Here is a 57,671-nt window from a genome sequence, read left to right as displayed (position 1 = left end):
CGGGATAAATCCCGCGCACGAACGATTAACGGGTTTTTCTGACAAGGCAATCCGAGGCAAAACCCCCGAAGAAGTTCTGCCTGCGGAGGTGGCTGAAAGTATTACCCAGCGCTATCAAACTTGCGTGGAAAAGGGGACGGCAATTTGCTATGAAGAGTGCTTGCCTTTGCATGGGGAAGCAACTTGGTGGCTGACTACTCTCACACCCCTGCGAGACGAGAACGGAAAAATCTATCGGATCGTGGGAACTGCGAGCCAGATTGGCGATCTCAAACGGGCGGAAGAACAACTGCGAGAAGCTGCATACGCCGCCGAAGCCGCCAACCGCGCCAAAAGTGCTTTCCTCACGAATATGACTCACGAATTGCGAACGCCGCTCAATGCCATTTTGGGATTCGCGCAGGTGCTAGATAGCAGCCCCAATCTCACCGCCCAGGAACGGGATTATTTGAAAATTATTCAACGCAGTGGCGAAAATTTTCTTGGATTAATTAACGATATTCTCGAATTTTCTAAAATGGAAGCCGGACGCACCACGATCCGTGAAGAGGAGTTTAATTTACTGCAACTGTTGCGCGATATTAAAGAAATGTTTCGCCTTAAAGCCGAACAAAAACAGTTGAAACTAGATTTTATCTTGGCTTCTAATTTGCCGCGCTACGTCCGATGCGATCGCTTCAAACTGCGTCAGATTTTAATGCATTTGCTGAGCAACGCCATTAAATTTACCCGCCAAGGGGAGGTGATTCTACGCGGCACTTACCTGCGCGACAACTACTCCAAAACCACGAGTCGCTTGCATTTTAGTATCAGCGATACGGGGGTGGGAATTGCACCGTCAGACCTGGAAACCTTGTTCGATCCGTTCGTGCAAACCGGATCGGGGAAAAAATTCCAAGAGGGTACGGGATTGGGGCTGGCAATTTGTCGCCAATATGTGGAATTGCTAGGCGGCGAAATTGACGTGACCTCTAAATTGGGAATGGGAAGTACGTTTTACTTTGAAGTGCAGGTGAGGCCACTGGAAAGCCACAATTTCGCATCAGTTTCCGCCGCAACGACTCGCGATCGCCACACCATCACCTGGGAATCCCCCCAAACCGAGTATCGCATCTTAATTGTCGATGATTCTCGGGACAACCAGAAACATCTGGCACAATTGCTCTCACCCCTGGGATTTCAACTGCGCGAAGCGGGCAACGGAGAGGAAGCGATCGCCCTGTGGAAAGCCTTTCATCCGCATCTGATTTTGATGGATATGAATATGCCGATTTTAGATGGGTACGAAGCCACTCGCCAAATTCGGGCTGAAGCACAAGGGATTCCCCCCAATGCTTCTCCTCCTCCCCCACCGGCGATCGTCGGGATGAGTGCGAGTCCCTTGTCTGAGGAAAAATCCGCTGCTTTCGCGGTGGGTTGCGATGACCTGATCGCCCCACCGATTCAATTGTCCACCCTGTTAAATAAAATCGCACAGCACCTTAATATTCCCTACTTAGATGCAGAAGAAATGCGCCAATCACCCTCCCTGGAAAAACCAAGCGATCGCGCCATTATTCACAGCTTTCTCTCGATGCCTGCGGAATGGAAATCTGCCCTAGAACAAGCCACGTTAGGATTAAATTATAGCGAATTGCTCAACCTTCTCGCGCGCATTCCTCCCGAACATGCGTGTTTGGCGGCACAACTGCAAACCGCGATCGATAATTTCGACTATGAAGGCATTTTACAGCTCATTGAGCAGGCTCGCAAACTGGGCTAACTCTCCCCATTTTTCAGGCGATCGCGGCGATAAACTCCCGGTTCCCCACTGATTTACTCACTATTTCAAGTCAATTTCAGGTGAAAACGATGATGCATGGCTTTATTCCTCCCCAGCGGTTTTTTGCATATCTCAGTTGGCCGCAAATCGCGGCACTGCCCGATAAAAACAATACGGTTTTAATTCAACCGTTAGGGGCGATCGAACAACATGGTCCTCATTTACCGCTGATTGTGGATAGCGCGATCGGGATGGCGGTGTTGGGTAAAGCCCTGGAAAAGTTAAATCCCGAAATTCCCGCCTATGCTTTGCCCCCTTTATATTACGGCAAATCTAACGAACATGGAAAATTTCCCGGCACCATTACTTTAACCGCCGAAACCTTATTGGCTACTTTAATGGAAATTGCGGAAAGTTTGTATCGGTCGGGATTTAGAAAATTAGTGTTAATGAATTCCCACGGTGGACAACCGCAAGTGGTGGAAATTGCCGCCCAAGATATCAAGGTCAAACATGAGGAGTTTAACGTTTTTCCTATCTTTACCTGGCGCGTGCCTAATATTAGTAAAGAATTGATGGCGGAAAAAGAGCGATCGCTTTCCATGCATGCCGCCGATGCCGAAACCAGTTTGATGTTGTCTATTTTGCCCGAATGGGTTAATATGGAAAAGGCCGTTGCTGAATATCCCCCGCCGCGACCCGACGGTAGTTTATTGGGCACCAAAGGAGCGCTCACCTTTGCTTGGGTGACGGATCAAATCAGTGACAGCGGAGTGGTGGGAGATGCCACGGCGGCGACGAAAGAAAAAGGCGATCGCATGTTAGCCTCCCTCTCCGATGGCTGGGTCCGCTTGCTCGAAGAAGTGTACGGATTTGGACGCGATCGAAATCGATAACTCGCCGATCGATTATACCGATTTTCAACCCTAAGGATAGGGTGAGGAACCCACCCCTCGCCGCCTAGAGACGATAAATCCCATTTCTATAAACGGGAATCCGCGAAGCATCATACGAGTGGGAGGAGAAATAGCCGAAACGGTGCTAAAAACTTGACACCCCCCTTGATACCAAGGGGGGTGAAAATGTATGGCTGAGGGTTGGGTAATGGAGCCTAGGGGAATCGAACCCCTGTCTTCAGTAGCTATTGACTTTCCGATCGTTCACAGGCTTAGCTCTTCTAACCCTCAGAGCGGGGACCATCCATTATCCCGGATGACAGGATGCAATGGTTTAGTCTTAGCTAGCAATCAACCAGAGAAATCTTGCTAGAGCATCCGTTGGGGTTTTGTCCATAGACCTTAACGGAGTCGGACTACAGACCGCTCAAACCTAGTGGAGGTTTTTTTTACGCAGCAACAGGAGCTGCTTTGCGAGCGAAAGGAACGATGTTGTTCGCAGTTACTTTTTAAAGTTGAGCCTTGGATTTACGAGAGATGACTCACTCTCGGCCTGAATCACGGGTTAGCTTTCACTACCGAATCGAAACCGGTAAGGCCCCGTGCGTTCTTACTTCCATTATAATCAAAATTTTAAGAATGACAAGTGGAGGGGAAAAATTTGGCTCCCTGGGAAAAATATTGCAGCATGCAGCCAAGGCGATCGCGAGCGAGTAGCCGACGAGGGGAGGTATGGCATTGAGATTACTCTGTCTGAGTAACGGTCATGGAGAAGATGCGATCGCGGTTCGCATTTTGCGCCAAGTGCAGCAGCAGGAAAATCCGCCGGAATTAGCCGCGCTGCCATTAGTGGGCGAGGGGCAAGCCTATCATCAATTAAACCATCTTTCCATCATCGGGCCGGTGAAAAAAATGCCCTCTGGCGGTTTTATCTATATGGATGGGCGTCAGTTGTGGGGAGATCTGCGCCAGGGGTTGCTGGGGCTGACTTGGGCGCAATGGCAAGCGGTGCGCGCTTGGGCGAAACAAGGGGGAGCCATTTTAGCCGTGGGAGATATTTTCCCCCTGCTGTTGGCGCGCTTTAGCGGGCTTCCCTACGCTTTTGTGGGGACGGCAAAATCGGAATACTATCTGCGCGACGAACAAGGAGTGCTACCGCGTCAATCGTGGTTCGAGCGCTTAGAAAGCTGGTCTGGGTCGGTGTATTTGCCCTGGGAACGGGGGTTAATGCAGCACAAACGCTGTAAAGCCGTTTTTGCCAGAGATGCTCTCACGGCGCAAACCTTGCAAAAATTTGCCATTCCCGCCCGGGATCTGGGCAATCCGATGATGGATGAGCTTGAAGTGGACAACCCAGAGCCGATATTTTACGATCCGGATGCGGAGTGGAAAGAAACCGAGCGATCGCTGTGTATCGCCCTGATTCCGGGGTCGCGAGTGCCGGAAGCTTATGCCAATTGGCAGATAATCCTCAAAGCGGTAGGGCGAGTCGCAGAAACATGGGACGATCGCTGCCCTCTGTTTCTCGGCGCGATCGCTGCGGGAGTGAGTCTGGAGCATTTATCTCAACAACTGGAAAACGATGGCTGGCGGCGATCGCGCAGCACAGGGACGGAAGAGGAGACCCGCCCATCCGGGGCAGGCGATCGGGCTGAGTTTATCGCCTCCTTGCAAGCTCAGGGTGCTGTCACCTTCACGCAAGATCGGGGGATGTTGCTGTTAACCCAAAGTGCCTTTGTGGACTGTTTGCGAGAAGCGGATGTGGCGATCGCGATGGCAGGAACCGCAACGGAGCAATTTGTGGGATTGGGCAAACCGGCGATCGCGCTTCCCGGTGGCGGTCCGCAGTTTACCCCCGCGTTTGCGCAAGCCCAATCTCGCTTGCTCGGACCGTCCCTGATTTTAGTCCAGCAACCCGATCGCGTGGCCCCGATGCTACAGCAGCTTTTGCGCGATCCGGATCGGCTGCAACTGATTGCCGAAAACGGGACTCGGCGGATGGGCACCCCCGGGGCTTCCCGGCGGATTGCCGCTGGTTTGAGGGAAAAATTGTTTGGGGGCGTTTGACCCGTTCGCGCCATTGGCGATCGCTGAGTATTCATTGATTGGGGAGGGGTTAAGAGGGCTGAACCTCCACATCCACTGGCCCGACTTCCCCACTTCCCCAATTGCCGATTAAGCTTTTTTCACCAAAACGCTGGGTTCGGATTGAATCGGAACCACATCTAAAACATCCATTTTGGCGCAATATTCCAGATCCGCCTCGCCGTTGAGACGCAAAAGCCGTTTGCCGTGGGAGGCGTGGCGCATTAACTGCAATAAATCATCTTTCCAGTAGCGGTAAAGCGCCAGAGCGTCGATGAGTTCGTCATTCCCGGTTAAGTCGTCTAATTTAGCACCGCTGGCGGCGAGAAGTTGGTGGGCGATCGCCCCGGCACAAACCGTATCTTCCAAGGAAAAGCTGCCTTCCCACCCGGAACCGACAATCCACAAGGTTTCCGGGTTATTTTCCAGCAGATACCGCACCACCGCTTGGGTATTGACTAATGCCGCCGCCAGCACCACGGGGACAGCTTCGATCCGTTGCAGGGCGCGGGTGCCGTTGGTGGTGCTGATAAATAAGCGGCAATCTTTGACTCGTTCTGGCGTACAATCTAGGGGTGAATTTCCCAAGTCGCATCCTTCGACTTTGGATCCGCCCCGTTCGCCGGCGCGAAGGCGTTTCTCCGAGGGCCAACCTTCGCTGACTTGCATCAGTTTATTGATATCGCTGAAAAATTGCACGGAGTGGGCACCAGCATGAAGGGCGGTGGCCATCGTGGTGGTGGCGCGCAGGACGTCAACGGCGATCGCGCAATCGGGCAAGCGATCGGTGGGCGTCAGTTCTGGCGTGTGGTACACAAATAGCTTCACTACTGAAAAACACCTGCTTTTGAAACTGCCGAATTATCATTCTATATGGGTTGTGGGAAGAAATAGAATCAATTTCTCCCTAGGGTAGGTAGAAATTTGGCGGTAGGTAGCTTGAGGTGCGCTCTGAAACTTTCGCCTCTTAACATTTAGAGCGCATACATCAGTTCTGCTTTTCAAATACGCTAAGGATTAGGGGGAGAGCCGCTTTCGCTTTTCCCGATCGCTCATTAATGATTCTGCACTTGATAACGCTCTACGACTTCCGCCTCGCGAAAGCCCTGAGACTCACTGAGGCGGTACCAGACCCCTCTACTGTACTGATTGATTTGGGGGGCGTTGACCCGCACCGTTGACGCCAAAATAAGCCGTGCAATGGTTGTGGAATATCAACACAGATTGGTTTGAGTTATCGGTGTCCGCCACAGGGATTTGCATCCCCGAAGGGGAACGTAACTGCATCGCGAATCTGCCGATCCGCTCTCGGTGGGGCAGCAAGCCGCAAAATCACTGCTTTCTCGGATCCGCGATCGGCTCATTCGCCTAACAGATAATCCAGGATAAATATTGCGGATTTTCTTGCAACTCAATGGCCAATAAAAAGCCGGCAATCGTCCAGGTTTGATATTTTCTCGCTTCTTTCCCCAGCAGGCGACCGTTTTTGCCATCATAGTATTCCGGCCATTCTTCGGCGGGCAATCTTTTCGCGGCAATGTCAATCGCTTGACTGGCAATATTGGGGCGATCGCTCTGTAGAGCCGCAGCGGTTAACATCCACAGCAAAACCGGCCAATTTCCCCCATTATGATACGACCAGGGACGATTTTTTGGGTCGCAGCCGGTGAGCATTTCCCAGTCTCTTCCTTTCAGGGCGGGGAAACAAATTTTCATCGGCATGGTTCCGATTAAATCTTCCCAGCGGTCTTCTATCAAATTCATCAATTCTTGGGCTTGTTTTTCGGTGGTTAAACCCGATAGCACCGCCATCAAGTTACCCAATGAAAAAAAGCGACAATCGAGCTGTGACGGACCGAGATTGCCGGCAAAATAGCCGCCGGTTTCGGTCAACCAACGACTTAAGGCATCGTAGGGAATAGAATCAGAATAAATGTTAAACTGATTGAGGGCACTTTCTCCATATTCTTCCCCTTTGTAGCGATAAATCTCGGTTAAGCGATCGAGGTCGAGCCAATAATGCTGTTGCAGGTGATTGGCTAGGGGCTTTAATCGCTTTTCCACGGCTTGGTTAATATAAGCGTTCTCTTGATTGGGGAGGAGCAGTTCTTTCGCGGTTCGCAAGGCATAGTAAAATAAGGTTTGAATTTCTAAGGGATGGCCATCAATTCCCATGCGGCGGTCAATCATGCAAGCGCCATCGGGAACGAGAATGGTGGGATACATATCGAAGCGAGCCACCAAACACAGTTCCATAATTAGCCGGATGCCTTTTTGAAAGTCCGGTTGATGGGCTAAAGAAGATTGTCCGGTGGCTTTGACATAGGCGCGGAGGACGAAAAGCCACCACAAACAGGAATCCACGGGGGTGACGCGCCCGATCGCGCGATCGCCAAAGTCGCCAATTAAATATTCTTCTCCTTTCTCGTGAACGACTTTGAAACTGGCGGGCATTAACCCGCGCCCAACTTCCAAGAAATCCAGTTGCCTTTCTTTGATTTGTAATTTTAAGGTTTGCTGTAGGAAATTGCGAACGATGTCGGTTTTTCCTTTAATCAAAAACACTAGCGCAGAGGAGACAAAATCGCGAATAAAACATTGGTCGTAATTCAGGGATTCTACGCTGGGGTCAGAAGCGGCTACGGTTCCTACGGGATTATCGTAGTAATAGATAATCGTGTTTTCTAGTGTTTCCCACGCTTTGTTAAGGAGACTGTTTTCTGTTCCCATCGAGTTGTGATGCTAATGATTTCATTCCTTAGCTTAGCGTAGTGGGGGAGCGATCGCGAGGCTGTGGGTTTGCGATTCTGTCGCCTGGGGGGTGGAGAGTGGAGCGATCGCGGGCGCATGGCCGGTTTTCGGGATGGTCTTGCATGTTATTATTCCCCCCACCGGGGCGATCGCATTCACCGACTTGCCCATCTTGACCATTCAAAGCGCAATTGTTGGGGTTGGGAATGCGGGCAAGAACTGGTAACAAGGCTGTGCGCCTGGGTATTTTACCACATTTTCTCCCCGATGGGGGAATCGGAAACGGCACCGTGCCTTCTACAATCCGAGATCGTTGTTGGGCGCGGGTGCGGAGGTGGGGGGGTTGTTACTCGGCGCGACGGGGGGCGAAATCGGTTCGAGTCGGTCTGATTCGGAGATATATTGATAGTGTCCCACACCGAGCCAGTCTGTGGGTTGCGTGCAGTATTCTTTGCCCTGGAAGAGAATCGAGACGACGCCATCGGTACAGGCGATTGGGTTTAAACCCCATTCGTGCAATTTGGCCAGATTCGGATCCCGAGAGGTGCGTTCTCTGGAGGAGCGGTTCAGATGACGTTCTAGCTGGGATATATTGTTCATTACGGTGCGGTATTGGTTGTCTTTCCCTTGGTCTAATAATAAGGGTGCAGCACGGCGCAAATCTTCGAGCGCTCCTTCGAGGTCGCCGAGGTTGACGCGGATGGTGGCGCGGTTATTGTAGGCGATCGGGTAGTTAGGTGCGATGGCGATTGCGCGGTTGTAGTCGGCGAGGGCGGCGGGTTCGTCTCCCAATTCTACCTTGGCATCGCCGCGCACTAAGTATGCTTTTTCGTTATTCGGATCGAGTTGGATCGCGCGGGTGGTATCTTCTACCGTAGCTTGCCAGTTTCTCTGTCTGTAATGTGCTAAACCGCGATTGTAATAGACGCGCGTATCGGTAGCATTATGGCGCATGGCCTCGGTCCAGTCGGCGATCGCGCCGGCATAGTCGCCGCTGCGAATGCGGGCGGTTCCCCGGTTGAAATAGGCGCGATAGGCTTCGGTTGAGTCGGGATTTCGCTCGAGGGCTTGGCTAAAATCGGCGATCGCACCTTCCACATTGCCCCGCTCTAAATTTATCAATCCGCTCAGGTTGTAATCTCTGGCTTCTGTGGGATTGTCGGACATGGCGGGTTTCTCTGCGGGCGGATCGCGATCGAGGTTCAAGCGCGACTGGCTCATCCCGAGGCGATCGGCACTCGCCAAAAAGGTTTGAATCGGAATGGCGGCGTTGAATCCGGTTTTAATCGATACGGTACTCCCGGTGGAGGTTTCGGTTTGTCCTTCGGTGTCGCCTTGTCCGTGAATCCCCACTAAGCGCCCTTCACTGTCCAATACCGGTCCGCCACTCATCCCGCTTTTGGTGACGGCATCGTAGCGCAGGTTATATCCTTGGGGACGGTTGTGCGGGCGACTGGTGACCATTCCGGATGTAAACTCGGCTTCTCGTTGCCCACCCTGGCGATTGCCCCGGGGATATCCGAAAATATAAATTTGCGACCCGGGAACCATATGTTCCGAATCCCCCAGCACTGCCACTTCATAGGCGTTCGGACTTTCAAAGGTGACCAGGGCTAAATCCGCATCGCTGCCACTTTTGGGCAGGGAGCGCACTTCGCTGACGGGATAATCTCGCCCGTCGGGGGTGCGAACGGTATAGTTAATTCCGGGACGACAATTGAGCAGACAAGCCACGTGGTTGGCGGTTAGCACGGTATAGCGCTGTCCTTGTTTGTCAATGATGACGCCGGAACCTCCCAAGGCTCCCGCTAAATCCGCGTTAATTTGTACGGCACTTTGTTGGGCAATTTGATAAATTTCTTCGCCGCTTTTGGCTTGCACCTGGGTCGGTAAGGTGATGACGATCGCCGCTACAATGGTGGTGGCGATCGGGATTTTTGGCCAGCTCCTCTCTGTTCGAACGGTAGTCATATTCATCCCCAATTTATTCTGGCTACAATATAGTATTTTGTCGGGTATTTTAACAGTAAGTTAGGCGATGCCCACCCTACGGTTGGAAATACGATAAATCAATTTTGACTGCTTTTCCATTAATTATAACGGCGATTGAAACGCTTACAGCCCTCTTCGATTGGGTGTTGAATTTACTGGGTTTTGGAATTTAGTAATTGGAATAGCCCAACTTAAGGATTCCATTTGGGCGAAAAGTTGGGGGGAAGGCATCGAACCATCGGCAAAAATAAAGGCGCGGATGCCGAGAAACGGATATTTCAGTTTACCATTAATGGCAATTAGTTCGCCGTTTTGAGTTAAAACCGGTCCGCCGCTCATGCCTTGCACCACGTCGTTGGTATAACCGATTTCGTAGCCGCCTACTAGCGATCGCGGCGATCGCATTTGCATTCGTCCGGTGGTGAGGCGAAAGGCGCGAATTCCCCACTGGCGAGTATCTTCCACGGAAACTAAGGTATTGCCATTGCTGGTAAAGTGCCATGCCTCAAACCCAGCGGCATAGAGGGTTTCGCCAAGGGAGACGGTATCCGGGTGGGCGATCGCGGCAACTCGGTAACGGTTGGCACTGGTAAATTGCACGAGGGCTAAATCTAAATCGGCAAATTGCGCCACAGGTACGTGCCACGCGGTTTGCATTTGTCCGTCAGGGGTAATGAGGCTGTACCCTTGTGCTGACCCGTCGGCGATGACGTGATGATTGGTCAGCACGGTATAGGTTTGCCCTTGGCGAGCGACGATCGCGCCGGAACCGGAGCCGGTGGCGGTTAAAATCCGCACGCTGATGGCACGGGCAATTTCCGGCGCTTCGGGGGTGGCGATCGCCCCGGTGGCAATGGATGGCACTGAGGGGCGATCGCTCGCGGTTCTCCCGCTGTGCGAATGCAGGGGAGAAGCAATGGCAGATAAGGGCGATCGCTTCACCATCAAGCTGGCGATCGCGATCGATGCGATAACAGTTACAAGAAGCGATCGATACATGCTACGGCTCTGAGTTTCATTTCCACACCTTCCCCGATTGTCCCGAGGAATTCTCTCCGCCATCAAGTCTACTATAACACACCCCCGCCATCATTAGGTTCCGGTTGCTCATAGGAATCGTCTATGGGTTGGTTGTAACTCCCTCCCATTGTGGCTTCTTCCCATGCACCTAAATCGACAAAGGTTTGAGTGCTATCTAAACCCGTTTCGTAAATAACACCCGCACTGCTACCCACTTGACTAATTTGTAACAGTTGACCGAGAATCTGTCCGGCGCGGTTGGCATTTTCTGGCTTCAGGGTAAACAGCATATTATTTCCATTGCAAGCGTTTTGCCCGACGCTCAAGGCACAAATCACGATTTGGCCATTCACCGGCCCATTAGTGAGCAACAGGTTTTGCAATCGACCGCCATTTGCCATCACCGCCGCATTCAATTTTTGCGAAACGATTTGGCAGCGATTCTGTGGGGTATAAGGTCCGCCAAAATAACTCGACCCTTGGGGCGTCCAGACGATTAACGGGATTGGCTGTCCCCCGGGACGTTGACCTACTGTGGCAAAGTTTCCCGCACCTTGTGGAAGGCAATGAAAACTGGTGTTCCCCCCGGATGGCGGTTGAACGCTTCCTCCGGGATTGTTGCCGCCCATATTGGGCTGATTTCCTCCTCCCACTGTGGGTCGCGCGATCGCCGTGGCGGCTAATCCCACGGTACAGGTCATGGCAACCAGACTGGCGAGGATTGCCGATAATTTGTTGATTTTCATACTGTCAACTCCTTACATTTGTGAGATTGCATGTTATCGAAACTTGCTTTACAATCCCGAACCAGTATTGTTCGGTTGCGGTTCGGTATTGATATTGGTGTAGTCCGGATTATATGGCTGGGATAAGGGTTCGAGTCGGTCTTGTGCGGGCAGGTAGCGGTAAGTGCCGATGGTTAACCATTGGGTGGGCAAGGTACAGTATTGTTTCCCGTCGATGGAAATATATACCACGTTGTTGCCACACTGGGTCGGGGTTAAACCCCACTCGCGCAATAATGCCACATTGCGATCGACCGGTTGAACGGGATCTAAGCGGTTGGTTGCTACATTATATCTATATTCTCCTGCGGGATAATTTCCGATACAGAGGGTTTCTCCTTCCAGGGAGATTTCGGCTAATCCCGGTCCGCCACAGGGAACCCACTGCAAGCCAAACTCGCGCGCGATTGTATCTTTGAGCGTCTCTGTCTCTTGTACCGGGTAGGCTTTGTTGTCAGTCTCATCGTAAAGGTATTCCCCTGCTTGGGCGTCTCTGGTACAGCGGGTTTCGCTTCCGATTTGGATAACGGCAAGGTCTGGATTTCCATTACAAATCGTGGGGGTATAACCCAAGTCTCGCATGACCAGATCCGCACGGGCTGAGTCGCGATTGGCGGCTTCTATTTTAATCGTGTAGTTGCCTTGATTATTCTCGGCGAGGACGCGAATTCGATAGGTGCCCCCACTGCGGAGTGTGTAGGTGATTCCTTGTTTGAGTAGATTGTCGTTCGACTGGCTAACCACCATTTCGTCTAAGGGATTGAAAACTACCAGTTTGAGGTCGAGATTCCCTTGCGCTTCGATCGCGATGGTGATTTGCTCTCCCAGCTCACCGACAAAGTTGTAGTCATTGGCGAGTCGGTGTTCGTTTCCGTCGGGAACGAGTTGGGAACGGGTACTATTCAGGGTTCCTGGCGTAGAACGTCCGCTGGAGAGCGTTTCGATCGCCTGTGCGCTGAGTGTCTGTGCGATCGCCCCACATACCGCGATCGCTGCAATTGATTTTAAAACCCGACGATATAACATTTCCCTTTAAACTCCTATCGCTTAACGTTCTTTAAATTCCCCCTTTCCTGGCGTTGAATCTCTCGCTAAAATGTAGGGTAGTTTGAGCTACAAAATAACTGTCGTGCCAAGCAAATTGACCCATTATTTGGATGTCCTACTACTTCAGCAAAAGGACTATTTAGCCCACCAACTTAACCAACGACCAATGACTAATAACCAATTATTTTCACTCCCTCCTTACCAACTAAACACATTACTACCCATTTGCAGCTCCACAGCGCTGATTCCTTCCACGATCGCTACCAAATCTCCGCCACGGGTTGAAATATTTAAACCGCCATTTACTTCTTGCAACTGATAATTGCTCAAAGCACTGGCTAAAAAGAGAATATCTCCGGTGGGAGCGAAGTTTTCGATGCGCGCAAAATCCGCATCTCCATTTCCGACATACAAGGATTGAATTCCGGGGCTAGAAGGGCTAGGTCCAAACGCTAGATAAAACGCATCCTGTCCATTACCACCAATTAACGTATCCATTTCCCCAATACCTAAACTGGTGGGAACTATATTGTCGATGGAACCCGACAAAAGTTGGATTCCAACGCCGGAAACGAACGCCCCTTGACCAAATGCGGTGATGCGATCGTTTCCGGGAGTTCCGGTAAACGCTGCGACTCGCCCTTCAAATTGTCCCACCGCTTGATAGTGTTCCAAACCGGAATTCAAATTGCCGGTTTCAACCGCATTTGCCACATCGGGATTTGCTAGTAAATAGACTTCTTCGTTGAAACCAGAACCCGTATTTCCGGAGTCAGGCATGTTGCTGCTGCCCTTGAGGATAAAAATGCCATATTCCTGAGAAATATAGTCTGTTTCGAGAGCGCTGACGCCTTCGACGATCGCCACTAAATCGCCGCCATTTGAAATATTTAAACTTCCATTGTTGGGTTCAAATTGATAATCATTCAAATCCCCGGCTAAATGAATATAATCTCGATTCGGGTCGAAGTTTTGAACCCGCGCGAAATCCGCATCTCCATTCCCGAGATAGAATGATTGAGCGGTGGGGTTAGAAGGAGTGGTTCCCACCCCCAGAAAAAAGCTATCTTCCCCTTCTGTGCCAATCAAGGTATCGATTTCGCCGACACCCAAACTGGTGGGAATTGCATCTTGGTTGCTGACGCTAATGACTTCCACTCCAACGCCACTTATACTGGTTTCTTGACCAAATCCAGTGATGCGATCGCTTCCGGGAGTTCCGGTAAACAACCCCAATCGCCCTTCAAATTGTCCAAAAGATTGGTAATGTTGCAAACCGGAACTAAACACGCCTGCTGAAACGGCATTTGCCACATCGGGATTGGTGATTAAATAGGCTGGTTCGTTAAAACCCGCGCCGGCATTTTCACTGGGTGCAGTTCCCAGGGAACGTCCTTCGGCTTCTCCCAGAAAAATGTAGTGTTCCAATCCGGTATTTAGGATGCCATTTTGGACAGCAGCCGCCACATCGGGATTGGCGGCTAAATAGGCACTTTCATCGTATTGGGATGAAACACTTGTCCGCCCTTCAGCTAAGCCAAACTGTTGAAAGTGGTTCAGTCCAGAGGGGAAAACGCCAGCATCTACGGCGGCTTTTACATCCGGGTAGTTTTGCAGGTAAACTTGTTCGTTAAAAATTGCAAAGCTCATGGTTTTTTCTGGATTTAAAACTGAATGAATTGGGAAAAGTTGCCCCATTTTATGGATAAACCGTTTAATTTTAGAGAAATACGGGGACTTTTGAGAGTCGGGAGACACTGCTTTGGTAGCCCTGAGTTTTCCTGCTAGAGATTTAGTGGCTGGAAAATATTTGGGCTACCGGATAGGGCGAAAAGTTAGGGAAAAAATTGTTAAGGGAGAAAAAGAATGTTCCGCTGGTTCGCCCCAATTTTGTTAAGCCTGGAGTCAGGCCGTGTCTTTAACTTAACCGGAGGTTGAGAGGGGTGGCGATGAGAAAAGGTCAGAAAAAGTCAGATGATTGTATGACGTTTTGTAAGGTTTTATAAACTAAGGTGAAAAGTTATGTAAATTTATTACAAGTTTCGGGAATGGCGATCGCAAGGGAGAGAGTGCAGGGTTTTCTCCTGGGATGCGGATCCGTGGCGGTTTTTCCGGGGGCAAACAGACTCCATGAAGTGCGCTAGGGGAGGATTGTTTCCGGGAAGCCATTTCGCCAGGGATTAACCTTTCGCGCCGAGGGCTTTTAACATAGCGAGAGTGCTTTCGCTCAACCCAGTGACGCCGGCAATATTCATCTGCTCATACAGTCGAGGGAGTCGGAACGATCTGGTGGGTACAGGGGTGGGGGTTTCTTGAGTGGCGTTTAAATTCCAGCATTGGATGGTGGCGTCGCGACTGGCGGTAATCAGGGTGTGACCGTCTGGAGTAAAGGTCAGGGAGGTAATGGCATCGGTATGGGCGTGAATGGAGAGGGAACATGCACCGGTGGTGAGATTCCAAAGGTTGAGGATGCCTTCACTGCTGCCACTGGCGAGTCGGGTGCCTTGGGGGCTGAATGCCACGGTAGAAACGGCGGTTTCCTGACGGTGCAAGGCGTCGAAACATTGGCCGGTGGAGACATTCCAGACGCGGAGGGTGCGATCGCGACTGGCACTCGCGAGTAACCTACCATCGGGACTAAAGGCAAGACTGAGGATGAGGCTGAGATGTCCGTGCAAGGTATGGAGACATTCGCCGGTTTCTACATTCCATAAGGTAATGGCGGGGGCGTCGCTGGCACTGGCAACGATCGCACCGTCGGGACTCCAGGCAACGGCGAAGATGCGATAACCGTCACCGGGTAAGATTTTCCAGCAGCGATCGCTGCGAGTGTCCCAAATTCGCAGGGTGCGATCGCGATCGGGACAGGCGAATCGGGTTGGATGGGGACTAAAGGCGAGCGATCGCAGAGCATAGTTCACTCCAGGCAGGGTTCTCACTGGCTGAAATTCGCCCACGGACCAGAATTGAATCACCGCGTCTTCACTGCTGCTGGCGAGGAGTGTTCCATCGGGGCTAAACGCCAGGGCGGACACTTTCGCGTGGTGAGCTTGCAGGATTTTCGCACACTGGCCGGTTTGCAGGTTCCACAGGGCAATCTGGGCGATCGCGCTGCCACTGGCAAGCCATTTTCCGTCGGGACTGGCGGCCAGAGATTCCCAGCCGTCGTCATAGGCTGTCAAGCTTTTCACACATTGCCCGCTGGAGACTTCCCATAATTTCAGGCTGCGATCGTCGCCGCTGCTGACGAGTAGGGAACCATCGGCATTCCAGGCGACGCAGGATACCGATCCGCGATGTGCCTGCCAGGGTTTTATCGGTGTATCGGGTTCCCGGTTTTGCGATCGCTGTGAGGGGTCGAGGATGCGATCGCGGCTTTGCTGACTGTCTGAACCGATCGCCGACTCACCCTGGCAGTCTCCCTGCTTGGCATTGATACAATTAGTCAATCCACCAGACCCCAAGCTTATCTTGCCATCGGTGCTGCCGATACAGATTGCACCCCCTTGGCTGAAGGCAGAAGCACTTATTGTATAAATACGGGTCTCCATGTTGCGCCTGCTTGCGTCTGGTCTATTTGTGAGCCAACCGTCGAATTTTATACCTAGGGGATAAGTGTCGGAGGCAGAAAAACTAAAGGCGAGGCTAAGTGCCAGATGATGGGGGGAAACTCGGGGGGAGAGGGGTTCTCCGGTACAGACATCCCAACAGGCGAGAATTTTATCGGGCTGGGCGATCGCGAGGATGCGGTCGTCGCGGCTAAATGCCACCGATGGCGTCATCCCGGTGAATGTGAGCCAAGACTGGAGACAGTTTCCCGTGGCCACTTGCCATAATTTCACCTGGCGATCGCGGCCACAACTGGCCAACCACTGCCCATTGCCACTAAACGCCAAAGAGGCGATCGCCTGGTCATGGCCTTTCCAATGCCGCATCGGTTGCCGATCCTTCACTCGCCACAAACAAATTATCCCCTTTGTATCTCCCGTGGCCAACCATTCCCCCTCCCGGTTCACCGCCACGGCAACAACCTGTCCGGCAATTGTCGAAAATACCGATTTAGCCAGATTAGAACCCGCAAAATTCACCCCATGAAGCGGCACTTCCCTCAGATCCGCTTGCCATACTGTCAGGTCAGAAAAATCCGCCCCAGTTAAATCGATGTCCAGTTTCGCCAACAGATTGAGAATATTTCCCGCGCCATAGCCAGGAGTCGGCATTTCTGCGCGCAGTTTCACTAAAATCAAGTTTAATTGTTCTGCTAAGTCTTCTTGACTGGGATAGGTGGCTTGGAGACGCTCTACTAATGGGTCTAAAATCGCCTGAATTTGAGCAGTTTTGATATCCTCTTTGGCATTGGCTTGAATTAAGGCATAGTGATTCAGGTAGAGGTGGTTTGCATAACGAAAGTCTACTATTTCTTCATAGATTATCTCGATGAGTTGTTTGGTGACGTATTCTATTACCAAGGCACTTTGGGTAAAGCCGGTGGTGGTTTTTTCAATCAGCGATCGCCGTCGCAAAAATTCCAGCGCCTCGATGACCCTCGGTTTCGATTCCGGTGGTACGATATCCCCCAGCAAGTCAGTTACAGACATCGGTTCGCGGGCGATCGCCAGCCAATACATGACTTTCGCTTCCAACATCGAGAGGCGCTGAAATTGCTCGTCGAGCAAGGTTTTAATCCCCGGTAACAGGGGATTTTTTTCGGCTAAAAAGTCAGTTAAACTGCCATCATATAGCTCTAAAATTGCGGTGGCGGCTTTTTTGAGCGCCAGTGGATTTCCGTGATAGCACTGCACCAGTTCTCTGGCGCGATCGGGGGCGATCGCCAGTCCCTTATCTTGCAGGAGTTTTTGGGCGGCGGTTTCGCTTAATCCGGTCAATTCCAGCACCCGAACCCGTAAGGTATTGCCTTCTAAGGTGGCAATGGTTTCGGGTTTTTCTCGGGCGGTGATTATCAGACAACTGGGATGAACCAGTTCTCCCACTTGTTGGAGAATTTCGTCATAGCTTTCATATCCTTGGCGGTAGCAGCCGAGGGGGAAAGAATGGGGGGTTTCTGCAGAAATTTTTTGGGGTTCAAAGAGGGATTCAAAATTATCGAAAATGACCAAGCATCGCTGCTGCTGAAAATAGTGCAGCAATTTTTCCACTCGGAATGAGGTTGATTTGGGTAAAGGAGTGTCGGGTTGGTAGGAGAGAAAGTGAATCAGCTTGGCGAGGGTGTCGCGCAGGGAGGGTGCATGACGAAGACTGCGCCAAATCACGCAGTCAAACTGAGGCGAAATCTGCTGGACTAATTGGACGGAAAAAGCGGTTTTGCCCATTCCACCCATGCCTAAAATGGCAATTAAGGCACAGTCCTCTTGTAAGATCCAGCGTTTTACGGTGGCGAGTTCTTCGTGACGTCCGTAAAATTTGGAGATATTGACGGCTTCCGTGCAATCTTGACGGGGATGAAGGGTGCCCGGGGAGGTGGTGGGGCAGGGTTGAGGGTCGGCGGGGCGATCGCACTGTTCGGTGTAATGCCGGAGGACTGCGTGTAGATTGCGCTTGGTGACTCGTTCGCCGATGGCTTGGGAGAGCAGTTGCCACAGTTTAGAGCCGACATCTTTGATATAATCGGGGTCATAACCGCCTTCTAGGGCAATTTCTTGGTAGGATTTGCCGCACCAAGATTGGCAAAAGACAAGTTCTTGAACGTCATTTAATCTCTGGGGCTTGATAATTTTATCTATAATTCCCAGTGCGTCTTCAGTCCTCATGCCCTCGATTTTACCCGCTGTTTTGCTCTATTATAGCGGGTTGGGGGTGATTTTCGTTGCGATGGGATTTAGGCGAGGAACAGTTCGGCGATCGCGGCGAGGACCAGGGCGAGTAAACCCACGCGCAGGGAAGTGGGGACTACCGGATCGACGGTGGAGGTGTTGGGGTCTGTAGGGGGGGAGAAGACGAGGGCGATCGCGGCGATCGCGTTCATCGGAGGGGGAGTTTGGTTGGGGGTTGGGGGTGGAGACATGGGGAGGGTTCCTCTGGGGCAACTGCAAAGACTGAGGGGGTAAAACCGTTTCATCTGTATAATAATGACGGCGATCGGGGGTCAGGGGAAAATGTTACCCCGATGCCCGCGATCGCGTCAGTTAGTGAAAACGGCGTTTTAGATGTCACAATCGGATTACATTAAGCCGATTTGGGATAAAATCCCTTGACCGGTCATCAGTTCGGTCAAGATGCCAATGGTGAAACCTAACATCGCCAAGCGACCGTTCCAGGTTTCGGCAAAGTCAGTAAAGCCAAATTTGGGTTCTTGCGTTTCCATACTCGTTAACCTCGTGAAAAATCAAGTCTTTGTAATTAAACTTAACGTAGTCGGCGGTGAAATTGCAACATTTTTTAACAATCTCCCCCTACAGTCAGAGGGGAGGGTGACGAACCCGCGATCGTTCAACGGTTCATAATTAATTAACGGAGTCCAACTACACTGCAGTAGCGAACCCTAGGGGAAAATAAAGCGATGAGACAAACCCAATTGAGCCAACTGTATGCCTGTTCCGTGGCGATGGTGTTACTGTGTTCTGCGCCGAGTTACGCGGAAAGCATAGACGGACTCTTCCCATCGGTAGAGATGCCTGCGGTGGCGTCTGCGTCTCGGGAAGCGGTCTTGGAAGAACTGAAAAAAGCCGATGTGGTGTATTTGGGGGAAACCCACACCCGAGATGGAGATCGCGAAGCGCAACTGAGGATTATTCAGCACCTACATCGACACAATGGGAAAGTAGCGATCGCGATGGAAATGTTTCAGCGCCCCTATCAAAGCGCGATCGATGCCTATTTGCGCGGGGAACTTAGCGAAGAACAGCTCATCGAGCAAACCGAGTACGAACAACGGTGGGGCTTTTCCTGGGAAAGCTATGCGCCGATCCTGCGGTATGCCCGCGAACATCAACTGCCGGTTTTGGCCCTCAACACGCCCACGGAAGTGACGCGAAAAGTCGCCCGGGAAGGATTGGCAAGCTTGACGCCCGAGGAACGGCAACATATTCCGCCGGTGGAGGAGATTCGCACCGATAATGCCGATTATCGGGAAATGGTGCTAGCGGTGTATCGACAGCACATGCAGGGGGGGCACGGATCCAGTGCCAACTTCGAGAACTTTTTTCTCGCCCAGGTGTTGTGGGACGAAACGATGGCAGAAACCATTGCCAGATTTGCGATCGAAAATCCCGACTATCAGGTGGTGGCGATCGCGGGGCAAGGTCATATCCTGTATGGGTATGGGATTCCCAGTCGGGTGGAACGACGGCTCAACGGGCAAAGCGGTTCGCGTCCATTCGTGCAGCGATCGCTCCTGTTAAGTGCCCCCGAGGAGATGCGATCGACTCAGGACAAACCGATTGCCGATTTTGTTTGGCAACTCGACTAACTGGGGGTGAAAGCTGGCGGCGCGAGTTAAAGTTCAAGAAAAGCGATCGAGAATTAACCCTCAATCCTGACGCAAACACTCCACCAGGGGTTGAAACACGGACAACTGCTCAGATCGGGCGACAACTAAGGTGGGGAAGGGACGCTTTTCGTAATTCGTCCCCACCTTCAGGGGAAACAGGGGTTGAGATTCCAGGGGTTGCCAGATCGCGCCGGATGCTTTGACGATCGGCCAAACGGCGGCAATATCCCAAATTTTCGGCGTTCCTTCAACGCCGCCGATGCTAAATCCGGCGGCGACAGTCAGAAAATTGTAACTGGCAACGCCTAACATGCGAATTTTGCAGGGAAAGGGATGCTGGTAGGCGCGGATGCTGCGCGAACAGAATCCGAACAAGTGATTGACGCTGAGTTCTTCCTCGCTGCTGTGGATGGCGCGATGATTGAGAAATGCGCCCATAGGTCCGGTGAGTCCGGTATTGCCGTACCAAAATCCGTGGAACGATTGACTCAGGGGCGGTACGTGAACGTACCCGAAAACGGGGGTGCCTCGGTAGCACAGGGCCATAGAAACTGCCCAAATGGGAATCCGGCGGGCGAAGTTGGTGGTGCCATCCAGGGGATCGATGACCCAGCACCATTCGGAATCGGGAAACACATGTTCCGCTTCTTCGCTGAGGATGCCATGTTCCGGGAAGCGAGCGTCGATCGCTTCGATAATTTGGCGATCGGCCCACAGATCGGATTGGGTAATTAAGCTCCCATCGGGTTTTTCGGATGCCTGCACTTGACCGAAATCGGCCATTAAATCTTTGCCGACTTTGATAGCTGTGGTCTCTGCAAAGTTTAAAACTTTGTCCCAAAAATCAGTCATTAGATTTAGATTTTAGAGATTCGAGTTTAGGGTTTATCATTAATCAATCTGGGAGAAAACCGATCTCGGCGGGGACATCGGTTTTCTCTACAGTAGACTTTTTTCGGTTTGGGGGAAAGGGGTGGGTATTTTACTCTAAGTCGCCTTCGATAACCGTGGCGATCGCTTGCTTGGCATTGTCGCGGAATTCCCGGATGTTCACCCGCCGCAGTAATACCACCGCCGCAATCATGCCCGCCGCTTGGGTGGTAAAGACTAGCCCATAGGCGAGAAGGGGTACGGAAAACAAGGCGCGACCGAGGTCTAACACTGCACCACCGGTGACGGTGGATAGTCCCCGAGCGATCGCCTGCGCTAACCCCCACGCCCCAATAAAGGTTCCGGCAGTTTCGGCTGCTGTCAGATCCAGCATTAAGCTAATCGCTCCGGTTGTAATGATGCCAGAAGCTAAACCGTAGAGCAATAAGCTGCCCATTAACATGCCCGGGATTGCGCTATATCCCGCCAGGATAATCAAACCGAGACAAATCGCGGCGGCAATACAGCCCCATTTGGTGGTGTTTTGCTTGCCCAGGCGCGGGACGATTAAAAATCCGGTGGACCCAATGCCGATTAAGGTGCCCATCCCGAAGAAGGCATTCAGTTGGGTGGTTTCGGAAAGCGCCATGCCAAAGACTTCCCCACCATAAGGTTCCATCACTGCATCCTGCATAAATAAACTGATGATCATTACCAGCAGGAAGGTGAAAAAAATCCCAGTTTGCGGACTGGCGGTTAAGACGCGCAGGGCTTTTCCCAAGGTGATTTGGTCTTCTCGGTTAACCATTTTGGACCGTTTGCCGTAGCGAGAATATTTGTCCTCTACTCCGACGGTGGCGACAAAGGTTAGGGCGAGGACGAGGGCGGGGACGATGATGAATAGGCGATTCACCGATGCCTGTAGGGTGGCGATCGGGGTATCGAGGGCAATTTGCGCGAGCAAGCGACTGCTGATTATCGCGCCGATGATAATGCCCACCATCAGCATCGACCAGACGATGCCCACCAGTTTGGACCGGTTGTCTTCGTCGGAAACATCCACCAGGAGGGCGGCGAAGGGGGTGGAACTGGCACTGAGGGCTAAACCGTACAGGGCGAATACACCCCCGAGTCCAGCGGCCCAGGCTCTTGTTTGGGAACTCCACCCGGTGGCATCTAAACTGTTGCCTAGTTGCCACACCACTTGCACGGCGAAGAAGGCAACGAAGGTAAACAGCAAGGCACCAATCCAGACGTAACCCGTGCGATGCTTTCCCCCTAGGGGTTTCGCGTCGGACATCTGACCGAACCAAATGCGGGCGGGACTGACAAACTGGTGCATGGCGATCGCGGTTGCTGCAATGAATGCCGGGACTTTCAGTTCGTCGATCATCACCCGGTTGATGACGCCTAGGGTTAATAGGGACATTATCCCCAGTCCCATCTGGAATAAGCCTAGGCGAAACATGGTCAATAGGTCAATTCTCGGCATGGATTCGCTAGACGCCGAGGGGGTAGATTGGGAATCGGGTAGATTGCCAGTTGCCATAGGGAGGAAAGGTGGTTATCGATACAGGGCTTGCGCTTTATTCATGTTAGGATAACTTTAACTAAGACGATAGGGGTAGTGGTTTAGTCCTGACCCTTGCTAGAAAATTACTGGCCGAGGGGTTGACTTTTATTGGGTTTTATGCATTTGCCAATCGGGATTGGCGGTTGCGCTTCACTTGCCGGGGATGCGATCGCCCGGGGGATGATCCCCTTGGCGGCGATCGCGCGGTTTATATAATTTTCGCACTTTGCCTATCGGTGGCTTTGGGCGATAACGCCCCTAGATAACATTGATGTCAAATGCCGCATTCTCTAACATTCCACCTACGCCATCGGACACGGAAAAGATAAAGCGATCGCTCGCGGAGGCTCCAGCCATCGGCGAGAAGAATATCTCAGAATCCCCATCGTCAGCACTCCAGACCGCGTTAGCGCCAGAGAGTTGCGGATAATCGTCATTCATGGCGTTGGCTGTGAGTTGGGTAACGTTGGTGCCGTCGTAGAAGAATATCTCATTGTCGCTACCCCCGTCGATCCCGCCGGAACCGTGCCACACCACATTAGAGTTGGAGATGTGCGGATCGAAGTCGTCGGTATCGTTGGTCGTGAGTTGGGTAACGCTGGTGCCGTCGTAGAAGAATATCTCGTTGTCGAGGCCACCGTCGGTACCGCCAGGCCCGTACCACACCACCTGGGAGCCGGATATCTGGGGAGACTGGTCATTGGTGAGGTTGTTGGTCAGTAAAGTGGTGGCGTTCCCATCGTAGAACGAGATCTCATTGTCGAGGAGCTGTGATGTTTCCCACACCACATTGGAACCGGATATCTGGGGAACCCTATCCGCAACAAGCAGATTCTGGGAAATGTTCCTGCTACTATTCCCGTCGTAGAAAAATATCTCCTCGGTGAGACCATTCAGCCTCACCCAGGCGACGTTAGAGCCAGAAATTGTCGGATCGAAGTCTGGCGTGAGGTTGTCGGAAAGCTGGGTAATGCCGTTACCGTCGTAGAAGAATATCTCGCGATCGAGACCATCGACGCCTTCCCACACTAGATTGGAGCCGGAGATTTGAGGCGATCGGTCGTCGGTGGTGTTGTCGGTAACTTGCCGGGTGGCGTTCCCATCGTAGAAGAATATCTCCCAATCGTTGCCATCATAAGCCTCCCACACCACATTGGAGCCGGAAATCTGAGGATCGAGAGAGTGAGTGTCATTGTAGCGATAGATAGATTTGACGGTGTTGCCGTCGTAGAACATGATATCGCTACTGTCGCCATTATATCGAGACCAGACCGCGTTCGAGCCGGATATCGCCTCTCCAGTATCATTCGTATAATTATGGCTGAGCTTCAGAATCCCGTGGGTGTAAGTTAGGCGATCGCTATCGATATCTGCCTGAGTGAAAGTATCGTTGCCAAATAGCGGCGTGCCGTTTAACTTCAGTTGTCCGTTGGTCGGTGCATTGACGAGAGTATAGGTCAGTTGCGTGGCACTTTGCTCTGGATCGGTGACTTGCAGGAGATTATTGCCAATGCCGACAGTGGCCAACCGATTCACACTCAGGGGTGAATTGGCGATCGCGATCGGCGGTTCGTTGAGGTTATTGAGGGCGATCGTTACGGCTTTATCCACCGTTTGACCCGCCCCATCGGTACTTCGCACAACAATCTGATGAAGATTTTCGGTTTCGTAGTCCAATCTCGTCCCATCGGCCACCGTTATCCGATCGCCAACTATCCCAAACCGACCTCCCGCATTATCCACTAACGAATAAGCGTGGGTGTCGCCGCTATCGGGGTCGGTGGTGGTCATCGTCCCGATTTCCGTCCCATTGGCACTATTCTCATCCACTACGGTATTCGACACCGCCAGATCCGTGGGCGCTTCATTCCGATCCGTCACGGATATGGCAAAGGTTTTATCGAAGGTCAAACCGCGCGCATCGGTGGTGCGAATGGTGAGTTCGCTCTGGTTTCCCGCTTCGTAATCGAGTAAGCTACTATCCGCGACGGCAATCTGCGTCCCGGAAATCGCAAACCGTCCTCCCGCATCATCCACTAGGGAGTAACTGTGAGTATCCCCGGCATTCGGATCTGCCGTGGTCAAGTCTCCCACTACCGTGCCGTTTGCGCTATTTTCGGCAATCGTTGTATTGCCGATCGCAATGTCCGTGGGGGCGGTGTTGGGAAGGGTTTCGCTCACATCGCCAACGCTGACGGCAAAGGCGCGCTCGAAATGATTCCCCCCGGCATCTGTCGTGCGAATGACGATCTCGTGACTGGTCGCCGTTTCGTAGTCCAGTAAGCTCCCATCGGCTACGGTTAATTGATTGCCGGATATCGCAAACCGACCTTCGGCATTATCCAGCAAGCTGTAGGTATGGGTATCGGTGGTATCGGGGTCGGTGGGCGTGATGGTGCCGATCGCGCTGCCGTTGATACTATCTTCCCTAACCACTAGATTAGAAACCGACAAATCTGTAGGCGCTTCGTTCGCATTCTCCACCGCAACGGTTAGGGTCTTGGTAAAGGTATCTCCTGCGGCATCAGTGGTTCTCACTACAATCCGATCGCTCGTTGCGGTCTCGAAATCCAATGCCTCACTATTGGCAACGGTGAGTTGGTCTCCGGCGATCGCGAATCGACCTGATGCGCTATCCACCAATAAGTAACTATGTGTATCTCCCGCATCGGGGTCGGTGGTGGTCAGGGTGCCGATTGCCGTCCCTTCGCTACTATTTTCGGCAATACTGGCCTTGGAAAGCACAATATCCGTGGGCGCGCGATTGGGAATTGTCTCTTTCACCTCGGTGACACTCATGGTAAAGGATTTCTCGAAGGTATTCCCCGCCGAGTCGGTGGTTTGTACGGTAATGCTGTGCGTCTGGTTTGTCTCAAAATCCAGTAACGCGCCATTGGCAACGATAAGTTGATTCTCTTCCAGGGCAAAGCTTCCACCGGCATCGTCGATTAATCGGTAAGTGTGAGTATCTTCAGAGTCGGCATCGGTGGTGGCGAGAGTGGCGATCGGCGTACCATCGCTACTCTTTTCGGCAATAGAGCTATTCGAGAGCAGAATGTTCTCCGGCGCAGTGTTTGCGGGCGTTTCTTCCCCCGGTGGCGTGGTAGGCGTTTCTTCCGCCGGTGGGGGGGTGTGAGTTTGTTCCCCCGAAGGCGGCGTTTCTTCCGCCGGTGGGGGGGTGGGAGTTTGTTCCCCCGAAGGCGGCGTTTCTTCCGCCGGTGGGGGGTTGGGAGTTGGTTCCGCCGGTGGGGGGGTGGGGGTTTCCCCTTGCAAAGGGGCAGGGTCGGACATGGGCCGATCCGGTAATGATGCTTCCGGTTCTTCTGGCGCTTGTACTTGCACTTGCGGTTCTACAGGGGGGTTTCCTCCCCCCGCTTCCAGAATGCTGGGGGAAGAAACATCGAGCAAAATCGCTAAAAATCGGTTCGTGTCTTTGTGTTGAACGATGGTGTGGTTGCGATAAACTCCACTCCCTTGGTAGATATTTAAGCGATCGAAGGTTAACCCGCCGGTGAGTTGCAGTTTATCCTCGGAGGGATTAAAATCCGTGACGATCGCTGCTTGTGCTTCGGTATCGCCGCCGAGGGTGGGGGCGAGGATGTAGGTGTCTCGGTCTTGTCCTCCGGTGACGGTATCGCTACCGAAGTCGAGGAGAAAGGTATCGTTTCCCCTATCTCCTACTAGGCGATCGCTACCCAAACCGCCAAGCATGCGATCGTCTCCCATACCGCCATAAACGATATCGTTGCCCTCATCCCCCTGCAAGCGATCGTTTCCTTCACTACCCCCGAGAAAATCATTGCCATGTCCGCCGATGAGGGTATCATTTCCACTATCTCCATAGAGAATATCGTCCCCTGACTCACCATCGAGAACGTCGTTTCCTTGCCACCCATAGAAAAAATCTGGCGCGCCCATTCCGGTTAAAGTATCTTCAAATGGTGTGCCCTGAATAACTGTCATACTGTTTAAGCGTTTTTAATTGCTACATTCATTGCCGAGCTCATTGATTGCCCGACTTCTTTACTGTTATGCATGACGCTTCGGGAAACTGTCATCGTTTATTTACAAAAGTTTGCAAAAGTGAAATTTTCCTGTTTAAAGAAAATTGGGAATCTCAGAACTGGAATCTGACAAATTCAGCTTGACGAATTAATGGCTTTGTGGTAAGTATTTGAGGCAGAAAAAAGGGAGCGATCGCCCTCCCAGGGATGCTCGTTGCTGCTTTTTATACCCTATTCTCACTTTTGCTGAGTGGGCCAACTGCCAATCGTAATCAGGCGGCAAATTTCATCGGTTTTTACTCCGATCGCCATCGGACGGCGCACCCCCGGTAAAACGGCTACGTCATACAACTCCTCAAATAAACTGCCTTCCAATCGCAACCAATGAACGATATCCCCACTTCGCACATCGATAACCAGCAAACCGCAGCGTGCGTCTGCGCCTTTGTCTTGCAGGGCTTGGTCTAAAGGTAAACCGCTAAACGTCTTATTGTGGCGAGGTTTGGAGATGCCGACTACAGCGAAATCCTCGTAAAACGCCAACCCGCGCAAGTATCCCGGACAAAAGGTAACGGGTTCAAATCGACCAGCGTTGATATCTGCATAACCGAAATATCCCGTCCCGGAATTGAGCAACCACAGTTTATCCCGATACAGACGCGGCGAGTGAGGCATGGAGAGATTGTCTAACAGAATGCGATCGCCCTTCACATCGATAACGCAACCGCCATTGTGCCGTCTGTCGCGCCACCCATCCGCCACATCACTTTGACTAATTGCCGTTACGTAGCGCGGCGTTCCGTTGTCCATCGCTAACCCATTCAAGTGACAGCGATCTTCGGGGGCGAGTTTGGAAATAAACGGCGGTTGCCAGAAGGGGATAAAACTGTGCGTGTGGCTGACAGTTGCCAAGCAGCTAAACAAAGTATTGACAAAAATCGGGGTTTCAGTGCGATCGCGGGCAATATCGTGAATGTCTAAATCGCCAGTGGTATAGGCGAGTTGCGGAACGTAGAGGCGATCGTATCCCTGATGCACTTGTCCCGGTTCTAGGGCATTTTCAAACCGCCACAACTGATAGAGCGAACTCACAAATAATGTATTTGCCGACGCCGATAACCCCATTGGCCGATTGAACGTGCGTTCGAAAATCGATAACCGCCCATTCGGTTGCAACCCGATGAGAAATAGCTTTCCGGTTTGGTAGGTGGTAAAAGCCAGACTGACGTGGTGTTGGTACAGCCACTCGGGAAACTGGCGCGAACCCATAATTTCTAAAGACATCATATCCCTCGCAAATTCAACAGGCGATCGCTCATCTTAACACTCTGATTTGGAGCAACAACCGCTATTTCAGTCGGTTTTTAACCGACTTGAGCTATGAGGCGTGGGATTAATCCCACGCCGGATCTTCGGGAAAAACTAACTAATCGCCTGCGCCACATCTGTATCTACCCACAACAGCGCACCATCGAGAGTGTAAGTGTTATAAGCGTTCGTTCCCGATGAAGTGATACCACCAGATACCCAGCCACCAGTCGAACTCACCGAATTCCCCGCTACCCCATCGACGATTAACCGCGTTAACCCGTTAGAAGTCACATCAGACAGCGCCTTCACATCAAAACTATCCAAAGTGAACTCATTGTTATTGCCATTGAGATTAATAACTTCAATCCCAGATAGTTTATTGTTAGCAATAGCCGTCAAATCCAGAGCGAACCCCCCATCCAGGCGCAGAGTATCCGTTCCGCCACCCCCTTTAATCCGCTGAAACGAGGTATCGCCAATTCCGATTAAATCGTCTCCGATGCCGCCATAAAGCACGTCAGCAGCGCCACCACCGATGAGGGTATCGTCCCCCTGCGCTCCCACTAGCACATCCGCCGCAGTTGTTCCCGCCAACCATTCCGAATTCGTCCCCCCCTGCTGACTCACCGAGTTAGTGAAATTCCCTCCCCAGACAATGTAAAATTCCCCGGCATTGCTATTTCCCCCAGGGTCGGCAAGGTGTGCGCCGACGATCGCATCATCAAAGCCATCACCATTGATATCTCCCGCACTGCTGACTGAGCCACCAGAGTAGTCATTCACCGAAATGCCATTGATAACGAAACCCCCAGTACCGGCAGCGATATCGCTCAAATTCACGGCTGTGCTATCGGTTTTGCCAAACACCACATAGGATTCCCCTGCATAGCTTTTCCCGCCGGGGTCGGCACCCCTCGCCCCGACAATCAGATCGTCCAAACCATCGCCATTCATGTCTCCCACAGTGCTAACCGATCGACCAGAGTCGTCATCAGTATCGATGCCATTGATAACGAACCCCCCACTTCCAGCAGCGATATCGCTCAAATTCACGGCTGTGCTATCGGTTTTGCCAAACACCACATAGGATTCCCCAGCCTCGGTGTTACCGCCCGGGTCGGCACCCCATGCGCCGACAATCAGATCGTCCAAGCCATCGCCATTCACATCGCCGGCACTGCTGACTGAGGCACCAGAGAGGTCACCAGCATCGATGCCATTGATAACGAACCCCCCACTTCCAGCAGCGATATCGCTCAAATTCACGGCTGTGCTATCGGCTTTACCAAATACTACGTAGGATTCCCCGGCAACGTTGTTCCCCCCAGGGTCGGCACCCCATGCGCCGACAATCAGATCGTCCAAACCATCGCCATTCACGTCGCCGGCACTGCTGACTGAGGCACCAGACCTGTCATTCGTATCGATACCATTAATGATAAACCCGCCAGTGCCGGCAGCTATATCGCTCAAATTCACGGTTGTGCTATCGGTTTTGCCAAACACCACATAGGATTCTCCAGCAGCACTATTCCCGCCGGGGTCGGCAAAATATGCGCCGACAATCAGATCGTCCAAACCATCGCCATTTACGTCGCCGGCACTGCTGAGTGAGGCACCAGACCTGTCATTCGCATCAATGCCATTAACGATAAACCCGCCAGTGCCGGCAGCTATATCGCTCAAATTCACGGCTGTGCCATCGGTTTTGCCAAACACCACATAGGATTCCCCCGCCTCGGTGTTCCCGCCAGGTGCGGCACGCCATGCGCCGACAATCAGATCGTCCAAACCATCGCCATTCACGTCGCCGGCACTGCTGAGTGAGACACCAGATAAGTCATCTTCATCGATGCCACTGATGAGGAAACCGCCACTTCCGGCAGCTATATCGCTGAAATCCACGGCGGTGCTATCGGTTTTGCCAAACACCACGTAAGATTCCCCGGCAAAGTTGTTCCCCCCGGGGTCGGCACGGTATGCGCCGACGATCGCATCATCCAAGCCATCGCCATTCACGTCGCCGGCACTACTCACAGGGAGACCGGCGCGATCGCCCCCATCAATGCCGCTATTCCCAAAACCGCCAATCCCTGCCATCACGTCACTCAGTTCGATTCCCGTGGCTGGCAGAGGGATGGTGGCGCGATCGCTGGCAATATCATCTTCTGTGGGGATGAAATTATTCGACGTGGCATCCGGATCTGGCTGGTCTACTGCACTCACTTCTGCGGTATGGACAAGGGTGCCGTAACTCTGCACCCTGCCGCTAATTGTGAGAGTCGCGTTACCTCCACTGGCTAAAGAAGGCACGGTCCAAATCCCGGTATTCTCGTCGTAGGTGCCGCTAGACGGAGTTACCGTCACTCCTTCCATCCCTCCAGGCAAAAGATTGGTGATGGCAATATTCGTTGCTCCAGCCGGACCATTATTCGTCAGTGCTACCGTAAACGTCAGGGTCTCCCCGATCGCCGGTGTGGGATTGCTGACGCTATTGGTAAGCTGTAAGTCCGCATCGGTATTTATAGTCAGAGTAGTTGTCGCCACTACACTCTCTGTAGTGCCATCATTCACCGCAAACGCAATGCTGCGCGGGGTTGCATCTGGCAGGGGATTGCTGTTATTATAGATAACGCTTCGCAGCACTTGCTGGTAGTTCGCCACCGTATCCGTGCCGCTTAAGGTTAAAATGCCCGTGGCCGAATCGTAACTGGCGGTAATATTCGTGCCAGTGGTGGTTGCCCCGAGGGATTCCGCACCTCCATCCAGCAAGTTGGTAATGGTGACGGTAGCCGCACTTAAGGAAGGATTATTAACATCAGTGACCGCGAGACTGCTGCTGTCTACCACCGCCACTGCACCGCTACTGGCGATAAATGTTGCCGCGTAGTCGATGCCTGCCACATTGTTGCCATTCAGGTCTAATTCCGGTGGCGTATTCGGGCCAATATTCAGAGTGGTGGTGGCAACGCTGCTGGATGTGCTGCCATCGGTGACGGTAAATTCGATTGTGCGAGCCAAGGGATTGGGAGAAGCGGCAGTATTGTTATAGGTGAGGCTTCGCAGCACCTGCTGATAGTTGGCCAGAGTATCGGTGCCACTGAGGGTGAGAACGCCATTGCTATAACTGGCGGCGATATTGCCAACAGTTGTGGCACTTAGCACTTCATTCGCACCGTCGAGTAAATTGGTAATGGTGACGGTGGCACCTGTCATCTCGGTGCTATCCACATCGCTCAGACTCAGGGCAACCGCGTCTAGAATCGCCACCGCCCCGGAATTTCCAGTAAAGTTAGTGGAAAAATTGCGATCGCCACCGGGTTCGTCGGCAGTTCCGTCCAAGTCTAACACTGGCGGTTCCGGCGTATCATTAACTGTGAGAGTTAAGTCTTTTTCAAAAGTTAGCCCCTGGGCGTCTGTTACCTGCACGGTAATCTGATGACTGGTAATCTCCTCAAAGTCTAACAAACTCCCATCGGTGACTTGCAGGCGATCGCCCTCAATCGCAAACCGTCCCCCAGCGGTGTCCAGTAACGAGTAACTGTGGGTATCTCCAGCATCGGGATCCCTGGTGGAGAGGGTGGCGACATCGGTGCCATTGGCGCTATGTTCGTCCACACTGGTTTGAGAGAGGGCGATATCGGTGGGGGCTTCATTCACGTTTGTGAGTTCGATCGTCACCACTTTATCGAAGGTCTGCCCTCCGCCATCGGTGGTCTGTACGATAATGTTATGGCTGGCAGCACTCTCAAAATCCAATAACGCGCCATTCCCCACCACCAGGCGATCGCCATCAATGGCAAACCGTCCCCCAGCATCATCGATTAAGCTGTAGCTGTGGGTATCGCCGACATCGGTATCCGTCGTAGATAAAGCGGCAATAACTGTGCCATCGGCACTATTTTCGGCAATATTGGTATTAGAAAGCCCTATATCCGTAGGCGGGTTATTGTTGGTTTCATCGATCGCGTCGGTTACTTCCAGCGTAAAAGATTTCTGGAAGGTATTCCCCGCCGAGTCGGTCGTTTGTACCGTAATATTGTGCGTCTCGGTTGTCTCAAAATCCAATAACTCGCCATTGGCAACAATTAGTTGATTCGCTTGCAGCGCAAAGCGTCCCCCGGCATCATCGAGTAAGCTGTAGCTGTGAGTATCGTTGGCATCCACATCCCTGGTGGAGAGGGTAGCGATACTGGTTCCATCGCTACTATTTTCGGCAATAGAGCGATTCGAGAGCAGAATATCCGTGGGCGCGGTGTTCCCGGGGGTTTGTTCCCCAGGTGGGGGCGTTTCCGGGTCCGAGGGCGCAGATCCGAAAACCGACAGATCGGGCAAGGGCGCTTCCGGTTCTTCTGGCGCTTCGGGGGAGGGTTCTATTCCCGCCGCTTGCAGCATGGTGGGGGTGGGAACCCCGAGCAAAATGGCTAAAAATCGGTTCGTATCTTTATCTTGAATGATGGTATCGTTACGATAAATCCCAATCCCTTGATAGATGTTTAAGCGATCGAAGGTTAACCCCCCGGTGAGTTGCACTTCATCCTCCGAAGGATTAAAATCGGTGACGATTGCCGCTTGCGCTTCCGTGTCGCCGCCGAGGGTAGGGGCGAGGATGTAGGTGTCTCGGTCTTTTCCGCCAGTGACGGTATCGCCACCGAAGTCGAGGAGAAAGGTATCGTTTCCCCCATCTCCCACGAGGCGATCGCTGCCCAAACCGCCGATTAAACTCTCATCTCCCGCACCTCCATACAGGATATCGTTGCCCTCACCCCCATCCAAGCTGTCATTTCCTTGACTTCCCCCCAGCAAGTCATTGCCATTCCCGCCGAGGATGCTGTCATTTCCCTTATCTCCATAGAGAATATCGTCGCCCGCCCCGCCATCGAGGAAGTCGTTTCCTGGCCATGCATATACAAAATCTGCCGCGCTGGTTCCGGTTAAGCTGTCTTCGACTGATGTGCCCTGAATAACTGTCATAATAGTTGAGCGTTTTGCCTTGCCGCCTTCCGGCCTAGGATCGGGGTGAGTGGCACTTTCGCCGTCACTGCCGAGTTTATCGATTTGGCGTATCTCTTTTAGTTATGCATTACCCTTGGGGGAACTGTCATCGTTTATTTACAAGAATTTACAAAAGCTTAATATCCCGCTCTAGGTACAATTAGGCATTGAAGAAATAAAATCGGAAAAAAGTGCTTGACAAGCGGCAAAGGTTATGGTAAGTGCGTGAGGCAAAACAGTCCTTCGACGGCGGGTAACTCATCATCCTGTGCGATCGCGGTGCGCTGCCCAACTCTGGATTTTACCCACCCAAACCGGCAATCCTGGCGATCGCCCTCCTGCGATCCCAAGTTACGCGAACTGTGCGGCAAATTTTGTCAAAACCCGCGTGAGATAAAGATTCCGTCCCTCTGACTTCATCTTCCCGGGAAGGGGATCCTACGAAAGAAACTGAGATCCTCTGCTGGATATGGACAAACCGCGATAGATTGAAAGAACTGGCAGGAATTTATACTCAGCGGGAGAATAAAATTTTTGGTGAAAAAATCGGACTTTACATTTTAGTAATTTTAAGCTTTAATGGGATGACTAACGCCAGAAACCTTCGCAAAGCGCAGGTCAAATAACCCTCCAAACCAGAGGGCAACTCGATTCCCAGACCAGTGGGCATTAAAATTGTCAGGAATGCCGGGTTTGGGTATGCTAAAAGAACAACACTCTCGCCAAGGTGGTTGACTAATGGAAAACCCCAAAGGAAAAAAGTTGGATCCGGCGGGGATTTCCAGTGGACTTTCCCTCCCACAGTGGATGCAGCGAGAATTTTATCGCAGGAGGGAGCAAACGGTGAGCGATCGCGACCATGCCAAACCCCAATCCAAACCCAGGGGCCAAATGCTACAAAATCTCGCCCGCCTTGTGGCGATCGCCTTCTGTTGCATCGACCCGCAGATAGTCCGCGCGCAACCCATCGTTCCCGCCGCCGATGGGACCGGAACCCGCGTCACTCCAGAGGGAAATCGCCTACAGATTACCGGGGGACAAGTCTCCGCAGATGGGGCCAATTTATTCCACAGTTTTACTGAATTTAATCTCCCGGCGCAACACACCGCCAACTTCATCGCCAATCCCCAAATTCTGAATATTTTAGGAAGAGTAACCGGCGCAAATGCCTCGATAATTAATGGCGAAATTCGGATAACCGGGGCAAATGCCAATTTATTTTTAATGAACCCGGCGGGCATTGTTTTTGGCCCGGATGCCCGGTTAAACGTGCCCGGGTCGTTTTTAGCCACCACCGCCACGGGAATTGGCTTTGATTCGGGGTGGTTTAATGCGGTGGGAAATCATAATTATGCGGCATTAGTCGGACCGCCAAAAGCGTTTTATTTTGGCAATCCGCAACCGGGGGCGATCGCCAATTTTGCCGATTTAACCCTCAACCCGAAGCAAAATCTCACGTTATTAGGCGGCACCATTTTAAATACCGGCAGCCTCACCGTTCCTGGGGGCAATATTACCATTGCCTCGGTTCCCGGAACGCAGCGAGTGCGCCTTTCGCAACCGCACCATTTGCTCAGTTTAGAGATAGCCCCCGCAGCACCTCACACCCCCGCTTCTGCCACAGCGATCGCCCCTCTGGCATTACCGGAATTGCTCACCGGGGGCGAGATTTCCCATGCCACGGGCATCCAGGTCAACAGCGATCGCACCATTGTGCTAAGCGGTTCGGGTATTGCGATCGAACTGGGAGATATCGCCCTGTCTCGCACTGACATAAGTGCCGAAACCCTGGGGCTGTGGGCGGCCAATCAGCTCACTTTAAGAGAAAGCCAGATGCAAGCCACTGGGGATTTAACCCTGAAGGCGGGAGAGACCCTGCGCGTGCGCGATAGCCGCGATCGCCCGTTTTTAGCCAGCGCCGGGGGCGATTTGCGGATACAAGGCGATCGCGGCATCGATATTTTAGCCTTGAACGGCATCGGCGAGGTAGAAGGGAGCCGTCGCCTCACCTCACCCTTTCGCGCCCTCGGAGACATCACCTTGGTGAGCGACGGCATCATCTCCGGGGATTCTCACTTTAGCGCGGGCGGCGATTTCGCCATTCTGCAATCCAACGGCAATCCGGGCACCTTCATCAGTTTCTACGATCCGATCGTTACCTCACAAGGAAATGTGACCTTTGGCGACTATACCGGCACCTCCCTGAAAGTAGAAGCCGGCGGGCGGATTACCGGGGTCAATATTACCATCACCGGACCGGATCTCACCCTCGTCGGCAGCGATCCGGATATTGCCATTTTAACCGGGTCAGCCGCCTTAATTTTGCGATCGGGCACTGCCCTCGCTAATGCCCCCAATCTGCCCCCCGATCGCCAAATTTCCGATACCTTATTTAACAGTAGCCCCGTGCCCAGCAGCGCCGGGATTACCGTTAACTCCCTGTCCACTGCAGGCGGTCCGGTCATCTTATCCGCCCCGGGAGATATCGTGACCGGCAACGTGACCACCGACGGCGGCGATATTACGGCAACCAGCAGCAGTGGCAATATTATCGCCGCCGGGGAATTGCGATCGCTCAGCAGCACCGGGGGCGGTAATATTACCCTAGAAGCGGCCAGTACCCTCACCCTCAGTGCGGTGAGCGGGGGGACCGGAAATATTACCCTCACCGGAAACGAAATCAATTTGAACGAAACTGTGACCGGCAGCGGGATTCTGGTGCTACAACCCACCGATACCACCCGGAATATCACCCTCGCTAACACAAGCGATAGCGGTGAGGCAATTTTCGATATCACCAACGAAGAGTTGGCCCTGGTGCAAGATGGGTTTAGCAATATTACCATCGGCGCGACGAATGGGAGTGGCACGATCGCCGTGGCGGAAAGGGTGGAGTTCACCGATCCGCTCACTTTGCGATCGCCAATCGGCCAAGGGGCGATCGCGGTGAACGATAATATTACCCTTTCCGATAATGCCACCTTGGCGATCGAAGCCGCAGAAGCGACAATTCTCAGTGCCGGCATCAGCACCGAAGGGAAACTCACTTTTGGCAACATCTTTCTCAATGCGGATATTGCGTTTACGGCCAGTAACATCACCTTTAATGGCACCGTAGATGGCGATCGCAATTTATCCGTCAATGCCCCCCCGGGAACCGTGCGATTTAACCAACCGGTGGGCGGAACAACTCCCCTCCGCAGTTTGGCGATCGCTGCCGAAACCGTAGAACTCACCAGCGATATCTTTACCGTAGGGAACATGAGCTTTAACGGGGCAGTGCGGTTGTTCGATAATGTAGGATTGACCACCCTGGGTGGGGGAAGGATTGCGTTTGGCCGTACCCTGGACAGCGCAACCAACGCCCGAAACGATTTAATCCTGAATGCCCCAGAGGCCAGTGTGAGTTTTGATGAAGCGGTGGGAAGTGCCGAGGATGGAGCGTTAGGGGCGATCGCGGTGGAAAATGCCGCCAATGTGACCGCCGCCGCCACCATGACCGCCGAACAGATAATCCTGTCCGCAACCGAGGCGATCGCCTTGGGGGATGTGAGTCTTCTCCCTTCCTCGGAACTACCAGCAGGCAGCGTTCTAGAGCTGATTGCCGGCGATCGAATTGCAGTGGGCAATCTTACCGCCGAGGAAGGCAATCTGCGCCTCACCAGTGGCACGAGTACCCTTACCACAAGTGATATTGCATCCCCGGGAGGTGATTTGCAAATTGTCTCCGAGAGTGAGATTACTACCGGGTCTCTGAACACCGCTTCCGCCACCGCATCTGGCGGTGAGATTTCCCTCACTAGCGAATCAGGGGCGATCGCCACCGCCGCGATCGACGCTTCTGGCGCAGTGGATGGCGGTTCCGTCACCCTCGCCACCTGCGAAGCTTGTCCGGAGAGTGTCAGAGAAGAATTAGCCCCCGGGATTGATACGGGGAAAATTACCGCAAATGGCAGTGAAAATAGCGCCGGGAATATACGATTAACAGCACCGGGAGATATTCAAGTCAGCGCGATCGAAGCGCGAGGAACCGTAGGGGGGAGATTGGAGATTGCCACCGATCGCGTTTTCCGGGCGATCGATACCTTTGATGATGGAATCGTTCCCGAAGCAAGTCTGTCGGTGGTCGGAAGTGCGGAAGAAGGCGAGATGCAAATTCGTCACGGAAGCGAAACCGTACAAGCGCCATTTGTAGTAGGAAATGCCACAACCAATGGGACGGCGGGTGCATTGAGTGGTGCGGCAAATAATACGGTTTTGCCATTGCGATCGTTTCCCTTTTCTTTCACTCAAGGGAATATTTCTCTGCTCTCCGCCGCCATTCGACCCGTCGAACCCGTCCCGGATCCGCAACCTTTCCCCACTCCGCAAGAAAGTTTGCCGGAAATTTCCGATGAGTTTGTTAACAATCAGTTAACAAAACCGCCAGAAATTCAGCCGATTGTTGAGCTGGAAAAGCGCCAAAGAATTTTGAGTATTTTACCGAGCGATCGCATTTTGCGAGAACGGCTCGATATAGAGCAAAATTTACGTTTAGCTCGATTGAGAAATTTGCCGCAAGCTATTGAAGGAATTGAAAACCTCCGCCAACAAGAGTTTCAAAACTACTTCCAAGAAGAGTTTACTTTCCAGTTTGTCTCCTTTACAGACATCGTAGAACAACTGCAGGCGATCGCCAATGCCACCAACACCACTCCAGCAATTTTGTACGTTATTTCTAATAGCGAAGCGGTTGATTTACTGCTGGTGACGCCCGACGGAGAACCGATTCATCAAGTGGTTCGCGACGCCGATCGAGCGCAACTCTTGGCAAAGGTTCAAGAATTTTCTTCCGAAATTATCCTTTCGGCGCGATACCAGAATCAGGATTATTTACCCCTCGCTCAACAACTTTATCAGTGGTTGATTGCCCCGATCGCCCCCACATTAGAAGCGCGAGGAATCGACACCATTGCCTTTTCGATGGATGAGGGATTGCGCTTGTTGCCCATCGCCGCCTTACACGATGGCGAACAATTTCTGATTGAGAATTATAGCGTTGGTTTGATTCCCAGTTTAAACCTCACCGATCCCACCTATCAAGATATCAGCAATTTGCCGATTTTGGCAATGGGAGCCTCAGAATTTACCCGCTTAGCTCCCTTACCTGCAGTGTCCCTGGAAATAGACATCATTGCCAACCAACTGTGGGCCGGTGAAGCATTTTTAAATGAAGCATTTACGCTAGAAAATTTACAACGCCAGCGCGCTTCCGAACCCTATAAAATCGTTCATTTAGCCACTCATGCGAATTTTCAGGCCGGGAATCCCAGGAATTCTTATATTCAGCTTTGGGATACGCAATTGAATTTAGCCCAACTGCGGGAATTGGGATGGAACGATCCGCCGTTGTCTTTGTTGGTACTAAGTGCTTGTCGCACAGCCATTGGCAATCCGGAAGCAGAGTTAGGATTTGCCGGGTTAGCGGTACAAATTGGCGCACAAACCGCGATCGCCAGTTTGATTTCCGTCAGCGATGAAGGTACCCTCGCCTTGATGACCCAGTTTTACCAGGCGTTGAAAACCGCCCCCATCAAAGCCGAAGCCCTGCGACAGGCGCAACTGGCGCTGTTAAACAAACAAGTATGGATAGAAGGCGATCGCTTATCCGGAACCAGAGGAACCTTCCCTTTACCCTCAGAACTCATCCAGGGAACTCAGCGAAACTATTTTGACCATCCGTATTATTGGTCCGCGTTTACCCTTATTGGCAGTCCGTGGTGAGCAAAACACCCTCCTGACAATGGATGCGGGCTTTTGGGGTTGCCCCAGTCTCCCCTTTTGAGCCAATATTCGTTACAAATAAAGAAACGAGTAAGGACATCAGAACCGTGAACACGATCGCGCTTGGTAAAAATGGACCGCATGTCTTGCCCCTTGGTATTGGCGCGTGGTCCTGGGGAGACAAACTCTTCTGGAACTATGGCAAAGACTACGGACAGGCAGAGGTTTCCGAAGCCTTTCACGCGGCGCTAGACGCCGGCATCACCTTCTTCGACACCGCCGAAGTTTACGGTCCGGGAGAATCCGAGAAATTGCTCGGTCAGTTTATCCAGCAAACCGACAAACCCGTGCAGGTGGCCACCAAATACGCCCCCTATCCCTGGCGGTTTACAGGTCGGGCCGTCTCCGACGCCCTGAGCGAAAGTCTCGATCGCCTGCAATTGCCCCGGGTAACATTATATCAAGTACACTGGCCGTTTACCTTCTTTATGAGTCAAGAAACCTTGATGAATGCCTTGGCGGATGAAGTGGAACGCGGCAGAATCGAAGCGGTGGGAGTGAGTAACTATTCCGCCGACGAAATGCGCGAAGCCCACCAAATCCTTGCCGCGCGCGGCATTCCCTTGGCAGTCAATCAGGTGAAATACTCCCTGCTGTCTCGTAAAGTGGAAAGCGAAGGCATTGTGAGTACCGCCCGCGAATTGGGGGTGGTGATTCTGGCCTATAGTCCCCTAGCGCAGGGGTTGCTCACCGGGAAATATACCCCCGACGGGAAAAAACCCACCGGTCCGCGTCAGTGGGATTCGCGCTTTCAACCAGAAGGGTTGCGGAAGATCCAACCCCTGCTGAATGTATTGCGAGAGTTGGGGGACAAGTACGAGAAAACCCCGGCGCAAGTAGCGCTCAATTGGCTGATTGCCCAAGAAGGGGTGATTCCGATTCCTGGGGCGAAAACTGCCACACAGGCGCGCCAAAATGCCGGCGCTTTGGGTTGGCAGTTAAGTGCGGATGAAGTGGCGAAGTTAGAGGAACTTTCTCGTCCTTGGTTATAGGCGCGCTGCCCTTCGTTCCCCCTGGGGGGAACGATAGCCTCGGGGCGGCTGTGTCGTCCCCTAACACCCCGCCTTTTGTTACAATAGATTAAAATCTATGTAGTTATGTAACGGAGGATGGAAGATGAGAAGGCTCTTGACAAAATGGGGATTAAATGAGATGAGCTGGCGCGGCGATCGCGGCGAATATTGGTTTTTGGCTCAAGCTGTGTTAATTGTGGCATTTGTGCTGTTGCCCGCCTATCGCCCACCGGGGTTAAACTTGCCTTCTGCGATCGCCGAATATGCCCTCTGGGGCGTTGCCGGTGCGATCGCCCTGGTGGCGTTGATTTTAATCGGAAAAGGACTGTTGGATTTAGGCGGAAATCTCACCCCCTTGCCCTATCCCACCGAAAATGGGGAGTTAGTGCAAACCGGGATTTATGGCATCGTGCGACATCCTTTATATGGTGGCTTGATTTTAGGCGCGATCGCCTGGTCTTTGGTGCAGTTGAGTCTCTCTCACCTCCTCGGCGTAGCCCTGTTATTTGCCTTTCTCGACGCCAAAAGCAGACGCGAGGAAGTTTGGTTAAGCGAAAAATATCCGGAATATTTCGATTATCGCCAACGAGTCAAAAAGCTGATTCCGCTGATTTATTAATCGCGATATTGTGGGCGATTTAGTCACTTTTTTCGGTTTTCTATAATTCCCAAAATTTAACCGATAAAAAACCGGGCTTTATCAGTAAAGCCCGGTTTTTTATAAAAAAATCTCCACCTAGCGGTTCAAATTTCCCTCGGAGAATCCGGTTCCGACTCCTCCGGTGCAGCATCAGGAGAATCGGTTTCTGGCACAATCAAGGGGAACTGGTCTGGGGAAAGCGTCGCCTCAAAAAAATACAGGCGATCGCAATAGCGATTCTGCGCCGAACACACGGTTTCAATTGCCACATTATTGGCTTCGCTAACATTCAGGGAAAGCATAACTTTTTCCCCAGGTCTTATGGTTTCCGAAGCCGTCCGCACGCCATCTAAATAAACCGTTACCACATTCGGTGGACTTCCGCGATCGTTATCGCGCATTCCAAAATCGAGCAAAAGAGACTGAAACGCCCCCGTTGCATCTTCCCTTTCTTCCGGTAAAATTCGACAAGTAATCGAGGCTTCTCGGCTACCCGGTCCTAAAAATAAATAGGAGCGATAAACCTTTCGCCCCACCGCCACATCCAGGGTTTCTTCCCGCGCTCGACCCGGACCATTGCTGACGCATTGAGTGTCGAATAGATAAACAGGACGCGCTTCTTGCGCCTGTACCTCAAGTAGCAGCGGGGATGCTAACCCGAAAGAGAGCATCGCACCGCCAATTAATTGAGCGATTAAGCCAGTTTTTTGCATGGCGTCACCAACCAACAAATAGGGTTTTACCTTTTTATGATATCGAATTCCGGCAACAACAGTCACCGCCAGGGCGATCGCCTTTAGGGTAGAAATCCAGCCGGTGACAATTCGAGACACAGCCGCCACACAATTTGGCCGATCGAGCGGCAGAAATTCCGCCCCCTTAACCCGGGTTTTCTGTTTTCCCCTCCGGCTATTTTTTGCCGCTCCTGGTCCAAAAGTTGGTAAACATCATCAGAATCGCCCCGATGAAAATCACCACAGCCAATCCGCCGGCCACTAAATTTAACACCTCTGTATTTTCCATTTTCTTATTTTCCTTGGCTCGTTGACAGCTTTCTTCGTTTTATCATATCCCCGTGCCCGAAAAAAAAATTTTCCAATTCTTCCCAGATGGAAAAGTATATGCTATAGTTTAAACGGAGAAAGACTCTCTCGATCCTACAAAACTCTTTAGAATTGTATAATGTTTGACATCCTTTGCGAATTTTCCCGCACCCACTGCCTCACCATTTGCGCCCTCCTGGTGCCCGCCAACTTGCTAGCCACCTTGCAAACCCTCATTTTTACGGCCCTGGGATTGTCCGCCCTCTCCGTGCGCCTCATGGGCGGAATCGCCAGCTTGTACGCTCTGGTAATGGTCTTTCACGTCTTGACCTGGTTCCTCATCGGCGTGGTGATGCCTCCCACCTACATCCTCCTGGGTCTCGCCACTCTCTGTCTCGGGATTAACGCCTGGGCGATCGCCCATTCCCCCAGCATGGTGCAACTCTTCCGCCAAGCCCGCCTTCCAGTGTAGCACCGCTCCCTCCGGAACCAATGGCGCGGGAAAGCCGCCCGGGATTTTTGTTCACCCACAATCCCGTCATTTTGTCAAGGTTTTCCCGGCGATCGCACCCCCTCACATGGGCAACTGCGCCCATTTGCGATCGCCTCCAATCCCCACTCAACCCCCCGCAATTCCCCTTCAGCCCCATTGCAAACAGTGCTATCCTATCCCTGAGCCTTTATCTGCACTCTCGCGCGATCGCCCTTTCTCATAGTCGGCGATCGCGGTCGTTGATTGTCGTTGCAACCCACCCCAAACCAACCATGAAAGACAAATTTCTCCAGTGGCTTAACCTCTTTTTAGTAGCCAATGTATTTTTCGTTTTCCTCAGCTTCTTGTGGTTCGCGATCGCCGTTATCGGTCGCTCCACCGGCGTCAATCTCGGACTCGATTTATGGCAGAAACTCTGGCAACCCGTCTTTAATCCCGCCATTGGCATTCTCATGGCCGGCGCTCTCTTAAACGGACTGATAAGCTGGCTATCCAAGCGCTTTAATCAATCCAATCAACTTTAATCCCTCCGGTGCGTACTGCCCACCTGGCAATTTTGCTAAAGAGCAAACGGAAATATTTGTCCAGGGTAATTTTGATTTTAATAACCCGGCAATTCCTGTAGGGTGGGCAGTACACCCCTAACAATTTTATCGCTTAAAATCCCTTGCTTTCCCCCGAGAATAGCAAGTCACCTGCAACCGAGAAGAAGACACAATTCCGGTTACTTTTTCCCAAATCCACCGCTCCATAGCTGGATCGCTCGTGCGGCAATCAAGGCATGATTTTACCACAATCCGCGCCCAATGCATCCCACGCCCTGGGGTCCGAATAACTCAGGCGATCGCCCGCCAAAGTCCCACCCCAAGACCCTTACCCCTGCCGAAGTGTTAAGATTTGCTGCGTTCCACCTCGACAAATTCTTCAACCGTGTTAAAATCCCGATCGAGCTAGGGGTGCCCGAGTCTCGGGCTGAGACAGTCCCTTAGAACCTGAGTCTGGGTAATACCAGCGGAGGGAAGCTGTTATTTGAGGACACAATCATGCGAGCACAATGGGTTGCCAATCGGCGCGGGCAAAAGAACGTTAGCCAAATGCACTACGCCCGCCAGGGTGTAATCACCGAAGAAATGGAGCATGTGGCGAAACGGGAAAACCTGCCCGCCGACCTGATTCGCGACGAAGTGGCGCGGGGACGGATGATAATCCCTGCCAACATCAACCACACCAATCTCGAACCGATGTGCATCGGTATTGCCTCCAAATGTAAAGTCAATGCCAACATCGGTGCTTCTCCCAACTCTTCCAACGTCCAGGAAGAACTCGACAAGCTCAACCTTTCGGTCAAATACGGTGCCGATACGGTGATGGACTTGTCCACTGGGGGCGGCAATTTAGATGAAATTCGCACCGCCATTATCAACGCTTCCTCGGTTCCCATCGGTACGGTGCCGATTTACCAAGCGTTAGAAAGCGTTTACGGGCGGATGGAAAACCTGACCCCGGATGATTTTCTGCACGTCATCGAAAAACACGCGCAGCAAGGGGTGGACTACATGACCATCCACGCCGGCATTTTAATCGAAAATCTGCCGTTGGTGAAAAACCGTCTCACGGGCATTGTATCTCGCGGCGGCGGGATTATCGCCAAGTGGATGCTGCATCACCACAAGCAAAATCCCCTGTACACCCATTTCGACGATATCATCGAAATCTTCAAGAAGTACGATGTTTCGTTTAGTTTGGGGGATTCCCTGCGTCCCGGATGTACCCACGATGCGTCCGACGAAGCGCAACTCACCGAACTGAAAACCCTGGGACAACTGACTCGCCGCGCCTGGGAACATGACGTGCAGGTGATGGTGGAAGGGCCAGGTCACGTACCGATGGACCAAATCGAGTTTAACGTGAAAAAGCAGATGGAAGAATGTGCCGAAGCACCGTTTTACGTGCTCGGACCGTTGGTGACCGATATCGCTCCCGGTTACGACCATATCACTTCCGCGATCGGGGCGGCAATGGCAGGGTGGTACGGCACGGCAATGCTGTGTTACGTGACGCCGAAAGAACACCTGGGCCTGCCCAATGCGGAAGATGTGCGAAGCGGGTTAATCGCCTATAAGATTGCCGCTCATGCCGCAGATATCGCCCGCCATCGTCCGGGAGCGCGCGATCGCGACGACGAACTCTCCATCGCCCGCTATAATTTCGACTGGAACCGTCAGTTCGAACTGTCCCTCGACCCCGATCGCGCCCGGGAATATCACGACGAAACCTTACCGGCAGATATCCACAAAACCGCCGAATTCTGCTCGATGTGCGGTCCGAAATTCTGCCCCATGCAAACCAAAGTTGACGCCGACGCTTTGACCGAATTAGAGAAGTTCTTAGCCAAAGAAACCGTCAGCCAAGGTTAACCTAAAATCAAACTAAGGTGGCCACAGGCCACCTTTTTTTTCATCGAGTAGAATCGGGCGATTGTCCTCCCCAAAACCCGCTCGATTGCCAATATTATTTCTGGTTATATAACTGCATACATAATTGAGTATTTCAATCAAGGAAGCGATCGCGTTCTCTTTTCAGCTTCGATCTCGTTTCTAAAATCTATCCCGCAATTCCTCCTCCCTTCCCCCACCGGGCACCGCAGGCCAAACTATTGCAGGTGTACAACCAGCGATAGCTCAACCCTACTCCGAGAGAATCAAATCGGAGGAGGGAGTCACCGGGGAGAGAAAACGCGATCGCCTTCCTCCGGTAAAATAACCGAGGGAAGTTAGAGCAGATGCGGCGACGCAGCCCAAACCTGGAGATGCAAGCTAAACCCAAAACTCTAACACAACTAAACCTACATTTGCCATGACAGTTTCTAGAACGATTTGTCTCGGCTTTCTGGTACTCATTAGCATCGGCACCTTTTTGCTAATGCTACCCATTGCCACAGCAGACGGGACTTGGAACAATTTTGTGACTGCATTCTTCACCGCCACCTCGGCGGTGTGCGTGACGGGTTTAATCGTCGTAGATACCGGCAGCTACTATTCGGGAATTGGGGAATTTTTTATCCTCTTTCTGCTACAGATTGGCGGGTTGGGCTACATGACTGCCACCACCTTTTTGCTATTGCTCCTAGGGCGGCGATTTGGATTGCGGGACAGACTAGCCATTCAACAATCCTTAGACAAAGCAGAAATGGCCGGCGTAGTGCAACTGGTGCGCTCCATTATTGCCACCACCTTAATCTTTGAACTCACCGGCATATTTTTCCTCCTCCTGATTTTCGTGCCCGATTATGGGTGGAATTATGGCATTTGGCTCTCGGTATTTCATAGCATTAGCGCCTTTAACAATGCCGGATTTAGCTTATTTGAAGATAGCTTAATGGGGTATGCCACCTCATTGCCGATGAATTTAATTATCACCTTTTTAGTCATCTTTGGTGGCCTCGGCTATCAAGTGATTATGGAAATTTATATGTGGATACGCGATCGCTTCGCCCGCAGTCGAGAACGAGTAGTATTTTCCCTCCACTTCAAAATCGTCACCACCACCACCCTATTTTTGCTCGCCCTCGGCACCGTCGCCTTTTTCTTCACCGAAGCAAACAATCCCGCCACCTTCGGTCAATTTAGCTTCGGCGAAAAAATCATCACCGCCTGGTTCCAATCCGTCACCACTCGCACGGCAGGATTTAACACCATCCCCCTCGGAGAAATGACCTCGGCGGCATTATTTATCACCATTGCCTTCATGTTTATCGGAGCCTCTCCGGGCAGTACCGGGGGCGGAATCAAAACCTCCACCATGCGAGTCTTGCTCAGTTGCACCAGAGCGGTTCTCCAGGGACGCGAGCAAGTGCTGTGCTTCCAGCGCCAGATTCCCGTGGAACTGATTTTAAAAGCCGTAGGAGTCGTCGTCGCCTCCATTGGAATGGTCATCCTGGGAACCATCGTCCTCGCCGTCACCGATTCCACGTTCCCCTTTATCGAACTCCTCTTTGAAGTGGTATCGGCATTTGCCACCGTGGGGCTATCCACCGGGATCACCGCCGCCATCTCCCCCCTAGGCAAAGTGGTTTTGATTATCATCATGTATGTGGGGCGCGTCGGGATGCTGATGCTGATGAGCGCCATTCTCGGAGACACCAGACCCACCGCCATTCGCTATCCCGAAGAAAATCTGTTGGTGGGATAAATCACTTTTTCCCCCCAAACTTGCTACGGTAAAACCATTCACTTGCTCTCTCCTTCCCCCCCCCTTATCTTCCCTCCTCTTCGGACCCGGTGCCAGAGGGCACAATCCAGGGCCAGGAGGCGAAAAAGGCAACTCCCAGATATAGCAATGCGTTTAGGAGTTGTAATATTTTTCATGGGGTGCGAGGGACAAGAAATTCTACGAACCCCCTGTTTCTTGTCTCTCGCGCTCTCCTGTCAATCACACCACTCATTTAGTGACTGTTTAATCAATCGATTCCCATCAAGGTAGCAACTGTGAATTTATCCTCTCTGAGTTTCTTTCGGAATCTGCATCCAGAAAATAAGCAATTTGCCGTTATTGGGTTAGGGCGATTTGGTCGAGCCGTCTGTTTGACCCTGCATGGTTTGGGATATGAAGTGCTCGCCATTGATATGGATGAAAAAAAAGTCTCCCAAGCCCTTACCGATCGCATCGCCGCCCACGCTTTAGAACTGGATACCACCGAACCCACCGCCATCCAACAAGCGGGAATCACGGATTTCGATACGGTGATTGTCGGCATCGGCAATTACTTAGCCCAAAGCATTATTACTACCCTAAATTTGAAAGAAGAGGGGGTAAAACATGTAGTGGCAAAGGCATCGTCGGAAATTCACATGAAATTGCTCAAAAAAGTGGGCGCGGACCATGTAGTATTTCCAGAACGGGAAATGGGGTATGCTTTGGCGCGAAATATCACCAAACCCAGCATCCTCGATAGCTTTGAACTGGATCCGGAACACAGCATCGTGGAAACCCTCGTCCCGGATAATTTTGATGGGAAAACCATTGCCGAACTCGAACTTCGCAATCGCTATGGGCTGACTGTTTTAGCCGTCAGTCACGATAGCAAATTTGAAATTAATCCTCCGGCAAATCGCTTGCTGAAGAAAGGCACCATTATGGTAGTGATTGGTTCGAATAAAGGAATCGATCGCTTAACGCCGTGAGGGAACCCAAATCGGCAATTCAAATCCTGCCAAGGCACAGGCAAAGCGCGTTAGCAACTATGCCCGTTAAAGCTATAGTCCGCCGACGCGGACTCATTTTTTTACAGGGATTTCGGCGGAGTTGAGATTCTCCCATTTTTCAACAATAATGATGCAGATGAAAGGTAGGGACATGGCAGTGTCTTTCCCCGACGGGATATCTGTCTCGTGAAGGCATGAAAATTGGGATTAAAGGTCTGCCGCCGATTCAGTTTGTTGGGCTTTTAAAGCGTTGCCGAGATTGATAAAAGCCTCGGCTAAATTTGGGTCGATCGCGATCGCCTGTCGCCATGCGGCGATCGCGTCTTGGGGCTGTTCGCGTTGATACAACGCCACGCCCAAACTGTTGTAAGCATTGGCTAAATTTGGATTGCGCGCGATCGCTTCTCGCTCTTGCGCGATCGCTTTTTCCATCTCTCCCGCTTCGGAGAACGCTTCGCCTAAATTGTAATGCGCTCTCAGCCAAATTCGGATCGAGGCGCACGGCATTTTCCCAGGCTTCGATCGCCTCAGCTTTTTGATTTTGTCGGTTCAGAGCTTGCGCCAGTCCATTGTAAGCCGTGGCTAAATTGGGATTGCGGTCCAGGGCTTCTCGCTCTTGCGCGATCGCGGCACTCAGTTCTCCCTGCACTCGCAGGATCCGCCCCAATCCCGCATGAGCTTCGGCGCGGTTGGGATTGCGCGCGATCGCCTGCTGATAGTTTGCCTTTGCCTCTTCTAGGTCTCCCGCCGACTCCAGTTGCTCACCTAAGTTATAATATGCCTCGGCCAAATCTGGGGCAAGTAACTCACTTAAACCAGTATCCTGTGCGATGGCCTGTTCGTAGGCGGAAATGGCTTCTCGCAACTGGCCTCGGGCTTTCAGGGCGTCGCCTAACTTCGCTTATGCTTCACTTAAGTTTGGGTTGCGGGCCACGGCGGCTTGATAGATGCTCACCACCTCCGATTGACGCCCGGTGGCTTGCAAATTGTTGGCTAAATTAAACTGCGCTTGGGCCAGATTGGGATTGAGGCGCAGGGCTTCCCGAATTGCCGCGATCGCCTCCGAGACCTTTCCCTGAGTCAGGAGTAGCGCCCCGAGGCGATCGTGGGCCTGCGCCAGATTCGGATTGAGGCGAATCGTTTCTTGCAACGCGGCGATCGCTTCGGCGGTACTGCCTTCATCTTGTCGCAACAGGGCGAAATTGTACTGGGCTTGCGCTAAATTAGGGTTCAGGCGGATAGCTTGTCCATACGCCGCCACCGCCCCAGCGCGATCGCCCTGGGCATTCAGGGCACTACCTAAGTTATTGTAAGCTTCGGCGTAATTGGGATAAAGGCGAATCGCTTCCCGGTACTGGGCGATCGCCGCTTCCACTTCCCCCCGTTGCTGCAGCGCCCGCCCCAAGGCATTGCGCGCCTGGGGATAATTTGGATATTGAGCTAAGGCTTGTTGCAAACTGGCGATCGCACCTTCCACATCCCCTTGTGCTAAGCGTTCCACCCCGGTTTCGTAGTAGCCGCGCGTGATTACATTTTGCGCCACAACCAAAGATGCCGACTCCGGGCCTGCAACCACTACTGCAGAGGCGATCGCCGTCCCACAACAGAGGCTCAATACGCCGCAAAGTCTGGTTGTGAACCGATGAGGCATAGCAAACATAGATGACAACCCCAACAATTTGACCGACAAGGACATCAAGTTCGAGAAACGAAATCGGCGCTTTTCTCCCGACAAAGCGCTTGGCAGAACAACGAGACCCACCCCGGCAAATCATGGCATGCAGTGCAATCAGCCCGCGAGGGACTTCGCCTGCATGCGCCGCGACACCGATGCTCGCCCGTATCTGGTTTTCATACCATACCACAAGCCAAAGCTCCCTCTACCCTCATAGGGAGAAAATTAACAAGGAATTAAGAAGAATTAAGCACTTTTTTAATTCTGCCTTTTCAATTCTTAACTTTTTCTCCTTCCCTGGGAAAAGCGCCGATATGATATGATGGCTTTTTAAGTGAGGGAAACCCTCGGGGAATCCCGAAGCGAAATGACAATGGCACAATTAAAATAGCAGTGCATCAGTAGAAATTATGCTGGGTAAATTTTTTAAGAAACCCGACCCCGAACTGAGCGATCGCGTTCCTCCGGGTCAGTATTTGACCAAAGGATTTCCCGTACTCACCTACGGGGATACACCGCAAATTTCCACCGACGAGTGGGAATTTAAAATTACCGGATTAGCCACCCCCGCTACCTTCAAATGGGCCGATATTATGGCCATGCCGCAACAGGAGTTTACCGCCGATTTTCACTGCGTCACTCGCTGGTCCAAACTGGATGTAAAATGGACCGGGGTAAAAGTCCTCGACTTAATGAAACAAGTGGAAGTCGATCCGAAAGCAGTTTACGTGATGGAGCACTGTTATGGCGGTTATACCACTAACATTTCAATAGCAGATTTGATGCGCGAGGAAAACTTCTTCGCCCATACCTTATTCGGCGAACCGCTGCCCGCCGAACATGGCGGCCCCCTGCGGTTGGTAGTGCCCCATCTTTATGCCTGGAAAAGTGCCAAATGGATTAATGGGTTTGAGTTTCTCAGTGAAGAAGAATTAGGCTTCTGGGAACGCAATGGCTATCACCCCCGAGGCGAACCTTGGGCAGAAGAACGCTACAGCAATAATCTGTTTGGATTGTAAGCGTTTTGTGGGGTAGGGAGAGTGAGTCGTTCCCAGCCAATGCTGGGAACGAAATTACCCGCAAAAATTAGCCGCCAAACATGAGTTTTTTGATTAATTTGAGCTTACCTTTATAGGGAGCATAGCGCCAATCTAAATCGAACAAAAACGATTTTTCCAAGACGCTTTTTTGGTGGGAAAAGGTATCGAAACTGGCTTGGCCGTGATAGCTGCCGATACCGCTATTCCCGACGCCGCCAAAGGGCAATTCAGAGACGCCGAGGTGCATAATCGTGTCGTTGATGCAGACGCCGCCGGAAGAGGTTTCGCGCAGGATTTTTTGCTGGATTTGCGAATTTTTGGAGAAGAGGTAAAGGGCGAGGGGTTTGGGTTTGTCGTTGACGATCGCGATCGCTTCCTCGAGGTTGGAATATTCCAGGATGGGTAAAATTGGCCCAAAGATTTCTTCTTGCATCAGGGGGGAATCTAAAGAAACGCGATCGACTACCGTGGGGGCGATATATCGTTCCTCGGCATTAGTTTCCCCGCCGATCGCGATGGTGTCGCAGTCTGTGAGCAATTCGGCGAGGCTACGAAAGTGTTTGTCACTGATAATCCGGGCAAAATCCGGGCTTTCGGCAGGGTTTTCGCCATAAAATTCTTTAATAGTCCGGATAATTCCCGCCGTTAATTGAGGTTTGATATCGCGATGGACGAGGAGATAATCTGGGGCGATGCAAGTTTGGCCTGCATTGATAAATTTTCCCCAGACAATGCGGCGACAAGTGCTGTCTACATCGATATCGGGTTCCACGATGCAAGGGCTTTTGCCGCCCAATTCTAAGGTGACGGGAGTCAATTGTTTCGCCGCCGCTTCCATCACTTTTTGACCGATTCGAGTGCCACCGGTAAAGAAAATATGGTCGAATTTTTCGGCGAGTAATTCTTTGGATTCTTCTACGCCACCTTCCACAACGGTGATATAAGCCGGATCGAAAGTTTGTTGGATTAAATCGGCGATCGCCCGGGAAGTGGCGCTAGAAAATTCCGAAGGCTTCAAAATCGCACAATTTCCCGCCGCGATCGCACCCACTAAAGGAGAGATGGTTAACTGAAACGGGTAATTCCAAGGGCTAATAATTAATACCACACCCAAGGGGTCGCGATAAATTCGGGCAGGGGCAAAGAATTGATCCAAGGGTCGCGCCACGGTTTTCGGTTTTACCCAAGATTTGATATGCTTGAGAGCGTAATTGATTTCCCGAACGACCCCGAGTTCGGCGGAGTAAATCTCTAACTTCGGCTTTTTCAGGTCAGCCTTAAGCGCATCCACCACGCTTTGTTCGCGATCGCAAATCGCTTGTTTGAGTTTTTCCAGTTGTTCGATGCGAAAGTCCAGATCTAATGTATTGCCCGTGGCAAAAAATTGCCGTTGAGCGCGGATTTTCTCGGTAATCGGGGAAAGAGTTAGCATGAGCTTTAGTTTAACCGGATGTACAGCAAAAGGCAAACGCCCTTTTTGCTTATTGTATGAAATTCTTGCAGATTTTTCACCTTGCCTTGTCCGGGGGTGACACACAGACCCTTCCGCTGTTAATGTACTCCGCAAGATTCCCAGGCTTTTTCCGCCCAATTGAAATGACGCGGCGTTTTTTGCCCAGGGCAGGTTTGCTGTAAAATTCCCCCTTGACCTCTCGCCTCCATTAAATCGGCTTCGAGGGGATATTATACTTTTGGTGAAAAGCGTCAAATTATACAATTTATGTGTTTTTCCCCTTGCCTATGCTAGACTAAAATCAGACTGAAAAAACTGGAGGCAAAATGTGGCATGGTACAAAAAATTGAAGCTTCCCAAAAGTCCGACATTATCTATCCCGAAAGCGACGGCAAACCAATGGCAGAAAATACCGAGCAATTCACCTGGATTGTGGTCATTAAAGAGAATTTAGAAATTCTGTTTGCCAACAATGCCGAGGTGTTTGTGGCCGGGGATTTACTGTGGTATCCAGTGCAGGGCAATAACAAACTTTGTCAAACCCCCGATGCCCTAGTGGTCTTTGGCCGTCCGAAAGGGAAAAGAGGCTCTTACAAGCAATGGGAAGAAGACAATCTTCCCCCGCAAGTCGTCTTTGAAGTCTTATCCCCGGGGAATACCTTGAAAGAAATGGCGAAAAAATTGCAATTTTACGACCGCTATGGGGTAGAGGAATATTATTTATATGACCCAGACCGCATCGATTTGAACGGGTGGCAGCGTTCTGACACTCGATTAAACGTCATCGAACAAATGAATGGATGGGTGTCGCCGCGCCTGGGAATTCGGTTTGAAATGACAGACAGCGGACTGGAGATTTATCGTCCCGATGGACGGAAGTTTTTGACCCCCGTGGAATTAGACCAACGGGCGCAAGCAGCAGAACAACGAGTCCAACGTTTGGAAGCGCGACTGCGGGAATTAGGGATTGACCCGGAACAGGTGTAATAGAGGCTCTCGGTGCGCGATATCCCTGGTTTTAGGAAGAATTGCAGGTGAGTAGAGACGCGATTTTGAAGCGTCTCTACGGGGGTTTTTGCTGGCGACGATCGCAGATTTTAATGCCTACTTTTGTCAACCGGATTTGCAATCGGCACTGCATACAATTAGAGTTGAATTTTGCGGATGTCTGCCACTTCTTGCCTGACCGTTGCGATCGCCACCAGACGACCTACGGTGGTGTAATGACCGCCGCCTTGAATCGGAGTGGTGGTAGAGCGCTCGCGAAATCGATCCAGATTCTCTAAAAACCACTCTCGCGTCGTCGGCATGGGCAACAAATACAACTCCCGAGGGGTGATGAAATAATAACACAGCCAATCCGCTTCGGTATAGATAAAACACCCGGGGGTGCCGCGTTCAAAATTGCTGTAAGTTTCAAAAAAGAAATTGCCCGTTTTGTGCCAGCGATCGCCCTTAATTTCCAGTTTAAACTGACCCTTGTTGGTTGTTAACAACAAATCTACATCAATTTGTTGATAATTCGGATCGTTTTCCACATTTTCTACGGTAATAGTTTGGGGCAAACTGGACAACCACTGGGTAATATCGGCGGTGGCTTGTTGTGCGACGCCAACGCCTTCAGTCATAGTATAAGTTTTGGGCACAACGGTGGGTTTTGCGGAATTTGCCGATCGCTTCAGGGTGGGTTTGGGTTTTGGTTTCGGGGTATTGCCCGGTTCGGGAAGGCGGTAATTGGCCACGGCATCGACGATGCGATCGACTTGTGCCGTACTAAGGCGAAGAGGCGAGTTATTTAGCACAGAAAAGAGCGCCTGAATGCCATGCAAAACCGGAACCGCACATTGTGTTGCTTCCACCCATTGCGCTACGGTAAACACCACCGGGGCGCTGATACAATCCTCGGGAAAATTATCCACTTCGGTGACGATCCACTGACGAAACATTTGCAGATGATAAGCGCTTTGGGAACTGGGACTGCTAGAAATGGCCACCCAACGGTTTCCTTCTCGGCGCTGCCAGCGATCGCGATGGGCGCTAAACGACCCTTTCCAGGTTTTGAGTTCGACTAAAAAAACGCCCCCCGGACCGATAATCAAATGGTCGATTTCCGTTAACCGTCCGGGTATTTTGGTAGGAATAAAGGCATTGTTAAATAAGATATAGCTGTCGGGAATAAATTTCAGTAACAGGGAGACAATTCCCTCCCCCAAGTTGCCTTTAAATTGATTGCTGAATTGATTCACATCAAACAAAAAACCGCCCACAGCACCGGCCCAGCCCTCGGGCAATTCGGATTGAGTCGCGGCGCGATTTTCTGCTATACTTTTGTCAACCTGCTGTTTAAAAGCTTGGCGCAGGGATGGGTGTTGAGATAAAGTTTTCATGGGGTCAGACCTCACGAGCGATCGCGGGAAACCGATGGAACCGGGGATTGAGCGATCGCCATCCCCGGTACGTTTATTGTCGTCCTGGTTTGAGTGATGCCACGAATCGGCGAGGGTTTCTGCTATCCCGAATACAGTTTTGGGAAAAAGCGGTAGGGCAAAATTGGAGAATTGAGAATTAAAAATTGAGAATTAGAAATTCCCAATTGCGGTGGGGAGTGAGAACGAAAAACGAGGAATGAAAAATTAAAAATTAAGAATTAAGAATTAGGGATTAAGAACTAAGAGGTAGGCAGAGGGAAAGATTGGTGGTGAAAAATCGAAGCGCAGATGTGGGGGGGGATAGGGAAAGCAAAGGTTACGAGGGCGATCGCGATAAAAAATCTTAAGTTATTTGGACTTTCACCGAGGTTGAGCGATAGATTGCGCTAACGTAAAAAATGTAAACAGCTTAACAGGAGAACTATGGAGCCAGATTCTCTACCAACCGAGGTCATACTGACCAAACCAGTTCAATCCCTGGGAAAAGTCCAACTCGATTGGAATCCGCAACCGGGGAACTATTTAGATTTAAAAGGAAAAACCTACGCAGTCTTAGAACGGCGTCACCGATACCAACTCAAATCCGGGCGCTATCGCTTGCACAACATTGCCCTCTACGTGCAATCCGCGCAACGACCGCTCGAGAAAACATGTGTAGAGGGGCGCTGGGTACTCGGAGATGCCTCCTGTCGCTTCAACGCCCATTCGGAATTAATTCGCTGTGCGGTCAACCCAGAAGGACCTTGCGCCGAATGTCGCTTTTACGAACCCGCCACAGAGACAACCGAGCGATCGCGGTGCTAGGGAAAACGCAGTTCAGCCATTTTCAAACACATCCCCCACCTGTAAATGAGTGCCATTTGCGAAATCCCAGCCCGACTGGGCGCGTTTGCCCGCCAGTTGAACTTGTTGCAACAGCAAAAATCCCTCCCCAGTTTTGACGATCGGGCCGATATGTTTGGCAATGCTGACCACCTCACCGGGAGTACCCGAACCGGAATAAAGGGCCGGCCAAGTATGTTCGAGGACGCTAAACGAGGGAGGGAGCTGTTCCCAATACTCATCCCCCACCGGTGCGGTGGCGATCGCTTTCAAATCCTGACCGCGAAAGCGCGCCACGCAATTGGGGAAAAAGCCGCGAATTTGGTTATGCAACGCGATCGCGCTGCGCGACCAATCCAGTTTGTAATCCTCCTTTTTAATCAGCGGCGCATAGGAGGCTTGCGAATCATCTTGGGGAATCGGTTGCACCTGACCCCGCTTTAACTTCAACAAGGTTTCCACCAACAACCGCGCCCCCAAACTAGCCTCAGTCTGAGCCAAGTGGTGAGCATTTTCCAGCAGTTCGATCGGCGTGTGAGCCTTCAGCAGCATCGGGCCAGTATCCATCCCGGCATCCATCAGCATTGTCGTGACACCAGTTTCCGCCTCGCCATTGTACAAACACCATTGAATCGGTGCCGCCCCTCGGTATTTTGGCAGCAAAGAGGCATGGACATTGATGCACCCTAGAGGCGGCATCTCCAGTATTTCCGGAGACAAAATCTGACCATACGCCGTCACCACGAACGCATCTGCCCCTGACTGTCGCAGCTTTGTCAGGGTCTCGGGGTCTTTTTTAACTCGTCTCGGCTGCCACACCGGCAAATTATGCGCCAATGCCACAGATTTCACTGCTGATGGGATTAACTGGTTGCCCCGCCGACGACGCTTATCCGGCTGCGTGACCACCGCCAACACTTCAATTTCGCCATCGGCTAATAACATTTCCAAACAGGGAACGGCAAACTGGGGAGTCCCGAAAAATACGACTTTCATTTTGGTCAGCAGTCACGTAGGTGGTTCAGGTGAATCATCAAAGGGGGTGTTGCAGTACCATGAGAGTACCAACGAACGGGGAGCAGTGACCCGCGATCGCATGGCCTGCCCCCAGATAGTTTCGCAGATCGGCGGCACCTTTGTCCAAACTGCCCCCTATCTCCGGCTGCGCGAGAGCTGCCGTATTTTGCGAAAAAATGATGCATTCTCAGTCTTGGTTTTTTAGGATACCATCATTCATAACCGTTTCATTCTATCCTGTCGCAATCCTTGTCCTCGCCAACACAGGCTCCACGCAAGCCAACTTCCATCCCCTCTTCACAGGTAGGCTAGAGGGCAACCCCTTGTCCTTTTTTCCACCCTCCACCTGATGCTCGCCGATGAACTTCTCGATTCCCGACTCGATCGCATCTGCTTTTCAGTTCTTCTCCAACCCCATCGCCGCCGGGATCGGGCTGGGTGTGGTGCTGCTGGTGCTGACGGGCGTTCTCATCGCCTTCTATCGCCATCGGTTCGAGACCCGCGAAGAACTGCCCCTAGAGGACTCCTCCCCTGCGATTTCCGAGGATCTGCTGCCCCACCTGCTCGATTCCGCTTCCCAAAGCGCCGCCGCTCGACTGTATCAACCCATCGACTTATGGACCGGGCGCTTGATTTTACCGCCCCCAGATCGTCGCGACCCCGAAGGTGCGGTCTGGTTTGAAGTTCACAATGCCGATCGCGCCTACGCCCATCTCAAACATCGCGTGGTCACGTTGAAATGGACTCGCTCCCCGGAAGTCCAGAAATTCGTCCGCGCCGTCACCGTGGATGTCCGCTTTACCCGCCAAGCCAAACACAGTCACAAAAAAGGCTTCGTCCATCCGATCCGACTGGATAAACTCAATACCGTCGGCCCGTTAGAATCCCTCGCCGGCGCGCGCCCGGAAGATAACGTTATCGTCGCTTTGCATAACCCCGTGGTAGACGAGCGCAGTGGCGAACCGAGTTTAATTATTTCCCGCCAACCGGTGGAAATTAGCGGGCGTCTGGTGGCTTTGGTGACGATTATTCAGCGGGTTGCCCATAGCACAACAGGTGGTATAAGTCAACCCAAAACGGGCAAAAAAAACAAAACCGACCGGGGAATTGCCGATGCAGGCCCGATAAAAAGCGATCGCTTTCTGGTACGTCACTATAACAAAATCACTGGGGAATTCGACGGCCCTTTTGACCTGATTCGCATTCCCCAAGTGCCGCAAAACAGCAACGGTATTTACCCTTCCACCCATCGGGCGATCGAAAAATCTCCCTTAAATCCAGAAGGATGGTACGTTTATGGGCAAAAAGATGGGGATAGTCTGTTTGTGGTGCAAGCGATCGAACCGCGTGGGGCAATGCGTCTCAAACCCCAACAACTTGCCCTGGGCACTCAAAACGCCCTGACCTATCTGAAAAAACAAAATTGGCAAAATACCTCGGATAAAAAAGGTACCGCCTCTACTATTTTGCTCGACCCGATCGCAGAAAATCCCAGAGCGGCGATTTCCGCTTGGCAAGAAGGTGACAAAGCGATCGTTATCCATGTCTTTGGCGGGATTGGCGGGAAAAAAGCAGAACCCACCCCTTTCGGCGTGGTTACGGGTCATTTTTCCTATGGCATCGCTACTGTAGTTCGCGATATCCTCACCGGTGAATTGCGCTTTGATATCGAATATCGGCAGGTGTACGCCCACAACCGCCAAGGTATCCTCTCTGATGCGATTAAATGGTTTAGTTTTATGGGGGATTTACAGCGCGGCTGGTTGGGGACGCGACCGATTTGCGATATCTTGGTTAAATTCGACCCGCTTACCGTGGATTATGATTTTGACGGCATGAAAATTTCGCCAATGGCTGAATTTCGCCGCCAATTGGCGATCGTCTGCGCCCGATATCGCACGGGAAATGGCACCGGCGCATCGGTGGTGACGCCAGAATCCTCTTGCGTGCAGGATTCCAATCAAGCGCTCTATATTACGATTAAACGCATCGAACATGCGATCGCCAATACTCCCCGCATTCAAGAATGGCAGCAACATTTCCCCGACCATCCCCAAACTTGGCAATTCAAACAATTAATCAATCTGGGCAAACATCTGGAACGCCATTTAATTCCTTTTGGCATCGCCCAACCAGACTGGCGTCAAAATGTGGAACAAATCGCCGCCAGTGACCAACCGGAAAACCTCATCAGCACCCTTGTGAAAGGGATTATCGCGTGGCGCACGATGCTCCCGCGTCCCGCCCAAGATAACATTGCCAAAATCCTCTTAAAGCAAGGTGCCGCGCTCTGGGTCATCCGCACCAATCAAGTGGGCGGGTTTAATCCCCATATCGCCCCCACCGCCCCCACCGGCATCTTTACCCATCGCCTGGGCTAATTAAAAGGTTGCCATTTTTTTTCAGAGGGGATATAATGAGGGTAAAGCTCGTTGGCCGGGGCAGGACATAAAAGCAATTTACGCATTGCTTTTATGTCCT

Annotated in this window: 39 protein-coding genes, 1 other RNA gene, 1 pseudogene and 1 riboswitch (1 of these 42 running past the window's edge); of the genes and pseudogenes, 17 read left to right on the top strand and 24 right to left on the bottom strand. The window is 51.9% G+C overall.

What is annotated here, in order from left to right; genetic code table 11:
* Both LKK83_RS30190 and LKK83_RS30185 read left to right on the top strand, forming a co-directional pair.
* Nucleotides 1–1,762, top strand: the 3' portion of a protein-coding gene (locus tag LKK83_RS30190; RefSeq protein WP_324635169.1) for a response regulator. The gene continues 1,394 nt to the left of window position 1, outside the view; 1,762 of the gene's 3,156 nt are visible here — the last part of the coding sequence; the start codon falls outside the window, past its left edge; the stop codon is at nucleotides 1,760–1,762.
* Between the two features lie 92 nt (nucleotides 1,763–1,854).
* Nucleotides 1,855–2,658: a creatininase family protein gene (locus tag LKK83_RS30185; protein ID WP_324635177.1), complete on the top strand. Its 804-nt coding sequence runs from the start codon at nucleotides 1,855–1,857 to the stop codon at nucleotides 2,656–2,658.
* A 206-nt stretch (nucleotides 2,659–2,864) separates the two neighbouring features.
* On the opposite strand, the gene ssrA is transcribed toward LKK83_RS30185, so the two are convergent.
* Nucleotides 2,865–3,260: a transfer-messenger RNA gene (gene ssrA, locus LKK83_RS30180) on the bottom strand.
* Nucleotides 3,261–3,396: 136 nt separating this feature from the next.
* Here ssrA and LKK83_RS30175 point away from each other — a divergent pair.
* Entirely contained in the window at nucleotides 3,397–4,725 is a 1,329-nt protein-coding gene (locus tag LKK83_RS30175) for a lipid-A-disaccharide synthase-related protein (protein ID WP_324635176.1), read from the top strand.
* A gap of 108 nt (nucleotides 4,726–4,833) precedes the next feature.
* On the opposite strand, the gene LKK83_RS30170 is transcribed toward LKK83_RS30175, so the two are convergent.
* Nucleotides 4,834–5,571, bottom strand: a complete 738-nt coding sequence (locus tag LKK83_RS30170; RefSeq protein ID WP_324635168.1) for a 2-phosphosulfolactate phosphatase family protein — start codon at nucleotides 5,569–5,571, stop codon at nucleotides 4,834–4,836.
* Between the two features lie 367 nt (nucleotides 5,572–5,938).
* On the opposite strand from LKK83_RS30170, the gene LKK83_RS30165 reads away from it, so the two are divergent.
* Nucleotides 5,939–6,115, top strand: a complete 177-nt coding sequence (locus LKK83_RS30165; protein ID WP_324635167.1) for a hypothetical protein — start codon at nucleotides 5,939–5,941, stop codon at nucleotides 6,113–6,115.
* Here LKK83_RS30165 and LKK83_RS30160 read toward each other — a convergent pair.
* The 10 genes from LKK83_RS30160 to LKK83_RS30115 all read right to left on the bottom strand — a co-directional run bounded on the left by LKK83_RS30160 (nucleotide 6,112) and on the right by LKK83_RS30115 (nucleotide 18,660).
* Nucleotides 6,112–7,473, bottom strand: a complete 1,362-nt coding sequence (locus LKK83_RS30160; RefSeq protein ID WP_324635166.1) for a glycoside hydrolase 100 family protein — start codon at nucleotides 7,471–7,473, stop codon at nucleotides 6,112–6,114. The genes LKK83_RS30165 and LKK83_RS30160 overlap by 4 nt on opposite strands.
* 33 nt (nucleotides 7,474–7,506) lie before the next feature.
* On the bottom strand, nucleotides 7,507–7,674 hold the full coding sequence (locus tag LKK83_RS30155; protein WP_324635165.1) for a hypothetical protein: 168 nt from the start codon (nucleotides 7,672–7,674) through the stop codon (nucleotides 7,507–7,509).
* A 117-nt stretch (nucleotides 7,675–7,791) separates the two neighbouring features.
* Nucleotides 7,792–9,465 (bottom strand): tetratricopeptide repeat-containing S1 family peptidase, encoded by a 1,674-nt coding sequence (locus LKK83_RS30150; RefSeq protein WP_324635164.1) that lies wholly within the window; start codon nucleotides 9,463–9,465, stop codon nucleotides 7,792–7,794.
* Between the two features lie 144 nt (nucleotides 9,466–9,609).
* The gene (locus tag LKK83_RS30145; protein ID WP_324635163.1) at nucleotides 9,610–10,485 is read right to left on the bottom strand and encodes a S1 family peptidase; all 876 of its coding nucleotides are present in this window, start codon (nucleotides 10,483–10,485) and stop codon (nucleotides 9,610–9,612) included.
* A gap of 71 nt (nucleotides 10,486–10,556) precedes the next feature.
* Nucleotides 10,557–11,252, bottom strand: coding sequence for a COP23 domain-containing protein (locus LKK83_RS30140; protein WP_324635162.1), 696 nt, complete (start codon nucleotides 11,250–11,252; stop codon nucleotides 10,557–10,559).
* A gap of 48 nt (nucleotides 11,253–11,300) precedes the next feature.
* Complete coding sequence (locus LKK83_RS30135) at nucleotides 11,301–12,317, bottom strand: hypothetical protein (protein WP_324635161.1); 1,017 nt, start codon at nucleotides 12,315–12,317, stop codon at nucleotides 11,301–11,303.
* A 219-nt stretch (nucleotides 12,318–12,536) separates the two neighbouring features.
* Complete coding sequence (locus tag LKK83_RS30130; RefSeq protein ID WP_324635160.1) at nucleotides 12,537–13,988, bottom strand: hypothetical protein; 1,452 nt, start codon at nucleotides 13,986–13,988, stop codon at nucleotides 12,537–12,539.
* 530 nt (nucleotides 13,989–14,518) lie between these two features.
* Entirely contained in the window at nucleotides 14,519–18,106 is a 3,588-nt protein-coding gene (locus LKK83_RS30125; RefSeq protein ID WP_324635159.1) for an NB-ARC domain-containing protein, read from the bottom strand.
* Between the two features lie 68 nt (nucleotides 18,107–18,174).
* Nucleotides 18,175–18,360 carry a hypothetical protein gene (locus LKK83_RS30120; RefSeq protein WP_324635158.1) on the bottom strand — a complete coding sequence of 62 codons (186 nt, stop codon included), beginning with the start codon at nucleotides 18,358–18,360 and terminating at the stop codon, nucleotides 18,175–18,177.
* A 156-nt stretch (nucleotides 18,361–18,516) separates the two neighbouring features.
* Nucleotides 18,517–18,660: a high light inducible protein gene (locus tag LKK83_RS30115; RefSeq protein ID WP_324635157.1), complete on the bottom strand. Its 144-nt coding sequence runs from the start codon at nucleotides 18,658–18,660 to the stop codon at nucleotides 18,517–18,519.
* A gap of 195 nt (nucleotides 18,661–18,855) precedes the next feature.
* Between LKK83_RS30115 and LKK83_RS30110 the strand changes: the two genes are divergently transcribed.
* Entirely contained in the window at nucleotides 18,856–19,764 is a 909-nt protein-coding gene (locus LKK83_RS30110; RefSeq protein WP_324635156.1) for a ChaN family lipoprotein, read from the top strand.
* Nucleotides 19,765–19,824: 60 nt separating this feature from the next.
* Here the strand turns inward: LKK83_RS30110 and LKK83_RS30105 are convergent, their stop codons facing one another.
* From LKK83_RS30105 to LKK83_RS30085, 5 genes are all read right to left on the bottom strand, one after another.
* Nucleotides 19,825–20,637: an inositol monophosphatase family protein gene (locus LKK83_RS30105; protein WP_324635155.1), complete on the bottom strand. Its 813-nt coding sequence runs from the start codon at nucleotides 20,635–20,637 to the stop codon at nucleotides 19,825–19,827.
* A 130-nt stretch (nucleotides 20,638–20,767) separates the two neighbouring features.
* The gene (locus LKK83_RS30100; protein WP_324635154.1) at nucleotides 20,768–22,204 is read right to left on the bottom strand and encodes a BCD family MFS transporter; all 1,437 of its coding nucleotides are present in this window, start codon (nucleotides 22,202–22,204) and stop codon (nucleotides 20,768–20,770) included.
* A 282-nt stretch (nucleotides 22,205–22,486) separates the two neighbouring features.
* Nucleotides 22,487–26,191, bottom strand: a complete 3,705-nt coding sequence (locus LKK83_RS30095; protein ID WP_324635153.1) for a cadherin domain-containing protein — start codon at nucleotides 26,189–26,191, stop codon at nucleotides 22,487–22,489.
* A gap of 278 nt (nucleotides 26,192–26,469) precedes the next feature.
* Nucleotides 26,470–27,519 (bottom strand): TIGR03032 family protein, encoded by a 1,050-nt coding sequence (locus LKK83_RS30090; protein WP_324635152.1) that lies wholly within the window; start codon nucleotides 27,517–27,519, stop codon nucleotides 26,470–26,472.
* 135 nt (nucleotides 27,520–27,654) lie between these two features.
* Nucleotides 27,655–32,517 carry a beta strand repeat-containing protein gene (locus LKK83_RS30085; RefSeq protein ID WP_324635151.1) on the bottom strand — a complete coding sequence of 1,621 codons (4,863 nt, stop codon included), beginning with the start codon at nucleotides 32,515–32,517 and terminating at the stop codon, nucleotides 27,655–27,657.
* A 759-nt stretch (nucleotides 32,518–33,276) separates the two neighbouring features.
* Between LKK83_RS30085 and LKK83_RS30080 the strand changes: the two genes are divergently transcribed.
* The 3 genes from LKK83_RS30080 to LKK83_RS30070 all read left to right on the top strand — a co-directional run bounded on the left by LKK83_RS30080 (nucleotide 33,277) and on the right by LKK83_RS30070 (nucleotide 39,993).
* The gene (locus tag LKK83_RS30080; RefSeq protein WP_324635150.1) at nucleotides 33,277–38,301 is read left to right on the top strand and encodes a CHAT domain-containing protein; all 5,025 of its coding nucleotides are present in this window, start codon (nucleotides 33,277–33,279) and stop codon (nucleotides 38,299–38,301) included.
* A 107-nt stretch (nucleotides 38,302–38,408) separates the two neighbouring features.
* Nucleotides 38,409–39,353: an aldo/keto reductase gene (locus LKK83_RS30075; protein WP_324635149.1), complete on the top strand. Its 945-nt coding sequence runs from the start codon at nucleotides 38,409–38,411 to the stop codon at nucleotides 39,351–39,353.
* Between the two features lie 124 nt (nucleotides 39,354–39,477).
* A complete protein-coding gene (locus tag LKK83_RS30070; RefSeq protein WP_324635148.1) occupies nucleotides 39,478–39,993 on the top strand; it encodes a methyltransferase family protein in 516 nt (171 codons plus the stop codon).
* Nucleotides 39,994–40,118: 125 nt separating this feature from the next.
* Here LKK83_RS30070 and LKK83_RS30065 read toward each other — a convergent pair whose 3' ends face one another.
* The gene (locus LKK83_RS30065; protein ID WP_324635147.1) at nucleotides 40,119–40,847 is read right to left on the bottom strand and encodes a hypothetical protein; all 729 of its coding nucleotides are present in this window, start codon (nucleotides 40,845–40,847) and stop codon (nucleotides 40,119–40,121) included.
* 349 nt (nucleotides 40,848–41,196) lie between these two features.
* Between LKK83_RS30065 and LKK83_RS30060 the strand changes: the two genes are divergently transcribed.
* From LKK83_RS30060 to LKK83_RS30040, 5 genes are all read left to right on the top strand, one after another.
* Nucleotides 41,197–41,529, top strand: coding sequence for a hypothetical protein (locus LKK83_RS30060; RefSeq protein WP_324635146.1), 333 nt, complete (start codon nucleotides 41,197–41,199; stop codon nucleotides 41,527–41,529).
* 293 nt (nucleotides 41,530–41,822) lie between these two features.
* Nucleotides 41,823–42,074 (top strand): hypothetical protein, encoded by a 252-nt coding sequence (locus tag LKK83_RS30055; RefSeq protein WP_324635175.1) that lies wholly within the window; start codon nucleotides 41,823–41,825, stop codon nucleotides 42,072–42,074.
* A gap of 418 nt (nucleotides 42,075–42,492) precedes the next feature.
* Nucleotides 42,493–42,587, top strand: a riboswitch (TPP riboswitch).
* Nucleotides 42,588–42,593: 6 nt separating this feature from the next.
* The gene (thiC, locus tag LKK83_RS30050) at nucleotides 42,594–43,967 is read left to right on the top strand and encodes a phosphomethylpyrimidine synthase (protein ID WP_324635145.1); all 1,374 of its coding nucleotides are present in this window, start codon (nucleotides 42,594–42,596) and stop codon (nucleotides 43,965–43,967) included.
* 439 nt (nucleotides 43,968–44,406) lie between these two features.
* The gene (locus LKK83_RS30045) at nucleotides 44,407–45,741 is read left to right on the top strand and encodes a TrkH family potassium uptake protein (RefSeq protein WP_324635144.1); all 1,335 of its coding nucleotides are present in this window, start codon (nucleotides 44,407–44,409) and stop codon (nucleotides 45,739–45,741) included.
* Nucleotides 45,742–46,037: 296 nt separating this feature from the next.
* Nucleotides 46,038–46,733, top strand: a complete 696-nt coding sequence (locus LKK83_RS30040) for a potassium channel family protein (RefSeq protein ID WP_324635143.1) — start codon at nucleotides 46,038–46,040, stop codon at nucleotides 46,731–46,733.
* Between the two features lie 228 nt (nucleotides 46,734–46,961).
* Here the strand turns inward: LKK83_RS30040 and LKK83_RS32510 are convergent, their stop codons facing one another.
* The 3 genes and pseudogenes from LKK83_RS32510 to LKK83_RS30030 form a co-directional block, all read right to left on the bottom strand.
* Nucleotides 46,962–47,186, bottom strand: a complete 225-nt coding sequence (locus tag LKK83_RS32510; RefSeq protein ID WP_442957393.1) for a tetratricopeptide repeat protein — start codon at nucleotides 47,184–47,186, stop codon at nucleotides 46,962–46,964.
* Nucleotides 47,187–47,250: 64 nt separating this feature from the next.
* Nucleotides 47,251–47,652, bottom strand: a pseudogene (locus tag LKK83_RS32505) (tetratricopeptide repeat protein); the annotation flags it as partial.
* A 3-nt stretch (nucleotides 47,653–47,655) separates the two neighbouring features.
* Complete coding sequence (locus tag LKK83_RS30030; RefSeq protein ID WP_324635142.1) at nucleotides 47,656–48,414, bottom strand: tetratricopeptide repeat protein; 759 nt, start codon at nucleotides 48,412–48,414, stop codon at nucleotides 47,656–47,658.
* Between the two features lie 425 nt (nucleotides 48,415–48,839).
* On the opposite strand from LKK83_RS30030, the gene LKK83_RS30025 reads away from it, so the two are divergent.
* Nucleotides 48,840–49,448 (top strand): sulfite oxidase-like oxidoreductase, encoded by a 609-nt coding sequence (locus tag LKK83_RS30025; protein WP_324635141.1) that lies wholly within the window; start codon nucleotides 48,840–48,842, stop codon nucleotides 49,446–49,448.
* Between the two features lie 67 nt (nucleotides 49,449–49,515).
* Here LKK83_RS30025 and LKK83_RS30020 read toward each other — a convergent pair whose 3' ends face one another.
* Nucleotides 49,516–50,901 (bottom strand): aldehyde dehydrogenase, encoded by a 1,386-nt coding sequence (locus LKK83_RS30020; RefSeq protein ID WP_324635140.1) that lies wholly within the window; start codon nucleotides 50,899–50,901, stop codon nucleotides 49,516–49,518.
* Between the two features lie 354 nt (nucleotides 50,902–51,255).
* Between LKK83_RS30020 and LKK83_RS30015 the strand changes: the two genes are divergently transcribed.
* Nucleotides 51,256–51,909 carry a Uma2 family endonuclease gene (locus tag LKK83_RS30015; protein ID WP_324635139.1) on the top strand — a complete coding sequence of 218 codons (654 nt, stop codon included), beginning with the start codon at nucleotides 51,256–51,258 and terminating at the stop codon, nucleotides 51,907–51,909.
* A gap of 158 nt (nucleotides 51,910–52,067) precedes the next feature.
* On the opposite strand, the gene LKK83_RS30010 is transcribed toward LKK83_RS30015, so the two are convergent.
* Nucleotides 52,068–53,309, bottom strand: coding sequence for a nuclease-related domain-containing protein (locus LKK83_RS30010; protein WP_324635138.1), 1,242 nt, complete (start codon nucleotides 53,307–53,309; stop codon nucleotides 52,068–52,070).
* 465 nt (nucleotides 53,310–53,774) lie between these two features.
* Between LKK83_RS30010 and LKK83_RS30005 the strand changes: the two genes are divergently transcribed.
* Entirely contained in the window at nucleotides 53,775–54,155 is a 381-nt protein-coding gene (locus LKK83_RS30005; RefSeq protein WP_324635137.1) for a DUF6464 family protein, read from the top strand.
* A gap of 12 nt (nucleotides 54,156–54,167) precedes the next feature.
* Here LKK83_RS30005 and fmt read toward each other — a convergent pair whose 3' ends face one another.
* Complete coding sequence (gene fmt, locus LKK83_RS30000) at nucleotides 54,168–55,169, bottom strand: methionyl-tRNA formyltransferase (protein WP_324635136.1); 1,002 nt, start codon at nucleotides 55,167–55,169, stop codon at nucleotides 54,168–54,170.
* A gap of 380 nt (nucleotides 55,170–55,549) precedes the next feature.
* On the opposite strand from fmt, the gene LKK83_RS29995 reads away from it, so the two are divergent.
* Nucleotides 55,550–57,571 (top strand): abortive infection protein, encoded by a 2,022-nt coding sequence (locus LKK83_RS29995; protein WP_324635135.1) that lies wholly within the window; start codon nucleotides 55,550–55,552, stop codon nucleotides 57,569–57,571.
* The last annotated feature ends 100 nt before the right edge of the window (nucleotides 57,572–57,671 follow it).

The organism is Phormidium sp. CCY1219 (genome assembly GCF_035615515.1).
GTDB lineage: Bacteria > Cyanobacteriota > Cyanobacteriia > Cyanobacteriales > Laspinemataceae > CCY1219.
The sequence above is the reverse complement of the archived record's forward strand: the minus strand, read 5'-3'. Positions and strand labels throughout refer to the sequence as shown.

Coding starts and splice junctions, on each gene's coding strand:
- LKK83_RS30185 (WP_324635177.1), top strand. CDS start 1,855: ATGCATGGCTTTATTCCTCCCCAGCGGTTTTTTGCATATCTCAGTTGG.
- LKK83_RS30160 (WP_324635166.1), bottom strand. CDS start 7,473: ATGGGAACAGAAAACAGTCTCCTTAACAAAGCGTGGGAAACACTAGAA.
- LKK83_RS30155 (WP_324635165.1), bottom strand. CDS start 7,674: ATGGTCAAGATGGGCAAGTCGGTGAATGCGATCGCCCCGGTGGGGGGA.
- LKK83_RS30150 (WP_324635164.1), bottom strand. CDS start 9,465: ATGACTACCGTTCGAACAGAGAGGAGCTGGCCAAAAATCCCGATCGCC.
- LKK83_RS30145 (WP_324635163.1), bottom strand. CDS start 10,485: ATGTATCGATCGCTTCTTGTAACTGTTATCGCATCGATCGCGATCGCC.
- LKK83_RS30140 (WP_324635162.1), bottom strand. CDS start 11,252: ATGAAAATCAACAAATTATCGGCAATCCTCGCCAGTCTGGTTGCCATG.
- LKK83_RS30135 (WP_324635161.1), bottom strand. CDS start 12,317: ATGTTATATCGTCGGGTTTTAAAATCAATTGCAGCGATCGCGGTATGT.
- LKK83_RS30130 (WP_324635160.1), bottom strand. CDS start 13,988: ATGAGCTTTGCAATTTTTAACGAACAAGTTTACCTGCAAAACTACCCG.
- LKK83_RS30125 (WP_324635159.1), bottom strand. CDS start 18,106: ATGAGGACTGAAGACGCACTGGGAATTATAGATAAAATTATCAAGCCC.
- LKK83_RS30120 (WP_324635158.1), bottom strand. CDS start 18,360: ATGTCTCCACCCCCAACCCCCAACCAAACTCCCCCTCCGATGAACGCG.
- LKK83_RS30115 (WP_324635157.1), bottom strand. CDS start 18,660: ATGGAAACGCAAGAACCCAAATTTGGCTTTACTGACTTTGCCGAAACC.
- LKK83_RS30110 (WP_324635156.1), top strand. CDS start 18,856: ATGAGACAAACCCAATTGAGCCAACTGTATGCCTGTTCCGTGGCGATG.
- LKK83_RS30105 (WP_324635155.1), bottom strand. CDS start 20,637: ATGACTGATTTTTGGGACAAAGTTTTAAACTTTGCAGAGACCACAGCT.
- LKK83_RS30100 (WP_324635154.1), bottom strand. CDS start 22,204: ATGGCAACTGGCAATCTACCCGATTCCCAATCTACCCCCTCGGCGTCT.
- LKK83_RS30095 (WP_324635153.1), bottom strand. CDS start 26,191: ATGACAGTTATTCAGGGCACACCATTTGAAGATACTTTAACCGGAATG.
- LKK83_RS30090 (WP_324635152.1), bottom strand. CDS start 27,519: ATGATGTCTTTAGAAATTATGGGTTCGCGCCAGTTTCCCGAGTGGCTG.
- LKK83_RS30085 (WP_324635151.1), bottom strand. CDS start 32,517: ATGACAGTTATTCAGGGCACATCAGTCGAAGACAGCTTAACCGGAACC.
- LKK83_RS30080 (WP_324635150.1), top strand. CDS start 33,277: ATGGAAAACCCCAAAGGAAAAAAGTTGGATCCGGCGGGGATTTCCAGT.
- LKK83_RS30070 (WP_324635148.1), top strand. CDS start 39,478: ATGAGAAGGCTCTTGACAAAATGGGGATTAAATGAGATGAGCTGGCGC.
- LKK83_RS30060 (WP_324635146.1), top strand. CDS start 41,197: ATGTTTGACATCCTTTGCGAATTTTCCCGCACCCACTGCCTCACCATT.
- LKK83_RS30055 (WP_324635175.1), top strand. CDS start 41,823: ATGAAAGACAAATTTCTCCAGTGGCTTAACCTCTTTTTAGTAGCCAAT.
- thiC (WP_324635145.1), top strand. CDS start 42,594: ATGCGAGCACAATGGGTTGCCAATCGGCGCGGGCAAAAGAACGTTAGC.
- LKK83_RS30045 (WP_324635144.1), top strand. CDS start 44,407: ATGACAGTTTCTAGAACGATTTGTCTCGGCTTTCTGGTACTCATTAGC.
- LKK83_RS32510 (WP_442957393.1), bottom strand. CDS start 47,186: ATGGAAAAAGCGATCGCGCAAGAGCGAGAAGCGATCGCGCGCAATCCA.
- LKK83_RS30030 (WP_324635142.1), bottom strand. CDS start 48,414: ATGTTTGCTATGCCTCATCGGTTCACAACCAGACTTTGCGGCGTATTG.
- LKK83_RS30025 (WP_324635141.1), top strand. CDS start 48,840: ATGCTGGGTAAATTTTTTAAGAAACCCGACCCCGAACTGAGCGATCGC.
- LKK83_RS30020 (WP_324635140.1), bottom strand. CDS start 50,901: ATGCTAACTCTTTCCCCGATTACCGAGAAAATCCGCGCTCAACGGCAA.
- LKK83_RS30015 (WP_324635139.1), top strand. CDS start 51,256: ATGGTACAAAAAATTGAAGCTTCCCAAAAGTCCGACATTATCTATCCC.
- LKK83_RS30010 (WP_324635138.1), bottom strand. CDS start 53,309: ATGAAAACTTTATCTCAACACCCATCCCTGCGCCAAGCTTTTAAACAG.
- LKK83_RS30005 (WP_324635137.1), top strand. CDS start 53,775: ATGGAGCCAGATTCTCTACCAACCGAGGTCATACTGACCAAACCAGTT.
- fmt (WP_324635136.1), bottom strand. CDS start 55,169: ATGAAAGTCGTATTTTTCGGGACTCCCCAGTTTGCCGTTCCCTGTTTG.
- LKK83_RS29995 (WP_324635135.1), top strand. CDS start 55,550: ATGAACTTCTCGATTCCCGACTCGATCGCATCTGCTTTTCAGTTCTTC.